The sequence below is a fragment of the Sphaerisporangium corydalis genome, assembly GCF_025506355.1.
GTDB lineage: Bacteria > Actinomycetota > Actinomycetes > Streptosporangiales > Streptosporangiaceae > Sphaerisporangium > Sphaerisporangium corydalis.
The window spans coordinates 230,687-272,017 of sequence record NZ_JANZYP010000003.1 but is presented as its reverse complement, the minus strand read 5'-3'; the positions used below and the strand labels follow the sequence as shown (position 1 = coordinate 272,017).

Annotated in this window: 39 protein-coding genes; 25 read left to right on the top strand and 14 right to left on the bottom strand. The window is 72.2% G+C overall.

Going from position 1 to position 41,331, the window contains the following annotated elements; genetic code table 11:
- Positions 1 to 37: 37 nt before the first annotated feature.
- Positions 38 to 1,270, top strand: coding sequence for an MDR family MFS transporter (locus NYZ98_RS04090; protein ID WP_316249528.1), 1,233 nt, complete (start codon positions 38 to 40; stop codon positions 1,268 to 1,270).
- 93 nt (positions 1,271 to 1,363) lie between these two features.
- On the top strand, positions 1,364 to 1,561 hold the full coding sequence (locus NYZ98_RS04085) for a helix-turn-helix domain-containing protein (protein WP_262841092.1): 198 nt from the start codon (positions 1,364 to 1,366) through the stop codon (positions 1,559 to 1,561).
- Between the two features lie 63 nt (positions 1,562 to 1,624).
- Here NYZ98_RS04085 and NYZ98_RS04080 read toward each other — a convergent pair whose 3' ends face one another.
- Positions 1,625 to 3,013 carry an MFS transporter gene (locus tag NYZ98_RS04080; RefSeq protein ID WP_262841091.1) on the bottom strand — a complete coding sequence of 463 codons (1,389 nt, stop codon included), beginning with the start codon at positions 3,011 to 3,013 and terminating at the stop codon, positions 1,625 to 1,627.
- Between the two features lie 233 nt (positions 3,014 to 3,246).
- On the opposite strand from NYZ98_RS04080, the gene NYZ98_RS04075 reads away from it, so the two are divergent.
- From NYZ98_RS04075 to NYZ98_RS04030, 10 genes are all read left to right on the top strand, one after another.
- A complete protein-coding gene (locus tag NYZ98_RS04075) occupies positions 3,247 to 3,816 on the top strand; it encodes a TetR/AcrR family transcriptional regulator (RefSeq protein WP_262841090.1) in 570 nt (189 codons plus the stop codon).
- A 269-nt stretch (positions 3,817 to 4,085) separates the two neighbouring features.
- Entirely contained in the window at positions 4,086 to 5,876 is a 1,791-nt protein-coding gene (locus tag NYZ98_RS04070; RefSeq protein WP_262841089.1) for an NAD+ synthase, read from the top strand.
- Between the two features lie 263 nt (positions 5,877 to 6,139).
- Complete coding sequence (locus tag NYZ98_RS04065; RefSeq protein WP_262841088.1) at positions 6,140 to 7,309, top strand: sensor histidine kinase; 1,170 nt, start codon at positions 6,140 to 6,142, stop codon at positions 7,307 to 7,309.
- Complete coding sequence (locus NYZ98_RS04060) at positions 7,306 to 7,971, top strand: response regulator (RefSeq protein ID WP_262841087.1); 666 nt, start codon at positions 7,306 to 7,308, stop codon at positions 7,969 to 7,971. Before NYZ98_RS04065 ends, NYZ98_RS04060 begins: the two co-directional genes overlap by 4 nt.
- Before the next feature lie 103 nt (positions 7,972 to 8,074).
- Complete coding sequence (locus tag NYZ98_RS04055) at positions 8,075 to 9,340, top strand: cytochrome ubiquinol oxidase subunit I (RefSeq protein ID WP_262841086.1); 1,266 nt, start codon at positions 8,075 to 8,077, stop codon at positions 9,338 to 9,340.
- Positions 9,341 to 9,355: 15 nt separating this feature from the next.
- Positions 9,356 to 10,303: a cytochrome d ubiquinol oxidase subunit II gene (locus NYZ98_RS04050; RefSeq protein WP_262841085.1), complete on the top strand. Its 948-nt coding sequence runs from the start codon at positions 9,356 to 9,358 to the stop codon at positions 10,301 to 10,303.
- Positions 10,304 to 10,360: 57 nt separating this feature from the next.
- A complete protein-coding gene (locus NYZ98_RS04045) occupies positions 10,361 to 11,572 on the top strand; it encodes an FAD-dependent oxidoreductase (RefSeq protein ID WP_262841084.1) in 1,212 nt (403 codons plus the stop codon).
- 137 nt (positions 11,573 to 11,709) lie between these two features.
- Positions 11,710 to 13,125, top strand: a complete 1,416-nt coding sequence (locus NYZ98_RS04040; RefSeq protein WP_262841083.1) for a histidine kinase — start codon at positions 11,710 to 11,712, stop codon at positions 13,123 to 13,125.
- The gene (locus tag NYZ98_RS04035) at positions 13,101 to 13,781 is read left to right on the top strand and encodes a response regulator (protein ID WP_262841082.1); all 681 of its coding nucleotides are present in this window, start codon (positions 13,101 to 13,103) and stop codon (positions 13,779 to 13,781) included. The genes NYZ98_RS04040 and NYZ98_RS04035 overlap by 25 nt, the downstream gene beginning before the upstream one ends.
- A gap of 93 nt (positions 13,782 to 13,874) precedes the next feature.
- Entirely contained in the window at positions 13,875 to 14,618 is a 744-nt protein-coding gene (locus NYZ98_RS04030) for a maleylpyruvate isomerase family mycothiol-dependent enzyme (protein WP_262841081.1), read from the top strand.
- 149 nt (positions 14,619 to 14,767) lie between these two features.
- Here the strand turns inward: NYZ98_RS04030 and NYZ98_RS04025 are convergent, their stop codons facing one another.
- Positions 14,768 to 15,373, bottom strand: a complete 606-nt coding sequence (locus tag NYZ98_RS04025; RefSeq protein ID WP_262841080.1) for a TetR/AcrR family transcriptional regulator — start codon at positions 15,371 to 15,373, stop codon at positions 14,768 to 14,770.
- A 7-nt stretch (positions 15,374 to 15,380) separates the two neighbouring features.
- Positions 15,381 to 16,940 carry an MFS transporter gene (locus NYZ98_RS04020; RefSeq protein ID WP_262841079.1) on the bottom strand — a complete coding sequence of 520 codons (1,560 nt, stop codon included), beginning with the start codon at positions 16,938 to 16,940 and terminating at the stop codon, positions 15,381 to 15,383.
- Positions 16,941 to 17,279: 339 nt separating this feature from the next.
- On the opposite strand from NYZ98_RS04020, the gene panB reads away from it, so the two are divergent.
- Positions 17,280 to 18,134 (top strand): 3-methyl-2-oxobutanoate hydroxymethyltransferase, encoded by an 855-nt coding sequence (gene panB / locus NYZ98_RS04015; RefSeq protein WP_262841078.1) that lies wholly within the window; start codon positions 17,280 to 17,282, stop codon positions 18,132 to 18,134.
- Between the two features lie 6 nt (positions 18,135 to 18,140).
- Here panB and NYZ98_RS04010 read toward each other — a convergent pair whose 3' ends face one another.
- The 5 genes from NYZ98_RS04010 to npdG all read right to left on the bottom strand — a co-directional run bounded on the left by NYZ98_RS04010 (position 18,141) and on the right by npdG (position 22,822).
- Positions 18,141 to 19,079, bottom strand: coding sequence for a serine/threonine dehydratase (locus NYZ98_RS04010; RefSeq protein WP_262841077.1), 939 nt, complete (start codon positions 19,077 to 19,079; stop codon positions 18,141 to 18,143).
- Positions 19,080 to 19,134: 55 nt separating this feature from the next.
- Complete coding sequence (locus tag NYZ98_RS04005; RefSeq protein WP_262841076.1) at positions 19,135 to 19,437, bottom strand: ArsR/SmtB family transcription factor; 303 nt, start codon at positions 19,435 to 19,437, stop codon at positions 19,135 to 19,137.
- A gap of 66 nt (positions 19,438 to 19,503) precedes the next feature.
- On the bottom strand, positions 19,504 to 20,679 hold the full coding sequence (locus NYZ98_RS04000) for a trans-sulfuration enzyme family protein (RefSeq protein WP_262841075.1): 1,176 nt from the start codon (positions 20,677 to 20,679) through the stop codon (positions 19,504 to 19,506).
- A 111-nt stretch (positions 20,680 to 20,790) separates the two neighbouring features.
- Positions 20,791 to 21,705: an ROK family protein gene (locus NYZ98_RS03995; protein ID WP_262841074.1), complete on the bottom strand. Its 915-nt coding sequence runs from the start codon at positions 21,703 to 21,705 to the stop codon at positions 20,791 to 20,793.
- 445 nt (positions 21,706 to 22,150) lie between these two features.
- Positions 22,151 to 22,822, bottom strand: a complete 672-nt coding sequence (gene npdG / locus NYZ98_RS03990; RefSeq protein WP_262841073.1) for an NADPH-dependent F420 reductase — start codon at positions 22,820 to 22,822, stop codon at positions 22,151 to 22,153.
- Positions 22,823 to 22,918: 96 nt separating this feature from the next.
- On the opposite strand from npdG, the gene NYZ98_RS03985 reads away from it, so the two are divergent.
- Both NYZ98_RS03985 and NYZ98_RS03980 read left to right on the top strand, forming a co-directional pair.
- A complete protein-coding gene (locus tag NYZ98_RS03985) occupies positions 22,919 to 23,503 on the top strand; it encodes a hypothetical protein (RefSeq protein ID WP_262841072.1) in 585 nt (194 codons plus the stop codon).
- A gap of 419 nt (positions 23,504 to 23,922) precedes the next feature.
- The gene (locus NYZ98_RS03980; protein ID WP_262841071.1) at positions 23,923 to 24,210 is read left to right on the top strand and encodes a CBU_0592 family membrane protein; all 288 of its coding nucleotides are present in this window, start codon (positions 23,923 to 23,925) and stop codon (positions 24,208 to 24,210) included.
- A 55-nt stretch (positions 24,211 to 24,265) separates the two neighbouring features.
- Here the strand turns inward: NYZ98_RS03980 and NYZ98_RS03975 are convergent, their stop codons facing one another.
- A complete protein-coding gene (locus tag NYZ98_RS03975; protein WP_262841101.1) occupies positions 24,266 to 24,448 on the bottom strand; it encodes a hypothetical protein in 183 nt (60 codons plus the stop codon).
- Between the two features lie 105 nt (positions 24,449 to 24,553).
- Between NYZ98_RS03975 and map the strand changes: the two genes are divergently transcribed.
- Positions 24,554 to 25,402, top strand: a complete 849-nt coding sequence (map, locus tag NYZ98_RS03970; RefSeq protein ID WP_262841070.1) for a type I methionyl aminopeptidase — start codon at positions 24,554 to 24,556, stop codon at positions 25,400 to 25,402.
- A 19-nt stretch (positions 25,403 to 25,421) separates the two neighbouring features.
- On the opposite strand, the gene NYZ98_RS03965 is transcribed toward map, so the two are convergent.
- Complete coding sequence (locus tag NYZ98_RS03965; protein ID WP_262841069.1) at positions 25,422 to 27,422, bottom strand: alpha/beta hydrolase; 2,001 nt, start codon at positions 27,420 to 27,422, stop codon at positions 25,422 to 25,424.
- A 322-nt stretch (positions 27,423 to 27,744) separates the two neighbouring features.
- Positions 27,745 to 28,179, bottom strand: a complete 435-nt coding sequence (locus NYZ98_RS03960) for a hypothetical protein (protein WP_262841068.1) — start codon at positions 28,177 to 28,179, stop codon at positions 27,745 to 27,747.
- 250 nt (positions 28,180 to 28,429) lie between these two features.
- On the opposite strand from NYZ98_RS03960, the gene NYZ98_RS03955 reads away from it, so the two are divergent.
- The 4 genes from NYZ98_RS03955 to NYZ98_RS03940 all read left to right on the top strand — a co-directional run bounded on the left by NYZ98_RS03955 (position 28,430) and on the right by NYZ98_RS03940 (position 32,751).
- Positions 28,430 to 29,068, top strand: coding sequence for a DedA family protein (locus tag NYZ98_RS03955; RefSeq protein ID WP_262841067.1), 639 nt, complete (start codon positions 28,430 to 28,432; stop codon positions 29,066 to 29,068).
- Positions 29,069 to 29,072: 4 nt separating this feature from the next.
- Positions 29,073 to 30,227: a sensor histidine kinase gene (locus NYZ98_RS03950; protein WP_262841066.1), complete on the top strand. Its 1,155-nt coding sequence runs from the start codon at positions 29,073 to 29,075 to the stop codon at positions 30,225 to 30,227.
- Positions 30,218 to 30,862, top strand: coding sequence for a response regulator (locus tag NYZ98_RS03945; protein ID WP_262841065.1), 645 nt, complete (start codon positions 30,218 to 30,220; stop codon positions 30,860 to 30,862). Before NYZ98_RS03950 ends, NYZ98_RS03945 begins: the two co-directional genes overlap by 10 nt.
- Positions 30,863 to 31,065: 203 nt before the next feature.
- The gene (locus tag NYZ98_RS03940) at positions 31,066 to 32,751 is read left to right on the top strand and encodes a thiamine pyrophosphate-requiring protein (protein ID WP_262841064.1); all 1,686 of its coding nucleotides are present in this window, start codon (positions 31,066 to 31,068) and stop codon (positions 32,749 to 32,751) included.
- A 50-nt stretch (positions 32,752 to 32,801) separates the two neighbouring features.
- Here the strand turns inward: NYZ98_RS03940 and NYZ98_RS03935 are convergent, their stop codons facing one another.
- Both NYZ98_RS03935 and NYZ98_RS03930 read right to left on the bottom strand, forming a co-directional pair.
- Complete coding sequence (locus tag NYZ98_RS03935; protein WP_262841063.1) at positions 32,802 to 33,524, bottom strand: hypothetical protein; 723 nt, start codon at positions 33,522 to 33,524, stop codon at positions 32,802 to 32,804.
- A gap of 280 nt (positions 33,525 to 33,804) precedes the next feature.
- On the bottom strand, positions 33,805 to 34,749 hold the full coding sequence (locus NYZ98_RS03930; protein WP_262841062.1) for a LuxR C-terminal-related transcriptional regulator: 945 nt from the start codon (positions 34,747 to 34,749) through the stop codon (positions 33,805 to 33,807).
- Between the two features lie 820 nt (positions 34,750 to 35,569).
- Between NYZ98_RS03930 and NYZ98_RS03925 the strand changes: the two genes are divergently transcribed.
- The 5 genes from NYZ98_RS03925 to NYZ98_RS03905 all read left to right on the top strand — a co-directional run bounded on the left by NYZ98_RS03925 (position 35,570) and on the right by NYZ98_RS03905 (position 40,768).
- Complete coding sequence (locus NYZ98_RS03925; RefSeq protein ID WP_262841061.1) at positions 35,570 to 36,397, top strand: helix-turn-helix domain-containing protein; 828 nt, start codon at positions 35,570 to 35,572, stop codon at positions 36,395 to 36,397.
- The gene (locus NYZ98_RS03920) at positions 36,388 to 36,606 is read left to right on the top strand and encodes a DUF397 domain-containing protein (RefSeq protein ID WP_262841060.1); all 219 of its coding nucleotides are present in this window, start codon (positions 36,388 to 36,390) and stop codon (positions 36,604 to 36,606) included. The genes NYZ98_RS03925 and NYZ98_RS03920 overlap by 10 nt, the downstream gene beginning before the upstream one ends.
- A 120-nt stretch (positions 36,607 to 36,726) precedes the next feature.
- The gene (locus tag NYZ98_RS03915) at positions 36,727 to 37,233 is read left to right on the top strand and encodes a GNAT family N-acetyltransferase (RefSeq protein WP_262841059.1); all 507 of its coding nucleotides are present in this window, start codon (positions 36,727 to 36,729) and stop codon (positions 37,231 to 37,233) included.
- 302 nt (positions 37,234 to 37,535) lie between these two features.
- The gene (locus NYZ98_RS03910; RefSeq protein ID WP_262841058.1) at positions 37,536 to 40,481 is read left to right on the top strand and encodes an ABC transporter substrate-binding protein; all 2,946 of its coding nucleotides are present in this window, start codon (positions 37,536 to 37,538) and stop codon (positions 40,479 to 40,481) included.
- A gap of 113 nt (positions 40,482 to 40,594) precedes the next feature.
- Positions 40,595 to 40,768, top strand: coding sequence for a hypothetical protein (locus NYZ98_RS03905; protein WP_262841057.1), 174 nt, complete (start codon positions 40,595 to 40,597; stop codon positions 40,766 to 40,768).
- 42 nt (positions 40,769 to 40,810) lie between these two features.
- On the opposite strand, the gene NYZ98_RS03900 is transcribed toward NYZ98_RS03905, so the two are convergent.
- Entirely contained in the window at positions 40,811 to 41,188 is a 378-nt protein-coding gene (locus NYZ98_RS03900) for a sensor histidine kinase (RefSeq protein ID WP_262841056.1), read from the bottom strand.
- Positions 41,189 to 41,331: the final 143 nt, after the last annotated feature.

Below are 41,331 nucleotides of genomic sequence, written 5' to 3'. Positions count from 1 at the left end.
GGGAGGGATTTAGTTGGGGCTAAAGGATTGGCGTGGGGTGGAGGGGGTGGCCAAGGGTTGGGGGGTGACTAGTACTGCGGCCGGTGGTAAGGCTTCGCTGCTCCAGGCGAGGGTCGGGGGGTTTCCCCGGGCGTTCTGGGTGCTTTTGGGGGGGACGTTCGTCAACAGGCTGGGCACGATGGTGGAGCCCTTCATCGGGGTCTACCTGACGCAGTCGCGGGGCATGTCGCTCGCGGCGACCGGCGCGGTCATGGCGGTGCTCGGGGTGGGGTCGCTGATGTCGCAGCTCGTGGCGGGCTGGCTGGCCGATCACCTGGGCCGCCGCGCGACCCTGTCGGGCGGGATGGTCGCGACCGCCGCCACCATGATCTTCCTCGGGTACAGCACCTCGCTGCCCGCGATCATCGGTGCGATGGCGGTGCTCGGACTGGTGGTGGACGCGTACCGGCCGGCCTCGCAGGCTCTGGTGGCCGACCTGATCCCGCCGCACGACCGGCCCCGCGCGTTCGGCCTGCTGTTCTGGGCGATCAACCTCGGTTTCGCCGTGGCCATGATCGCCGGTGGCTGGCTGGCCCAGGGCGGTTTCCTCTGGTTGTTCTGGATCGACGCGGTGACCTCGGTGATCTTCGGCTACCTGGTGTGGCGCGCGGTGCCCGAGACGCGGCCGGAACGGACCCACGAGGCGGGCGGCTTCCGTGAGGTGCTGCGGGACCGGCTGATGATCGTCTACGTGCTGATCACCTTTCTGTACACGTTCGTCTACCTTCAGGCGTACACGACGCTGCCGCTGGCGATCACCGGCCGAGGGTTGCCGACCAGCGCTTACGGGCTGGCGATCTGCGTCAACGGGGTGCTGATCGTCATCGTGCAGCCGCTGGTGGGCAACTGGCTGGCCGCGCGCGACCCGAGCACCGTCATGGCGGCGGGCATGGCCATCGTCGGGGCCGGGTTCGCGCTCACGGCGCTGGTGTCCACGACGGCCGGGTACGCGATGACGGTCGCGGTCTGGACGTTGGGGGAGGTGGCGACGGCGGGCATGGCGGGGGCCGTCGTCGCCACGCTCGCCCCGGCGCACCTGCGCGGCCGGTACAGCGGGCTGTACGGTTTCGCCTGGTCCGCGGGTGGCCTCCTGGCTCCTCTTGTCGGCACTCGCCTGCTGGCCGCCGGCCAGGTCACGTTGTGGACGACGGTGGGCGCCCTGGGACTGCTGGCCGCGCTGGGGCAACTCGCGGTCGCCCCCGCCATCCGCCGCCGCAGCGCCCCCGCCTGACACCGCCCCACTCCCGCCCCCGCCTGACCGCTACCCGTGCCCGATCTCGTCCCAAGCCCACTCCGCCTTACTCAGTCCCCGTCCTCGCCACGCGTGACCCCCGTCCCCGTCCTCGACCTGGTGAAGCTGGTGGCGCGGCCTGACCGACGGCGGATCGCCGGGACGCTGGACCTGCCGGAGGAGACCGTGTCCGCCACGCTCTCCTCCGTCCTCGCCCGGCTCGGGCTGCTGGACCGCGCGCAGCTCGTGGTGCTGGCCTACGAGTCAGGCCTGGTCAGCCCGGGAACGTGACGCCCGGCCCGGTCCGGGAACGTCGGTAGTCGGCGCGGCACCGTCACGGCCGGCCCGAAAGCGTCACGAATGACCGGCCCGGGAACGTGACGCCGCCGGGGTGCGGATGAGCGCGACGGCCACCAGCAGGCCGCAGACGGCGAACGCCGCCCCTCCGACGAACGCCTGGGCGATCCCCGAGGCCAGCGCCTCACCAGGCGCGGCGCCGGCGCCCGGGTGGCGCAGCGCGGTGCCGAGGATGGTGACCAGGACCGCCGATCCCAGGGAGCCTCCGGCCCACACCATGGTCTGGGCGAGGCCGGAGGCCGCCCCCGAGTCCGCGCCTGCCACCCCGGACAGGATGGTCAGGTTGAGCGGCAGGAACGCCATGCCGCCGCCCATGCCGAGCAGGGCGAGCGGCACGAACACGTCGGGGAAGTACGACGAATCCGCCGACAGCCGGGTCAGCAGGACCATCGCCGCGGCGGCCAGCACCGCGCCGGTCACCATGAGGGTCTTGGCGCCGAGGCGCGGGATGAGGCGGGGGACGACGCGGACCAGCCCGAACTGCGCCGCCGCCATCGGCAGGAACGCGAAGCCGGCCGCCAGGGGCGCGAGCCGCAGCACCTCCTGGAGGTACTGCGTGAGCAGGAAGAACACCCCGAACATCGACGCGGCGAGCAGGAACTGGGCCAGGTAGGCGCTGGACCTGTTCCGCTCGGTGAACAGGCGCAGCGGCACGATGGGCTGCCGCGCGCGGCGCTCCACCAGCACGAACACGACCAGCGCGACGAGGGCGGCGGCGAAGGCGGCCAGCGTCAGCGCGTCGCCCCAGCCGTTCTCGGCGACGCTGATGAACGCGTACACCAGCGCGGTCATTCCCGCGGTGGAGGCGAGCGCCCCGGCGAGGTCGAAGCGGCCCTCGTGGCGCTCGGTCTCCGGGACGATGCGCGGCGCGAGCAGCAGGACGGCGCCACCGATGGGGATGTTCACGAAGAACGCCCACCTCCAGGAGGCGGCGTCGGTGAGCAGCCCGCCGGCGAGGAGGCCGACGGTCGCGCCCGCGCCCGACACGGCCGAGTAGACCGACAGCGCCCGTGCGCGGGCCTGCCCGTCGGAGAAGGTGGTGGCGATCAGGGCGAGCACGCTCGGCGCGGCCACGGCGGCGCCGACGCCCTGCAGGGTGCGAGAGACCAGCAGCCACCATGGTCCGACGGCGAACCCGCCGAGCAGGGACGCGAGGGTGAACAGGGATACCCCGGCGACGAAGACCCGCCTGCGGCCGAGGATGTCACCCGCCCGGCCGCCGAGCAGCAGCAGTCCGCCGAAGGCCAGCATGTACGCGTTCTGCACCCACGACAGTGCGGTGGCGCTGAAGCCCAGATCCGCCCGGATGCTGGGCAGGGCGATGGTCACGACGGTGGAGTCCAGGGCGATCATGAGCTGGCTGGTGACCATGACGGCCAGCACCACGGCGGGGTTCCCCGCCCGGGTTACCGTTCGATTACCAAGAGTCGTCGAAGTCGACATCAATGCTCCGCGAGGGGACGATGAGGGGGACGGGCGCGCAGATTCGCGACCCGCCGGATAGAATCGGAGGCAGCCTCCGTTAGGACTATACGGAGGCAGCCTCCGGTTGGCAATCGTTTAGAGTCGTCCTGGCGCGCCATCGCGCGTCCGGTCCCCGCCGCGGCCTCGAAGGAACCATGAGCACCACCCCGCCACCCCGCTCGATGCGTGCCGACGCGCGCCGCAACTACGAGCGGCTGCTCGCCGAGGCGAAGATCGTGTTCGTGGAGCAGGGGGTCGACGCGGCGCTCGAGGAGATCGCGCGCCGCGCGGGCGTGGGCATCGGCACGCTCTACCGGCACTTCCCCACCCGCCTGGCGCTCCAGGAGGCCGTCTACCACGACCAGGTCATGGAGATGGCCCAGGAGGCGTTCGACCTGGCCGAACGGCTCCCGCCCGCGGAGGCGATCCGCACGTGGATGCGGTCGGTCGCCGGCTACTCCCGCACCAAGCGCGGGCTGATGGACGCGCTGAAGTCCACCCTGGAGTCCGACTCGGAGCTGTTCGCCGCCTGCCACGCCAAGATGCGCGAGGCGGCGGGCGTGCTGCTCAGCCGGGCCCAGGACGCGGGGGACGTCCGGCGCGAGCTCAACGGGCTGGAGCTGCTGCGGATCTCACACGCCATCTCCGTCGCCGCCGAACGCTCCCCGGAGACCGGCGAGCTCATGCTCACCATCGTCATGGACGGCCTCCGCCCCCAGCCCTGACCCACCGCCCCTCCTGAACGACCTCCGCCCACAGGGCCGGCTCTCTCCTGCGGCCTCCACCCCAGGATCGAGCCACCGGGAACCGTCCACCCCGCAGGACCGACGCACCCGCACCGCATGAACGATCTCCGCCCACAGGACCGATCCCCGCGCCTCACGGACGCCCGTTGTCCACAGGTCCGGGCCTCCGGCGCGTCCTGGGCCGGATTCGTCCACAGGGCCGATCCTCCCCCGCCGCCGCGGAACCGGCCCCACGTAAAGTGGGGTCCGTGCCACAACTGCGTATAGCCCTGGCCCAGACCAACCCGACTGTGGGCGACCTGTCGGCGAACGCCGGCGCGCTCGTCGAATGGACCCGCCGCGCCGCCGATCACGGTGCCCACCTGGTGGTCTTCACCGAGATGTTCCTGACCGGATATCCGGTGGAGGACCTGGTGCTCCGCACCTCGTTCGTCGACGCCTCGATCGCCGCTCTGGAGGCCTCCGCCGTCCGGCTGGCCGCCGAGGGCCTCGGCGAGATCCCCGTGGTCGTCGGGTACGTCGACCGTTCCGGGGTCGCGCCGCGCACCGGGCAGCCGAAGGGCGCCCCGCTGGACGCCGCCGCGCTGCTCCACCAGGGCCGCGTGGTCACCCGGACCGCCAAGCACCATCTCCCCAACTACGGCGTGTTCGACGAATACCGCTACTTCGTCCGCGGCGACCGGCTGCCGATCTTCCGGCTGCACGGCGTGGACGTGGCCATCGCCGTCTGCGAGGACCTCTGGCAGGACGGCGGGCCTGTGTCGGCCGTCGCCGAGGCCGGCGCGGGGCTGCTCGTGGTGCCGAACGCCTCACCGTACGAGCGCGAGAAGGACGACGTCCGGCTGGCGTTGTGCGCGAGCCGCGCCCGCGAGGCCGGGTGCGCGCTCGCCTACGCCAACCAGGTCGGCGGCCAGGACGAGCTGATCTTCGACGGCGACTCCATCGTGGTGGACGCCGACGGGGAGCTGGTGGCGCGCGCGGGCCAGTTCCGCGAGGAGCTGCTGATCGCCGACCTCGACCTGCCGATCGCCGACCTCAGGAACCCCGCCGGTTCCTTCCCCGTGGACGCCGGCGACGGCACCACGATCACCGTCGAACGGGTGGAGCTGTCGGACGAGCCGCTGCTCGCGTACGCTCCCGAGGAGCCCACGGTGGCCCCGGGCCTCGCCGACCTGGAGGAGGTCTACTCGGCGCTGGTGCTCGGCGTGCGCGACTACTTCACCAAGAACGGCTTCCGGTCGGTCATCCTCGGCCTGTCGGGGGGCATCGACTCCGCGCTGACCGCGACCATCGCCGCCGACGCCGTCGGCCCCGACCGGGTGCACGTCGTGCTGATGCCCTCGCGTCACTCCTCCGACCACTCCGTGGGCGACGCGCGCGACCTGGTCGAACGGCAAGGGCTGCACTCCCGCCTCGTGCCGATCGAGGGCATCGTCGACGCGTTCGAGAAGGAGGTCGCGCTGACCGGCCTGGCCGCCGAGAACCTCCAGGCGCGGGTGCGCGGCATGCTGCTGATGGGGCTGTCCAACGAACACGGCCACCTCGTGCTGACCACGGGCAACAAGAGCGAGCTGGCCACCGGGTACTCCACCCTGTACGGCGACTCGGCGGGCGGCTTCGCCCCGATCAAGGACGTGCTGAAGACGACGGTGTGGCAGCTCTCCACCTGGCGCAACGCCCAGGCCGGCCGCGATAGCGACCTGCTGCACCCGTTCGCGGGGCCGCCCATCCCCGAGAACTCCATCAGCAAGGAGCCGAGCGCCGAGCTGCGGCCCGACCAGCGTGACACCGACTCGCTGCCGCCGTACGACGTGCTCGACCGGCTGCTCGCCGACTACGTCGAGCACGACATGGGCAAGGGCGAGCTGATCGCCGCGGGGCATGACCCGGAGCTGGTGGCCAGGATCATCCGCCTCGTCGACCTCGCGGAATACAAGCGACGGCAGTATCCCCCGGGCCCGAAGATCACCCCCAAGAACTTCGGCCGCGACCGCCGCCTCCCCATAACCAACCGCTGGCGCGAAACCCCCACCACCTAGCCCCTCACCACCCAAACGAACCGCCGGTGCAAACCCCCGACCACCCGGCCCCGCCCCGGTCCGCGTTCCGGGCCGGCTCCCCACCGACATAGGAGTGGCCTGGTTCTGGGGGCGGCGTGGTGATGTGAGGGCTCGGGGGGCCGGCATCGGGCCCCGCCGGGGCCGCGCCCACATGGGAGTGGCCTGGTCCTGGGGGCGGGATGGTGGTGTGGGGGGTTGGGGAGGTGGGGTTCGGGATGGGGGGAGTTCTTATGCTGGGGGGCGTGGAACGGCGCGCGGGCGGAGTTTGGCCGGTGCGGGGGCGCGCCGCTGACATCGCGCTGTCGGCGGGCACCCTGGCCGTGGTCGCCGTCTGGGGCGGCGCCGAGCTCGATCCGCTCGGCTGGGCGTCGGCGGCGATATCGAGCGGGGTGCTGTACCTCCGCCGCAGGTACCCGGTGCCGGTGGCGCTGGTCATCCTGGCCGTCTGCGCCGCCTACTACCCGCTCAGCACGGCCGACGGCCCGGTATGGCCGGCCCTGCTGGTCGCGCTCTACACCGTCGCCGCCGAGACGCGGCCGACCGCCGCGGTGGTCATCACCGCCGTCACGCTGCTCATCTTCGCCTTCACCGGGTACCAGACCGGCACGCCGCACCTCGCCAACGCCGCCGCGTTCCTGCTGGGAGGCTGGTTCGCCGCGGCCGTCGCGGTGGGCGCGGTGGTGCACAACCGGCGTGCCTACCTGCGCGCGGCCGAGGAGCGCAAGGAGGAGGAGCTGCTCCTGCGCGCGTCGGAGGAGAGGCTGCGCATCGCCCGCGAGCTGCACGACGTACTCGGCCACAGCATCTCGCTGATCCACGTGCAGGCCAGTACGGCGCTGCACAGCGGCGGCAGGCACCCGGAGCGTGCGCCGGAGGCGCTGGCCGCCATCAAGGAGACGACCAAGGCCGCGCTGCGTGAGCTGCGTGGCACGCTCGGCGTGCTGCGGCAGGAGGAGGCGCGGGAGGCCGCGGGCCCGGCGCCCGGCCTGGCGGACGTCGGTGAGTTGGTCGAGCGTGCCCGGTCGGCCGGTCTGGCCATCACGCTGCGGGTCGACGGGGCGCCTCGGCCGGTCGGCGCCGAGGTGGACCTGGCGGCGTTCCGCGTCGTGCAGGAGAGCCTCACCAACGTGACCCGGCACGCCGCCGCCACCGACGTCACCGTGCACCTCCGCTACGGCGAGGACGAACTGGGCGTACGGGTGCGGGACAACGGGAACGGCGGGAACGACAGGCAGGACGGGCACGGCGGGAACGGCGGCTCGGCCGTCCTCGCGGGTACCGGGTCCGGCCTGCGCGGCATGAGAGAACGCGTCCAGGAGCTGGGCGGCGAGTTCGCCGCCTCGGGCCGTGCAGGTGAGGGCTTCGAGGTCAGGGCCACGTTTCCGGTGCAGAAGGAAGGTCCGACCGCATGATCCGGGTGCTGCTGGTCGATGACCAGAAGCTGGTCCGGGCCGGGTTCCGGTCCATCCTCGACGACGAGGACGACATCCACGTGGTGGGCGAGGCCGCCGAGGGGCAGGAGGCGCTGCGGCTGGCCCGGGAGCTGAACCCCGACCTCGTGCTGATGGACATCCAGATGCCCGGCGTCGACGGGCTGGAGGCCACCCGCCGGCTGAGTGCCGACCCGGCCCTGGCCCACATCAAGGTCATCATGCTGACGACGTTCGATCTGGACGACTACGTCTACGCGGCCCTGCGCGCCGGGGCCGGCGGCTTCCTGCTCAAGGACGCCGAACCGGAGGAGATGCTGAACGGGGTGCGCGTGGTCGTCCGGGGGGACGCCCTGCTGGCCCCCTCGGTCACCCGCAGGCTCATCGCCGACGTCGCCCGGCGCAGCAGGGCCCCCGCGCCGGACCCTCGGCTGAACGCGCTGACCGCCCGCGAACGCGAGGTCATGCTCAAGGCCGCCGAGGGCCTGTCCAACGAGGAGATCGCCGGACGGCTCTTCCTGAGCCCGGGCACGGTCAAGACCCACGTCAGCCGGATCATGACCAAGCTCGGCGTGCGCGACCGCGTCCAACTGGTGGTCCTGGCGTACGAGTCCGCGATGGTCATTCCCGGCTGGCAGGACTGACACCGCCGTACGGCCGCCCGCCCGTCCGCTATCCCCTGGGGTAGGCCCGGCGCTGACCACAGTGGGACGACGGGGGTCCCGCCCCCGGGCCAGTCTTGTGGCCGTGAACGCCGAGACCCTCGACCTGGCCCGCCTGCAGTTCGCGCTCACGGCGGCCACCCACTTCCTGTTCGTCGCACTCACCCTCGGGCTGGTCACCCTGGTCGCCTGCGTGCAGACCAGGGCGACCTTCACCCGCGACCCGGTCCATGAACGGATGACCCGGTTCTGGGGCCAGCTCTATGTGATCAACTACGCGGTCGGCATCGTCACCGGCCTGGTGATGGAACTCCAGCTCGGCCTCGTCTGGGGCGGTCTGGGCCACTTCGCGGGCAACGTGTTCGGCGCGTCCCTGGCGATGGAGACGCTGACCGCCTTCTTCGTGGAGTCCACCTTCCTCGGTCTGTGGATCTTCGGGTGGGGGCGGCTGAACCGGTGGGCGCACCTGGCGGTGATCTGGGTCGTCACGCTCACCTCCTACGTCTCGGCGTACTGGATCATGGTGTCCAACGGGTTCCTGCAGCACCCGGCCGGCGCCACGGTGGTGGACGGGGTGCTGCGGCTCACCGACGCCACCGCCGTCCTGACCAACCCCGGCGCCGTGCTCGCGTTCGGGCACATCCTGAGCGGCGCGCTGGTCACCGCAGGGGTCGTCATGGCCGGCGTCAGCGCCTACCACCTGCGCGCCCGTACGACCGAGCAGGAACTGTTCCGCAAGTCGTTGCGCGTAGGAGTGGCCACGGCGCTGCCCGCCCTCCTGGTCACGGTCGCGCTGGGCGGGGCGCAGTTCGGCGTCCTGTCCGACGCCCAGCCGATGAAGCTGGCCGTGTTCGGCGGCGACGCCGGCGAGATCGCCCGCCTGCAGGCCGAGGCCGCCGCCCGGTACGGGCAGGGCGACTACGTGCCCTCGCAGGTGTGGGGGCAGGCCGGCTACGTGATGATCGCCTGCTGGGCGGCGCTGGCCCTGGTGACGGTGGTGAGCGTCGTGCGCATGCGCTCCCGCGACCGGGTGCGGCACTCGCGGCTGTGGCACGCGCTGCTGACCGCCGCGATCCCGCTGCCGTTCGTCGCGATGATCGCCGGCTGGGTCTGGCGGGAGTCCGGCCGGCAGCCGTGGGTGGTCTACGGCCTGCTCAGTACGCGCGATGCCCTGTCCGATCTCTCCCCCGCCGCGCTGCGCGCCTCGCTGGCCGTGTTCGCCACGCTGTTCGCCGTGCTGGCCACCGTCAACTACTGGCTGCTGGCCCGCTACGCCCGGCGCGGCCCCGGCGCCACGGCCCTGGGCAGTCCGGAAACCCCCTGCGTGCCGCTTCCGGCCGCGACCTTCTGAAGGGAGGGACGTCAGATGGAGAACCTGGCCGTCGCCCTGCTCGCCTTCTTCGCCGTGGGCTACTTCGTGCTGGGCGGCGCCGACATCGGCACCGGCATGATCATGCCGTTCCTGGGCCGCGACGAGCACGAGCGGCGCCTGGTCGTCGCCGCGGTCGCGCCGTTCTTCCTCGGCAACGAGGTCTGGCTGGTGGCCACGATCGGCATCCTGGCCGGCGCCTTCCCCGTCCTGGAGGGCACACTGCTCCACGCGCTGTTCCCGGGCTTCCTGGCGCTGGTGGCCGCGTGGGTGGTGCGCGACATGGGCCTGTGGCTGCGCGGCCGGGTGGATACCCGCCCGTGGCGCGCGCTGTGGGACACCGCGATCGTCTCGGGTAGCTGGGGGCTGGCGCTGAGCTGGGGGTTGATCCTCACCGCCGTACTCACCGGCCACGCGGCGACCGGACCGGCCTCAGCGTCCGGGACAGCCTTCACGACCGAAACGGCATCGGTAACCGACACAGCCTTCACGATCGGACCGGCGTCAGCAGCCCACGCGGCCTTCACGACCGGGCCGGTGGCGGGGACTCACGCGGCCTTCACGACCGGACCGGTGGCGGGGACCGACGTGGCCTTCGCGATCGGGCCGGTGGCGGTGCTCGGGATGCTCGCGGTCGTCGCGCTGTTCGCCGCGCACGGCTTCGCCTTCGCCGCGCTGCGGCTGTCGGGGACGTTGCGGGCGCGGGCCCGGCGGCTGTCCGGCACGGCCCGCGAGGGACTGCCGGCCGCCCTGACCGCCGCGGCGATGGCCGCCCTGTGCCTGGGCGCGGGAGCGCGCCTGGCGCCGGGCCGGGCGGTCGCCGACCCGGCCACGCTCGCGTTCCTGGTGCCGCCGCTGCTGGCGGTGACCCCCCTGCTCCTGGCCGCGCAGGCCTGGGTGTGGTGGCTGTTCCGCCACCGCGTCACCAGGCCCGCGTACCTGTGAACGACCACGACACCGGGCGCGGCTCACCCTGCCGTGCCCACGACAAGGAAGAAGATCATGCGCGTACTCGTCATCGGCGCCGGCATCGGCGGGCTGTGCCTGGCCCAGGGTCTGCGCAAGGAGGACGTCGAGGTGGAGGTCTACGAACGGGCCCGCACGCCCGCCGACTCGCCGTCGGGCTTCGGGATCCACGTGAACACCGACGGCTGCCGCGCGCTGAGCCGATGCCTTCCCCCGGAGGCCTGGGCCCGCTTCGACGCCGTCGCCGTCCCCGCCCGCGCCACCGTCCGCTTCTCCGACGAGCGGCTGCGCCCGCTGGGCGAACGGGAGATCGACCGGTCGCCCAGCCCGGACCTGCGGCGGCGCGCCGTGAGCCGGTCGGCGTTGCGTGACGCCCTGCTGCACGGGCTCGACGACGGGGTGGTGCGCTGGGGCAAGGAGTTCACCGGCTACGACCAAACCGACGACGGCCGGGTGGTGGCGCACTTCGCCGACGGCGGGCACGCCACCGGTGACCTGCTGGTCGGCGCCGACGGGTCCAACTCACGGGTGCGCCGCCGCCGTCTCCCCGATCTGGAGCGGCTGGACGTCGGCGTGCTGAACATCGCCGGACGCCACCCCCTCACCGAGCAGAGCGCGCTCGGCCTGCCCGCCACGCTCATCGACGGCTCGGTCAACAACATCGTCCCGCCGGGACCCGGCTGGATGTTCGCCTCGGCGTGGCGGACCACCGGGGAAGGCGCGGACCGCGGCTCGGTGGTGTGGGCCTACGCGGCGGCCCGGCACACCTATCCCCCGGACGTGCTCGACCTGGACGGTCACGGGCTTCGCGACCTGGTCCTGGACCGGATCGAGGGGTGGGCGCCCGCCCTGCGCGGCCTGGTCGCCGGCAGCGACCTCGGCACGCTCGCACCGGTGGAGCTGCGCAGCATGCCGGTGCTGAAGCCGTGGCCCTCCGGCACGGTCACGCTCCTCGGCGACGCGATCCACAACATGACGCCCATGGCGGGCATCGGCGCCAACACCGCCCTGCGCGACGCCGACGCGCTGCGCCGTGCGCTGGTCCAGGCCGGGCCGGGCCGGCACGCCCTGGTCGGCGCGGTCGCGGGGTACGAGCAGGAGATGCGCGCCTACGCCAACCAGGCGCTGGCCCTGTCGCTGCGCAACGCCCGGAACGCCGGGTCCGACGCACGCCTCCCCCGGCACGCCTTCCGCGCGATGCTCCGCCTCACGCGAGGTGTGGCCACGATCAAGCGCGCCATGTCCTAGCCGGGAGCCTCGATCGCGCTCCCACTCCGTCCATCCGCCTTGGTCCCAGCACCGATGCCTGGTCCTGGCAGGACCGGACAGGGATGGTAGTCCCAGCACCAATGCCCGGTCCCGGTGGGACGGGATAGCGTCGGGGCGTGTTCACCCGTACCGCGCTGGAGGCTGTCACCCGCCCGCCTGCGGCTTTTCTGCGTTCGTCGTGGCCCTGGCGTTCTCTGGCGTACCTGCTCTCCAGTGTGCCGCTCGCGGCGCTGGCCTCGGGTGTGGTCTACGCGGCCGTCGAGTTCGGGGTGGCCATCGCCTGCGCCGCCGCGGTCCTCGCCGTCGTGGTGCTCGGGCCGGTGCTGGCCTGGTTCGAACGCGTACGGCTGCGCCTGGTGGACCTCGCGCCGGTGCGCGTCGACCGCACGAGGAGCGCCGGGCCGCGGGCCGGGCTGACCGCCCGCCGCGCCCGGCAGGCCTCCCTCCCGGGCACGCGCGTCCGGCAGGCCGCCCACCCCGGCACGCGCGCCCGGCAGGCCGCCCGCTCGCGCGCCCGGGTGGCCGCCCGCCTGGCCGCCTGTCTGCGTGACCAGGCGACCTGGCGGGCGTACGGCTTCGTGACGCTCGCGCTGGGGGTCATGTGGGTGGTGGACCTGGGCATGGTCAGCCTGGCCACGTGGATACCGCTGGTCCTGCTGTCGGGGCCGTTGCAGCCGGACATCGATCTGGCCACCGGCCTGGCCCTGGCCGCCGCCGGGATCGTCCTGCTCCCGCTGTCCGCCTATCTGATGACCGCGTGGGCGGGGGCACGGGCGATGATCACGCGGGCCGTGCTCGCCCCGGCCGACGCGGAGGTCGTCCGGTCCCGCGCCCGGCTGGTGGACGCGTTCGAGAGCGAGCGCCGCAGGATCGAGCGCGACCTGCACGACGGCGCCCAGCAGCGGCTCGTCGCGCTCAGCATGAAGCTCGGGCTGGCCAAGCTCGACCTGCCGCCGGGTTCGCCCGCCGCCGCGCAGCTCGACGAAGCCCACGAAGAGGCGAAGAAGGCGCTGGCCGAGCTGCGCGAGCTGATCCGCGGCGTGCACCCTCAGGTGCTCACGGACCGCGGCCTGCCCGCCGCCGTGCTCGACGTGGCCGGCCGCTCCCCCGTCCCCGCCGACGTGGACCTCGTCCTGCCCGTACGGCCGCCGGTGCCGGTCGAGGTGACCGCGTACTACGTGGTGTGCGAGGCCCTGGCGAACGTGGCCAAGCACAGCGGGGCCACGCGGTGCTCCGTCCGGGGGCGCCTGGTCGGCGGCACGCTCGTCCTGGAGGTGGGCGATGACGGGATCGGCGGCGCCGACCCGGAGGCCGGGTCCGGGCTGGCGGGGCTGGCCGACCGGGTCGCCGTGGCCGACGGCGTCATGACCTTGTCCAGCCCGCCCGGCGGACCGACCTCGCTCCGCGTGGAACTCCCCTGCCCGGCCCCGGCTCCCGCTGAGACCCCGCGTCCGGCCCCGTCCCCCGCGGCGACCCCCTGCCCCGTCCTGCCTCCTGTGGAGAACACGTGGACCACCTCACCTCGCGCGTAGCCGACGTGTCCGGGCTTCGTGTGGTGCTCGCCGAGGACGCCGTGCTGCTCCGGGAAGGGCTGGCCGGGTTGTTGCGGCGCTTCGGGCACGAGGTCGTCGCCTCGGTGGGCGACGCCGACGCGCTGCTGGCCGCCTTCGAGGAGCACGAGCCGGACATCGTCGTCGCCGACGTACGGATGCCGCCCGGGTTCACCGACGAGGGCCTGCGGGCCGCGCTCACGTTGCGTGCCGCGCGCCCGGGGCTCGCCGTCCTGGTGCTCAGCCAGTACGTCGAGCAGACCTACGCCGCCGAGCTTCTCGACACCGGCGGGGGCATCGGGATCGGCTACCTGCTCAAGGAGCGGATCGGCGACGTGAAGGACTTCGTGGACGCCCTGGAGCGGGTCGCCGCCGGCGGCACGGTCGTGGACCCCGAGGTCGTGCGGCAGTTGCTCAGCCGACGCCGCGACCCGCTGACCCGGCTGACGCCGCGCGAGCACGAGGTGCTCGGCCTCATCGCGGAGGGGCGCTCGAACGCCGCCATCGCCCGCCGCCTGGTGGTCACCGAGGCGGCGGTGTCCAAGCACATGGCGGCGATCCTCGCCAAACTGGACCTGCCGCCCGCGCAGGACGACCACCGCCGCGTCCTCGCCGTCCTCGCATACCTGCGCGCGTGAGCGCGTACGCATACCCGTGCGCGTGGGACCTCCCGGCGGGAAGCGCCGGTGATATCGGTTGAATACCGAACATTCTTCTGTACGGTGGTGGTCATGACCAAGCCGGATAGGGCGGCGGCCGTCTTCGACGACCTCGCCGCCGAATGTGACCAGCTCGACGCGATACTCGCGGCCCTGGAACCGGACGTGTGGGAGCGGCTGTCCGCGGCGTCCGGGTGGACGATCGCCGATGTGGTCCTGCACCTGGCCCAGACCGACGAGGCCGTCGTCGCGTCCGTCGCCGGAGACATGTCGTCCCCCACCGGCGCCTCGGTGGACACGGTGATGGACGATCTGGTCGCCGGGGAGCGTGGCGCGCCCGGGGACAAGGTGCTGGAGCGGTGGCGGACCTCCTACAAGGCGGCCCTCGGGGCCCTGCGGGGCTGCCCGCCGGGCGAGCGCCTCCAGTGGGTCGCGAGCACCCTCTCCGCGCCCGCGCTGGCCACGACGCGGATCGCCGAGCACTGGGCCCACGCGCTCGACATCACCGAGCCGCTCGGCCTCGGCTACCCCGACACCGACCGGCTCCGGCACGTCGCCTGGCTGGGCCACCGGACCCTGCCGTACGCGTTCGCGGTGGCCGGTGAGCAGGGCGGCCCGGTCCGGTGTGAGCTCACGGGGCCGAGCGGGGAGGTCTGGCGGTTCGGGGACGCGGACGCGCCGTCGGTGATCACCGGGACGGCCGGCGAGTTCTGCCGTGTGGGCGCGCAGAGGCTCGCCGCGAAGGATTCGTCCCTCACGACCGAGGGACCGTACGGGGCGGCGGCACTACGCGTCCTGCGCAACTACGCGGCCTGACACGGCCACGACCGAGTTGCCCGGTACCAACCACTGAACGGCCCGGTAGGACCATGGCCGGACCGCCCGGTACCAACCACGGCCGGGCGGTCGGTGCCGTTCTCTCGGCGGTGACCCCCGTGCAGGGTGTCACCGCCGGGAGGGACGGGTCAGGGACGCAGGCCGGCGAGGATCTGGTCGGCGATGCGGTCGGCCAGGTCGGCGGGTAGTTCGTCGTCGTTGTCACGCCATTTGGTGAAGAACAGCATCGCGCCGCTGAGGGCGGCCATCGCCACCTCGACGTCCACGTCCGGGCGTAGTTCCCCGGAGTCGACGCCGCGCTGGATGACCTCCCGCAGCGCCTCCCTGCGGGGTCGCACCGCGATCTCCCTGAAGCGCCGCGCGAGGTGCGGGAACCGTTCGGACTCGCTCAGGGCGATGTTCATGATGCAGCGGGTGCGCCGGTTGTGGGACTCCTGTTGCATCGCGGCGAGGTAGCGGACCACGTTCTCGCGCACCGTCGCCGCGTCCAGCTCCGGGATCGGGGCCTTCAGGGTGGCGAGGGCGTCGACGACGAGGTCCTCCTTGCTGGACCAGCGGCGGTAGATGGTGGTCTTGCCCACCCCGGCCCGGGCGGCGATCGCCTCGATGGAGAGCTCCGCGACCCCGCTGCCTTCGGCGAGCATGTCGATCGCCGCGTCGATGATCGCCTTCTCCGCCTTCTCGCTGCGGGGGCGGCCGGGCGTGCGGGCCGCCCCCATCTGCTCAGTCACCATGATCAGCTCACACTACCGCCGGTTCCTTGCTCTCCGGCAGTGTCACCGGGGCCTGACCGGCGTGCTTGCCGGGAAGCCACCTGGCCACCACCGCGGCGCCGATCAGCGCGACGCCGGCGCCGCACAGCGCGGTGAGGTGCATGCCGTCCATGAACGCCTGCTTGGCGGGGGCGATCAGGCTCGCGCCCTGCGGGCCGAGTGCCTGCGCGGTGCCCATCGTCGCCGTGATCGACTCACCGGCGGCGTGCCGCAGGTTCTCCGGTACGACCGACAGGGAGGCGGCGATGTTCTCGCGGTAGGTGGCCGACAGCAGCGAACCGAGGATCGCGACACCGAGCGCGCCGCCGAGCTGGCGGACGGTGTTGGTCATGGCCGAGCCCACGCCCGCCTTCTCGCGGGGCAGCGAGGACATGACGGCCTCGGTCGCCGGCGGGTTGATGTTGGCCATCCCCGCGCCCTGGACGAACCCGATGATCTCGAAGATCCAGATCGGGGTGTCGACCTGGAGGAAGGTGTAGCTGGCCAGCGCGGCCGCGACGACCAGCAGGCTGACGGTCGCGACGACCTTGCCGCCGAACCGGCGGACCATCTGGACGCTGAGCGGCGAGAAGATGAGCTGCGCCGCCGCGAACGGCAGGACCAGCGCGCCCGCCTGCAGTGGTGAGTATCCCTTGACGATCTGCAGGTAGAAGGCCAGGAAGAACATCACGCCCATCATCGCGAAGAAGATGAGCCCGACGCTGGCGACCGCCGTGGAGAACCTGGGGATGGCGAAGTAGCGCACGTCGAAGGCCGGGTGGGCCGTCCTGCGTTCGTGCCAGACGAAGGCCGCGAGCACCGCTATGCCGGCCAGGCCGGGCCCCCAGACCTCGAAGTCGAGGACCGTGCCGAGCTCGCCGCCCTTGATGATGCCGTACACGACGCCGACCAGCCCGATGATGGACAGCAGGACGCCGATCGGGTCGAGCTGGGCCTTGTCGGGGTTGCGCGACTCGGGCACCAGCGTCGCGATCAGGATCGAGCTGATGATCACGACGGGCACGTTGATCAGGAAGACCGAGCCCCACCAGAAGTGCTCGAGGAGCAGGCCGCCGGTGATCGGGCCGATGGCGATGGCCAGGCCGACGCCGCCGGCCCAGATGCCGATGGCCTTGCCGCGCTCTTCGGGCGCGAAGACGTTGGAGATGATCGCCAGGGTGGCCGGCATGACGGCGGCGCCGCCGAGGCCCATCGCCGCCCGCGCGAAGATCAACTGTGTCGGGTCGGTGGAGTAGGCGCTGGCCAGGGACGCCAAGCCGAACAGCACCATGCCGATCTGCAGCATGCGCTTGCGGCCGAACCGGTCACCCAGCACCCCGAAGGTGAACAGCAGGCCCGCGAAGACCAGTGTGTAGGAGTTGATCGCCCATTCGAGCTGGCTCTGCGTCGCGCCGAGCCCGGCAACCGGGTCGGAGATGACCTTCAGCGCCACATTGAGAATGGTGTTGTCGAGAACGATCGCCAGCAGGCTGAACACCATCACGCCGAGGATCTGCCATCGGCGTGGGTGACCTGTGGGTTGTTCCACTTATGCCCCCATAAAACGGTTCGAACGCTTAGTTTCGATACGACGGAGTTTCGCTACGCAACCGTAGCGCTTCCCGATTCGATACGCAACCGTCTCGTTTCGAAACCTTCCGTTAACACCGAGGACCCCGGCCCGTTAACACCGAGGACCCCGGCGCGCCACGGTTCCCTCACGTCAGCGCGGTCACAGGGGGCGGCGGCCGTTCCTTAGTGACGAGGATCTCCGGGGCCGGAGGGATGGCCAGGGGGCCGCCTGGGTGTTGCTAGAACGGTCGGACATGCGATGATCTGACCGTCCGGGGACGCCACAAGGGTGCCTCGAGGCCTGGAGGGATCCATGATGTCCTCTACGTCAAGCAGTGTTTCCAGCCCGTCGACCACCCTCTACGGCGGCAAGGCTGGACGAAGGGTCACCGTCCGCGACATCGCGGCGGCCAAGGAGCGCGGCGAGAAGTGGCCGATGGTCACCGCCTACGACGCGATGACCGCGAGGGTCTTCGACGAGGCCGGGATCCCGGTCGTGCTCGTCGGCGACTCGGCCGCGATGGTCGTGTACGGGTACGACTCCACGCTCCCCGTCTCGGTCGAAGACCTCATCCCGCTCACGGCGGCCGTGGTCCGAGGCTCGTCCCGCTCCATGGTGGTGGCCGACCTGCCGTTCGGCTCCTACCAGTCCTCCCCGCAGCAGGCCCTGGAGTCGGCGGCACGGTTCATGAAGGAGGCGGGCGCGCACGCGGTCAAGCTGGAAGGCGGCCGCCGCGTGCTCCCCCAGGTCGAGACCCTGGTCTCCGCCGGGATCCCCGTCATGGGCCACCTCGGCCTGACCCCGCAGTCGGTGAACGCCTTCGGCGGGTACCGCGTGCAGGGCCGTGGACAGTCCGGCGACGAACTGATGGCCGACGCCAAGGCCCTGGAGCACGCGGGGGTCTTCTCCGTCGTGCTCGAATGCGTGCCGGCCGACCTGGCCGCGCGGGTCACCGCCGCCCTGTCGGTCCCCACGATCGGCATCGGCGCCGGCCCGTCCTGTGACGCCCAGGTGCTCGTCTGGCAGGACCTCATGGGACTCACCCCGCATCCGGCGAAGTTCGTGAAGAAGTACTTCGACCTGGCCGGGGAGATGGACCACGCGGTCCGGGCCTTCGCCGGCGAGGTCGCCTCGGGCGCCTTCCCGGCCGCCGAGCACAGCTACCGCTGACCCTGGTCAGGCGAGGGCGTCCTCGGAGCCGAGGGTCGCGGGGTCGGTGTTGGACCCGCAGACGATGACGGCGACCCGCTCCCCCGGCTCCGGGACGTACGCGCCGCAGCGCAGCGCGGCCAGGGCGGCGGCGCCCGCGTGCTCGGCGGCGAGGTGGTACGACCGCCACAGCTCCCGGCGGGCCGCCACGATCGCGTCGTCGCCGACCAGCACCGAACGCACGCCCCCGGCCACGACGGTGTCGTAGGCGATCCGCCCGATCCGGCTGGCCCCGAGCGCGTCGGCGGCCACCCCGCTCACGCCCACCTCGACCGGGCCGCCGCGCTCCAGCGCGTCGTGCAGCGTCGGGATGCGCTCGGGCTCCACCGCGACGACCCGGACCGCGCCCGCCACCGCCGCCGTGACGCCCGCGACCAGGCCGCCGCCGCCCACCGCGACCACGATGGTGTCCACTCCCCCGGCGGCGCCTGCCTGTTCGAGGGTCTCCAGGCCGACCGTGCCCTGCCCGGCCACCACCTCGGGCTGGTCGTAGGCGTGGGCCACCAGGGCGCCGGTCTCGGCCGCCCGCTTCGCCGATGCCTCGTACGCGTCCGCGAAGATCGCCCCGGTCTGGGTGACATGGGCGCCGAGCGCGCGCAGCCCGGCGACCTTCACCGGGGCGCAGACCTCGGGAACGAAGATCTCGGCCCGGATCCCGAGCGCGTGCGCGACGTACGCGACCGCCATTCCGTGGTTGCCGCCGCTGGCCGCGATGACGCCCGCGCGGGGCATCGCGTCGGCGGACAGCACGCGGTTGAAGGCGCCCCTGACCTTGAACGAGCCGGCGTGCTGGAGGCCTTCGAGCTTCATCAGCAGTCCGGGCTCGCCTTCGAGCAACGGTGTCCGCCGGACGCGCCCGCCGATCCGGCCGGCCGCCCGCTCGACGTCCCCGCGTGTCACAACCATTGATCGCTCCTCGTCACGGCTTCGCTCGGCGCCCGGCGGATTCCGGTGGTCCCGGTCAGAGTTCCGCGTCCAGGAGCCGCTTGATCTCGGCGATCCTCGCCTCGTCGCGCTGGTAGAAGACCCACTGTTTGATCCGCTTGCCCCTGATGAGCCCGGTCCGTTCGAGGATCTTCAGGTGTCCGGTCGCGCTGGGCTGGGTCACCCCGAGCTTGGTGGCGATGAACACCGAGCACACCCCGTCCTCCACCAGGTCGCCGTCGACCTGGGGAGGAAAGTGCGCGACGGGATCACGCAGCCAGTCGAGGATCAGCAGCCTGCGCTCGCTGGCCAGCGCGCTGAGCACGTCCACCGGTATCACTTAGGCAGTTTCCTAATAAACGAATCCCTTTGTCAATGGCGCGGGGCTCACGGGACCGGACGGGCTCTACTGGTCGAGGGCCTGGAGGAAGTCCGACCACAGGTCCTCGGCGTGCTCGATGCCGACGGCCACCCGTACCGTGCCCTCGCCGATGCCCGAGCGGGCCAGCTCCTCGGGGGTCAGGGTGCGGTGCGAGGTCGTGACCGGGTGCAGGATCAGGGTCTCGACCCCGCCGAGCGAGGGGGCCAGGAGCGCCAGCTTCACCGAGCTCATGAACCTCTCGCCGGCCGGGCGCCCCTCCACCAGGTCGAAGGAGAAGACGCCGCCGAAGTCGGGCAGGAGCTTGGCCGCCAGCTCGTAGGAGGGGTGGCCGGGCAGGCCTGGCCAGTGGACGGCCCGTACGGCGGGGTGCCCGGCGAGGCGGGTGGCCAGCAGCCGGGTGTTCTCGCAGTGCCGCGCCATGCGCAGGGGGAGCGTCTGCATCCCGCGCAGCGTCAGCCAGGCCGCGAAGGGGTCGGCGGTGGCCCCGAGCTTGCTGGAGAACGACCAGACCTTCCGGTACAGCTCGTCGCCGGCGAAGACCGCGACCCCGCCGATCACGTCGCTGTGCCCGCTCAAGTACTTCGTCGTGGAGTGGACCACGATGTCGGCGCCGTGCTCCAGCGGGCGGCACAGCACCGGGGAGGCGAAGGTGTTGTCCACCACCGAGACGATGCCGGCCTCGCGCGCGGCGGCGCACATCCCGGGCAGGTCGGCGACCTGGGTCATCGGGTTGGCGATGGTCTCCAGGTAGAGCAGCTTGGTCTCCGGGCGGACGGCCTCGCGTACGGCGGCCGGGTCGTCCTCCGGGACGTAGGTCACCGTGATGCCGAAGCGGGTGGCCAGGTCGGTGACGGTCGCGGCGGTCCCGCCGTACAGGGCGGTCTGAGCGATCATGTGGTCGCCCGGCTTGAGCAGGCCGAGCAGCACGCAGTTGATCGCGCCCATTCCCGAACCGGCGGCGATCGCGGCCACGCCGCCCTCCAGTCCCGCTATGGCCTCTTCCATGGTGCGCACGGTGGGGTTGCTCATGCGCCCGTACACGAAGGCGCCGTCGGGACGGCTCATGCCGTCGGCGAAGACGGCCGGGTCGTCGAAGACGAAACCGGAGGTCTGGTACAGCGGGGTCGCGATCGGCGTACTGCCGTTCAGGGGAGGCTTCGGCAGGTGGACGGCCCGAGTGTCCGGGTGCAGAGAGCTCATGGGCTAAGAATGTCCGTTAGAAGATGATTTGTCAGTTCCGTTGTTTCTCGGCGGGCCCCCAGGGGCCGTTCAGGCATGCGGACCATCGCCTCGGTCATGCGGATGATCGCCTCAGGCATCCGGACGATCGCCGGGCAGCACCAGGGCGGCGGCGCCGAGCAGCCCGGCGTCACGTCCGAGGGAGGTGGGCTCGATCCGCAGCCGGCGCTGGAACCCGAGCCGGGCATCGCGGGCGACCGCCCGCCGCAGCGGGTCGAACAGGATCGGCCCCGCCGCCGCCACGCCCCCGCCGATGACGACGTTGTCGAGGTCGAACAGGGCGGACGCGGTCAGGATGGCGGCGGCCAGGGCGCCGGCGGCCCGCGCGAAGGCCAGGCACGCCGCGGGCAGGCCACGGCGGGCGTCCACGGCCAGGGCCTTGGCGTCGTCGCCCGCCCAGCCGTTCGCGCGGGCCCACCGGACCATGTTCGGGCCGCTGGAGTAGGTCTCGACGCATCCGGCGGCCCCGCACGGACACGGATCGCCGTCGGGATCCAGGATGATGTGCCCGATGTGCCCGGCATTGCCGCTGGGTCCGAGGAAGGGCGCGCCGTCCAGCACCAGCCCGCCCCCGATGCCGGTCGAGACCACCATGCCGAGCACCGCCCGGGAGTGCCGCAGCCGTGGGGTGCCCCGCCACCACTCGCCGAGCGCCATGCACTGGGCGTCGCCCGCCAGCCGCGCGCCGCGCCCGGGGAGCAGCTCGCCCAGCGCCTTGACCAGCGGGAACCCTCGCCAGCTCGGGATGTTGACCGGGCTGACCGTGCCCGCGCGGGCGTCCAGCGGCCCCGCAGAACCCACCCCGACGGCCCGCAGGTCCTCCTCGGGCACGCGGGCGGTGATCTGGCCGACCACCGCCGCGAGCGCCTCCTCCGGCGAGCCGTACCCGCTCAGAAGGACCTCGCTGCGGGCCTGGATGGTCCCGTCCGCATGAACGGCCGCGGCGGCGAACTTGGTGCCGCCGATGTCCAGGGCCAGGGCGGTCAAGGGCGCCCCTCGGTGCGGCGGCGCGGCGCCGGTGCCCGCCTGATGGTCCCGGCTCGTGGACGGCCCGGGACGGCGGTGGCCGTGCGCTGGTTCACGGTGTCCTCCTGGTGTCGGCGAAGGGAGGCGGCGTGCTTAACCGAGTAAGCGGACTGACGGTACGATCCCGCTGACAACGATGTCAACGGCGCGCGCCCACCGTGATCGTCCCCTGACGGTCCGCCGGCGCACGTCCGCTGCTCACCTGAGCCGGGACACGCGGTAGCGCGCTGAACCGTTCATCCTGGACGCGAGGACGCGGAGGCGGCGCCATCGGGACCCACACGACCGAACCGGTTCAGCCGTGCGTGACCGGCGGCCATGAAATCGGGCGAGGGCTCAGACGTCGGTGACGCGGGCGGGCCCAGACGTCGGACGAGGAGGGCTCAGCCGCCGTAGGCGGGCGGGCTCAGACGTCGGTGACGCGGAGGCCGGCGTGGGCCTTGTAGCGGCGGTTGATGGAGATCAGGTTGGCGGTGAACGCCTCGACCTGGCGGGCGTTGCGCAGCCGCCCCCCGTAGATGCCGCGCGCGCCGGGGATCCGGGACGCCAGGGCCCGCACGATGTCGGTGGCCTCGCGGTCGTCGCCGAGCACGAGCACATCGAGGTCGATCTCGGCGACCTCGGGGTCCAGGAGCAGGACGGCGGAGACGTGGTGGAACGCGGCGACGACGCGGCTGCCGGTGAGGACGGCCGCCGCCTGGAGGGCCGCGCTGCCCTCCTCGACGTCCAGCGCGTAGGCGCCCTGCTTGTCGAAGCCGAGCGGGTTCACACAGTCGATGACGATCTTGCCCGCCAGCTCGGAGACCAGCGACTCCAGGATGGACCGGTGCCCGTCCCACGGCACCGCCACGATCACGACGTCGGCCTCGGTGGCGACGCGCGCGTTCTCGGCGCCCCGCACCGGCAGCCCGGCCCCGAGGCCGTCGGCGGCCTCCTGGGCGCGGGTCGCGTCACGGGATCCGATGAGGACCTGGTGCCCGGCCAGGGCGAACCTGCGGGCCAGACCCTTGCCCTGGTCGCCGGTGCCGCCGAGGATCCCGATCGACAGTCCGCCGACGTCTCCCAGCTCAACGCTCATGATCCCGCTCGTCTCCTCGATCGCCGGCGATCCTCCAGATCATGCCAGGTGTTCCTTCCCGGGACGGCGGCGGGGGCGGTGATGCACCATGGAGCCATGGACGCTGCGTCGGTGACCTTCGTTCGCGAGATGCTCGCGTCGACCGGGTGGGTGGAGCGCACCCGGGAGTTCGCGCTGACCCTGCGAGCGACCCGCAGCCCGGGGGGCCTGCTGGTCGTCGGCACCCCCGACGAGGAGCCGTGGCACCTCGCCGCACACCTCGGCGACGAGGCGCGGATGTCCGGGCTCGCCCAGCTCGCCCCCACGCTCGTCCGCTGGTCGCCGCCGCCGGGCGCGCCACCCCATCTCGCGGTCGGCCTCGAACGCATCGAGGCGGCGCGGCGCGGAGAGACCCTTTTCGTGGTCACGGAGGAGAAGGCGCCGGTGCCGCTGCTCGAACGCGTCGACGACGCCAGGCGCACGGGCGCGACGATCCTCGCCCTCGACGGGGGCGACCCGGAGCTGGAGGGCCTGGCGCATGACGCGCTGGCGGTGCCGGCCGAGGACGGCCTGTTCACCTTCGACACCGCCCAGCACCTGGTGAGCATGGCCGCCGGGGAGCTCCCGCGTTCCGCCAACCGGCTCCTCGACCGCCTGGCCCGGCTGGCCGAACGCATCACCGGCCCCCGCGTCACCGACTGACCGGCGCCCCTCCCCCGGCCTCGGCGGCCAAACCTCCTCCGGCGAGGGACGGGGTTGCGTTCGCTACTGAACCCTGACCTCCCGCGTCGCATCCCTGCTCCGGGGCCGGACGCCGACCGCCGGAGACCGGGCGTAGCGTGAAAGCGCGGGTCATTCCCGTTCTCAGGGGCCGTGACCCGGCAGAGGCCAGGTCAACCAGGCCGGGTCGACGTGCGGATCGCTGTGCCTCCCTCCGCCTGCCGGGCGAGGCCCGGATTCCGTACGGCGCCCGCCTCCGCCCCGGTATCAGGGACCGGACACACGGAAGGGGCACCGACGATGACCGATCCGAACCTGACGATCAGGAAACCACCGGCGGACGGCACGGACAGCGGGCCAGACCGGCACGTCACTCCAGGCTCGCCGGGCGAGGCGTGAGGGTGTCGCTCATCGTCGACCTCATCGGCATGGCGGGCGCGGCGGCACTGCTGTACGCGTACGCGATGCTGTCCCTGAGGAGGATGTCCGGCGACAGCCTGAGCTACCAGCTCATCAACCTCGGCGGCGCCGTCGCGTTGATGATCAACTCCGCCTTCCATTTCGCCTGGCCGTCGGCCCTGCTGAACCTCATCTGGTGCGGCATCGGGCTGATGGCCCTCTGGCGGCTCCTCACCCCGCGATCATGGAAACGCCGCGACATCTCCGACGGTTCGTCGGCCGGCCACTGACCCGGCCTGGACGACCCGCCGCCCCCTCGGAAACGGAGCAGAAAGGGCCAGGGGGTCAGTCGTCGTCCCATTCCTTGTCGGATTCCTGCCAGGACTTGTTACGGGCGGCGGCGGTCTGGAGGGCCGCCGCGGCCTCGTCCCTGGTGGCGTACGGGCCCAGGCGGTCCTTGTTGGGGCAGCCCTTCTCGGGCTCGACCGCCATGTGCTTGAGGCAGAACCACCACTGGTCACCGCTCACTGTGTCCTCCTGACCCGGCGGGGCCTCCGGCTTTCCGCCTGAAACGCCCGCCACGCTCGTTCTCAGGCAGATCCTGCCCCACCGGAGCGGAACTAGACTTGGCGCATGACGACACTGCTCCGGCCGGGACGGCTCTCGCCCCCTCGCAAGGTCCCCGCCCACATCGAGCGGCCGGAGTACGTCGGCCGCAAGGAACCCCGCCGGGGCGAGTCCGACGTCCAGACCCCCGAGACGATCGAGCGCATGCGCGTCGCCGGGCGCGTCGCCGCCCAGGCCCTGGAGGAGGTCGGCCGGCACATCGCCCCCGGCGTGTCCACCGACGAGCTGGACCGCATCGGTCACGAGTTCCTCTGCGACCACGACGCCTACCCCTCGACGCTCGGGTACCGCGGTTACCCCAAGTCCCTGTGCACCTCGCTGAACGAGGTCATCTGCCACGGCATCCCCGATGACACCGTCCTGAACGACGGCGACATCATCAATATCGACATCACCGCCTACATCGGCGGCGTGCACGGTGACACCGACGCCACGTTCCTGGTCGGCGAGGTCGACGAGGAGTCGCGGCTGCTGGTGGACCGCACCCGCGAGGCGATGATGCGGGCGATCAAGGCGGTGGCGCCGGGCCGGCAGCTCAACATCGTCGGGCGGGTGATCTCCGCGTACGCCAAGCGGTTCGGGTACGGGGTGGTGCGCGACTTCACCGGCCACGGCATCTCGACGTCGTTCCACTCCGGGCTGATCGTCCCGCATTACGATGACCCGTCGCTGTCGGTGACGCTCGTGCCGGGGATGACCTTCACGATCGAGCCCATGCTGACGCTCGGCACCATCGAGTACGACGTGTGGCCCGACGGGTGGACCGCCGTGACCAAGGACCGCAAGCGGACCGCCCAGTTCGAGCACACGATCGTCGTCACGGACTCGGGCAGCGAGATCCTCACCCTCCCCTGACGCCACGGGGGCCGGGTGCTCAGAAGAAGACGAAGCCCCAGACGAGCAGGAGGACGGCGGTGGCCGCCGGGATCGCTGCGCGCCACTGGTAGTGGCCGCGGACGAGCGCGACCACGCTCAGCGCGGCGGACAGGACGGCGAGCGCGCCGTACCACGTGACGGCGGAGGGGACGCCGACGGCGAGCGCGGCCTCGTCCGATCGTGCGACGCTGTGGACCCCGACGACGGTGAGCAGGGTGAACACCACCCCGGCCAGGCCGGCGACCGTGGTGAGGGCCACCACCGAGGGGACCTTCCGCACCATCCCCCGCCGCGCCAGGACCCTGGTCCCCGCCACCACCTGGGCGGCCGACGTCAGGAAGAACAGCACGAAGGGGATCAGCAGCCACCAGGCGCCCGTGCTGATCCGGTGGACGGCCGGGGTGAGATGGAACTCCCCCTGCCGCCAGACCTGGTACGCGGCCCGGCGCGGATCGCACGGGGCCCCGGTGGCGGCGGGGTCGGCGACGAACGCGGAGATGGTCCGGCGCCCGCACCCGCTGGACAGGAACACCGCGTGCCCCACTCCGGCGAACTCGACGAAACGCGCGCCGGGCAGGGCCGAGGCGGCGGTCCTGGCGGGCCCGGGGGCCGTGACGGGGTCGTACTGTCCCCCGACGACCAGCACCGGCGCCGTGGAAGATCCTGACGCGGGCGCCCCGTACGCGGAGGGTACGGACCCGGACGCGGCGAACGCCGAAGGGCTGGCCGCGGAGGGGGCAGGGGTGGTCGCCGGGAGGCTGGGGAGGTGCCAGGCCGCGCAGACGGCCTGGTAGGCGACCGTGGTGAACAGGCGGGGGTGTCCCTGGTCGGCGAAGGTGCTGAGCGGCGCCTCCTCCTGGCACATCACCGCGTAGTAAAGGCCGAACTCGTGGGACTTCAGGGCTCCGCCCGCCCGGTCGGCCAGCACCTGCAACGGGCGGTCGTCCCCCGCGGCCACCCCGTCCACCAGCGCCGGCACGACCGGCAGGACGTCGGCCTCGCGCATGGCCTCGGTGAGGATCGTCGCCACGTCGTCCCCGGTGAGACGCACGGTCAGCGGGCGGCCGGTCAGCGGGTCGGCGGTGTCCAGCCGGGCGGGTTCCTTGTTGAGCCGTTCGACCATGGCGGCGAAGCGGGCGGGCAGCCCCCGCCACCTGCGGCCGAGGTTCGCCAGGGTGCCCGCCAGGTTGGCCCGCGCCTGGTCGTGGTACCGGACCTGCCCCGGCAGGAAGGAGTCGAGGACCACCGAACGCGTGCCCTGGGGGTCGGCGGCCGCGACGGCCGTCATCGTCCGCGTGGAGTGGCCCACGCCGAACAGGTTCCACCGGTCGTACCCCAGCGCGTGCCGCAGGTCGACGACGTCGGCCGCCATCTCGGTGGTGACGTATCCGCGCAGGTCGACGCCCTGCCGGGTGAGCCGGTCGTGGCAGGCCGTGGCATTGGCGGTGATCAGCCCGCGTTCGGCGGGGTCGGAGGACTGCCCGGGGAGTGTGAGGGTGCCGACGAGCGCGCGGGCGATCTCGGGGCAGTCGAGGCGCGGCTCGGACCACCGGCCGCCGCGCTGCTCGATCACGACGACGTCGCGGTCACGCCCGAGGGGCATCCGGGTGAGGAACCCGGTGAGCTGGATCGAGGGTGAGCCGGGGCCGCCGCCGCTGTACACGACCGGGTCCGGCTTGCGGTCGGCCGCGGTCGAGCGGTGGACGGCGTAGCCGACGCGGATCTCCCTTCCGGCGGGGACGGCCCGGCGCTCCGGCACCACCAGGAACCCGCACCGGGTGCCGCCGGGCACGGGGACCGGGCAGGGACGCTCCTCCACCCGCGGCGCCCGCGTATCGACGGCATGGCCCGCCGAGGTACCGGCGTGGGCGGGCTGGGCAAGCGAGGTGAGGGCGGGAAGGAACGCGGCCACGGCGAGCAGGCCCGCCGCCACCCGGACACCGAACGGCACCACGCCACCGGCCGCCCGTCCCGAAGCCACCCGGACACCGATCGGCATCGCGGCACCGGCCGTCCGGGCCGAGGCCGGGGGTGTCGATGGCGCGGTCACGTGAGGGTGCCGGGGGGTGCGGGACTCACGACGATCACGTGGTTTCGCTCCATCCTTGAGGACTGTGCCGGGCCCGCTCATCCGAGTGGTCTTCCGATCGCGGCGAGCGATCATCTGCCCCCGGCCCGGCTCCTCTAACGACCGCGATCACTCCCCGTTCGGATGCTACGGCGGCGATCCCCCGGTACGGCGCCCCGGCGGCCGCCCCGGGAAAGGTGGCGTTCGTCCCGGGAGGCGGGCCAGGGGGTGGACCCTGGCCCGCCGGCGCGGGTCATTCGTCGAAGAAGACGCTTTTCACGATGGTCGCCCTGACGTTGTTGCGGGCCAGTTCGGCGGCCGAGGAGTCGCTGCTGGACACCCCGGTCACCGAGTAGGCGACCCTGGTGAAGTTCGACTGCGGGGAGAAGGAGACCTGCACGACGGCCCTGCCGTTCCAGCCGATGACCATGTTGCCGGGATGTCCCCATTCGGTGAACCCGTTGGAGGCCAGCGCACTCTGGGCGAGCGATTTGGCGTGGGTCCAGCGCATGCTCTTGACGAAGGTGCCCCAGTGCGCCGCCAGCGGGACGACGGCCGAGGCGGTGGAGGCGGGAGCGATGGCGAGCGTCGCGGCCGACGCCGCCGGTACGGAGGTGGCCGAGAGGGTCAGGGTCGCGGCGGCGAGCGTCAGGCCGAGACGACGGGCCGGGAGGGTCTTCAGGTTCATGATCGGCTCCTTTTTCAGCAGGTGCCCTCGACGCTAGGCAGGCGGAGCGCGGACGGCCTGAGTAACCCCCTACTCAAATGGAACGGGCCAATGAAGAAGGCCGCGTTCGCCGATGCCGCGGGCGCGAGGGCGCGCACTCGTCTGCCACGGGGGTGTGGTTCACCGCACCTCGTGCCTGCGGGAAGCCGCCAGGCGGATCGGCGGCGGGCCTCATGTCACCATATGTCTGATCTTGCATAGCCTGTGGGGCATGGACACGACCACCCCTGACGGGGTCGCCGGATGGGCGATCGGACTGATGGAGCAGCTCGGAGCGCCCGGAGCGGGCCTGGCCATCGCACTGGAGAACCTGTTCCCCCCGCTGCCCAGCGAGGTGATCCTCCCGCTGGCCGGGTTCACCGCGAGCAGGGGCGACATGAGCCTTTTCGACGCGCTGCTGTGGACCACCCTGGGCTCGGTGGTCGGCGCGCTCGCGCTGTACGCCGTCGGGGCGATGCTCGGCCGGGACCGCACGGTGGCGATCGCCGCGCGGCTGCCGCTGGTCAAGGTCGCCGACATCGAGAAGGCCGAGGCGTGGTTCGGCAGGCACGGCGCCAAGACGGTGTTCTTCGGGCGGATGATCCCGATCTTCCGGAGCCTGATCTCGGTGCCGGCGGGCGTGGAGCGCATGCCCCTGGTGACCTTCACCGCCCTCACGTGCCTGGGCAGCCTGATCTGGAACACCGTCTTCGTCATGGCGGGGCACCAGCTCGGCGAGAACTGGTCCCTCGTGGAGGGTTACGCGGGGATCCTGTCGAAGCTCGTCATCGGGGCCGTCGTGCTCGCCCTGGTGACCTTCGTGGCCGTCCGGCTGTCCGAACGGCGCAAGGGCAGGCATGTCCCACGATGAGCGGATGACGGGGCGGGGACTGCGGGCGGTGGCGGCACTGCTGGCCGGCACGGGGACGGCCCTGCTGGAGCTGGCCTTCCTGGTCCTCGCCGCGACGCTCGCCCCCGTGTACGCGACCGGCGCGCGGGGGCGGCGGGCCGCGGCGCGCCTGGTGTTCGCCGGGGCCGGCCGGCTGGCCGCGCTGGAGGCGCGGCGGCTGCGGTTCGCGGGCGGCGGGCCGTGGCCCGGCCCGTCACATCCGTACGACGGGCGCCGGGCCCTCGCCTACGTCGCGGCGCGCTGGCCGGTGGGGATGCTGGGCGGCGCCGTCCTGCTGCTGCTCGCCGTCGGCGCGGGCACGGGGGCGCGCCTGGTGTGGGGCTGGCTGCGGGAGGAGAACTACGACGGCATCCCGCCGACCCCGGCCATCCTGATCTACACGGGCGTCGCCGGGGTCGTGCTGCTGTTCCTCGACGTCAGCGGGATCGTCGGGGTGGTGGCCCTGGACCGCGCGCTGGCCAGGCGCCTGCTCGGCCCGAGCCCCACCCAGTTGCTGGAGCGGCGCATCGCCGAGCTGGCCGAGACCAGGGCCGGGATCGTCGCGGCCGTGGACCAGGAGCGGCGGCGCATCGAGCGCGACCTGCACGACGGGCTGCAGCAGCGGCTGGTCGCCCTCGCCATGCTCATCGGCAGGGCCCGCCGGGGACGCTCCCCCGAGCTGCTGGACGCGTTGCTCCTGCAGGCGCATGACGAGGCCAAGGAGGCGATCTGCGACCTGCGGGAGGTGGCGTGGCGCGCCTACCCGAGCGGGCTGGACTCGCTGGGCCTGCGCGAGGCGCTCGCCACCGTCGCCGAGCGCGCCGCCGTCGAGGTGCGGATCGACTACGACCTGACCGGACGTCCGGCACCGACCATCGAGACGGCCGCGTACTTCGTGGTGTGCGAGGCGGTCACCAACGCCGCCAAGCACGCCGGCGCCGGGCTGGTGACCGTCCGCCTGGCCCGGAAGGGGACAATGCTGGTCGTGCGCGTGGACGACGACGGTCATGGCGGGGCCGACCCGGCGGGGAGCGGCCTGTCCGGGCTGGCCCGCAGGGTGGCCGCCCTGGACGGCCGGTTCCGCCTCGACAGCCCCGCCGGGGGCCCGACCACCGTCGTCGCGGAGCTCCCGTGCGCGTGATCCTGGCCGAGGACTCCACGCTGCTGCGCGAGGGGCTGGTACGGCTGCTGCTGGAGGAGGGGCACGAGGTGCCGGCGTCGGTCGGCGACGCCGCCGCGCTGGTGGAGGCGGTCGCGGAGCACCGGCCGGACGTCGTGGTGGCCGACGTGCGGATGCCGCCGACCCACACCGACGAGGGGCTGCGCGCGGCGCTGGAGATCCGGCGCAGGTGGCCGGGCACGGCGGTGCTGGTGCTGTCGCAGTACGTCGAGAACCGGTACGCGACCGAGCTGATGGGCGGGGACGTGGACGGCGTGGGCTACCTGCTGAAGGACAGGGTGGCCCAGGTGTCGGACTTCCTGGACGCGCTGGAGAGGGTGGGCGCGGGAGGGGCCGCGTTCGACCCCGAGGTGGTGCGCCGGCTGCTGGCCCGCACGACGCACGCCGACCCGCTGGGCACGCTGACGCCGAGGGAGCGCGCGGTGCTCGACCACATGGCGCAGGGGTTCACCAACGCGTCGGTGGCCGCGCGGCTGCATGTGTCGCAGAGCGCGGTCGAGAAGCACGTGAACGCCATCTTCGACAAGCTCGGCCTGTCGCACGTCACCGGGTACAGCCGCCGCGTGCTGGCGGTCCTGCGGTACATCGGCTCCTGAAGCGCGTGCCCCGGGAGGGTGGCCGCGCCCGTGGTCATGCGGTCCATCGGCTCGTGACGCGCGTGCCCCGCGAGGGTGGTCCCGTGGCCGTCGGGTCCTGGGCGCGTACTCGGGGGAGACGGGCGGGCGCTGATCTTCTACGCTCGGCTTCCACAAGTACAGCGGGATATATGACGATAAATGTGGATAAGAGGAGAAACCGCGTGGAGGACTTCCAGCCGGCGACGACGGCCGAGCACCTGCTGTGGCTGCTGGCCCGGCACGGCGTCGAGCATCTCTTCCTCAACCCCGGCACCGACTCCGCCCCGCTCCAGGAGGCGGTCGCCACGCTCGCGAAGGCGGGCGTGGCCATCCCGAAGATCATCACCTGTTCGTACGAGTCGGTCGCCCTGGCCGCGGCCCACGGGTACTGGCAGGTCACCCGCCGCCCGCAGTGCGTGTTCGTCCACGTCGACGTCGGCACGCAGAACCTCGGCGCCATGATGCACAACGCGATGCGCGACCAGGCCGGGGTGATCGTCATCGCCGGGAAGACGCCGTACGCCGAGGAGCCGGGCGCGCCCGGCGGGCGCTCGCACACGATCCACTGGCAGCAGGACGTCCCCGACCAGGCCGGCACGGTACGCGGGTACGCCAAGTGGGTCATGGAGATCACCCGGCCCGCCATGCTGGCCAGGGCCGTCGGCCGCGCGGTGCAGGTCGCGACGGGCGGGCGGCCGGGCCCCGCGTACCTGATGGTCTCGCGCGACGTCCTGATGGACCCGCCCGCCCCCGAGCCGGGCCGCACGACCAGGTACGCCGTGCCGCGCCCGCCCGCAGCGGACGCCGACACCGTGCGCTGGATCGCCGACCGGCTGGCCGAGGCCGGGCGCCCGCTGCTCATCACCGGCAAGGCCGGCCGGCGCCCCGAGGGATTCCTGGCGGTCACCCGCCTGGCCGACCTCGCCGGGGTCCGGGTCATCGACCTCGCCGAGACGGGCTGCGTGAACATCTCGACGTCGCACCCGATGAACCTGCTGGCGGCGGCGGACGGGCAGCGGGCCGTCGAGGAGGCCGACCTGATCATCGTGGTCGACGCCGACGTGCCGTGGATCCCGAGGTTCACCGAGCCCACGGACGCCACGATCGTCCACATCGACGCCGACCCGCTGAAGACCGACATGCCGATGTGGACGTTCCCCGTGGACGTGTCGGTGACCGCCGACGGCCCGACGGCGCTCGGCCAGATCGCCGAGCGGCTGGAGGAGATGGGGCACACCATGCCGCCGCCGGGACGGCCCGAGGCCGCGCGCCCCGCCGCGCCGCCCGTCCCGGCGGACGGGCCGATCACCGTCCACGAGGTCGTGGCCGCGCTGAACGAGGTCCTGCGCGCGGACGACCTGGTGATCGAGGAGGCGGTGACCAGCGCCCGCGTCCTGCACGAGACGCTGGACCGCACCCGGCCCGCCACCATGTACGGCACCGGTTCGCCGGGCCTCGGCTGGGGTCTGGCGGGGGCGGTCGGCGTCAGCATGGCCTCGCCGGGCGCCCGGGTGGTCACCGTGGTCGGCGACGGCAGCTTCATGTTCGGCGTGCCGACGGCCGCGCTGTGCCTGGCCGCCGAGGCCGGGGCCCCGATCATGGCGGTCGTGCTGAACAACGACGGCTACCGGGCCAGCAGGCTGCCGGTCTTCGAGCTGTTCCCGCAGGGGCTGTCCGCCACGCGGGGGGACGCCGAGGGGACGAGGTTCAGCGCGCCGCCGGATTTCGCGGCGGTAGCGCGCGCGTGCCACGCGGACGGTGAGACCGTCACCGATCGCGCCGGCCTGGTCGCCGCCCTGCGGCGTGGCCTGTCGGCCGTCGAGTCGGGCCGGTCATCGGTCGTGGACGTGCGGATCGCCACCGACTGAGCCGGCCGGCGCGCGTCCCCCCCGGAACGCGCGCCCTGCCGTCCGCCCGGTCACGCGCCCGGTTTCGCCGCACCCCGCCGGGCGGCGCCACCCGGCGCGCGCCACCCGCCCCCGCACCCGGGCCCCCCCCCGGGGGGGGCCGGGGGCCCCCCCCCCCCCCCGGCCACGCCGTCATGGCCGTCGCCGCAGGACGCCCGCTCAAGGGCGCGGAACACCCTCTCCCGCCGCCGGAGCAGCTTCGCGGGGTCGCGCGGCATGCCCATCTTCTTGTAGAGGACGTTGGTCGAGGACGTACCGAGCCCTCCCAGCTCGGGCAGCCGGATGATGGCGATCTCCTCCGCGCGACCGGCGACCCGGCTGTGCGCCGAGCCCGATTCCCGGATCTCGAAGGCCACCTTCCCCGCCCTGCACCTGATCTCGAACCTCAGCCCGCCCGCGGTCCGCACCACGGGCACCGTCCTTCCCAGCACTCTTTCCCTCGCCGTCAGACCAGCCTCCACCGCGATCTCCGCGGCCCTTTCCGGAGTGAGCGGGAAATCGCCGGCGACGGGCTCCAGCGCGACTTCCCCCTGGCGGTTCCGCCAGGAGAAGAAAACTCCGGAAAACAACGTGATCATGAGGATGGCGATGGTCAACCCCTCCATGGCCAGCTCCTTGCCTGTGCCCGTAGCCTCCACGACTTCGCGACCGTCGTTCGCGTCGACGGCCGTAAAGCCGCCAGGTACGGACAAACCCCTCCCTCTTGACATAAGGACAATATCCGGACCGATCATCCAAAGCCCACACATCGACGGCGGGTTTTCGCGGGGAAGGTTCAGTACTAAGTACTACTCCGGCCCGCCGGGCGGGGATTCCCCGCCCCCGGGCGCGGGGAATAGCCGAATTACCGGACGGCGGAAAGGCCGCTGACCTCGTGAGACGCGCCTTAGGCACTTCGGAACGTGCATCTGCACGTGTCTTGCACTCCACGAGCAACACACGTGCACAGAGCCATGTTCCGGCGCGGCCGGCCGGATATCGCCCGGCGGGCGGCGGGGTTCTTAAGGGGTGCCGCTACTCGAAGAAATGCTCCAGCTTCGAGGCGATACCCGAACGCTGCTCTACTCCGAGTTTCCGCAATATCCGGGAGACATGGCCCTTGATGGTCGATTCGGTGACGTAAACCTGGGCCGCGATCTCCTTGTTCGTCATGCCGCCCCGGGCGATCAGAAAGGCGATCTCCCTTTCCTTGGACGACAGCGAGTTGAGAAGGTTCTCGGCGTGCACGGACGGCCGCGAGATGATATCCATGGTCTCGGTCTGGCCCCGCTCGCACTGCCGCCGCAGGTCCCGTACCAGGCGCACCAGCTCGTGCGACTCGATCGGCACGGTCTCCTCGATCTCGCAGATCCTGCCGTGCAGGTCGGCCAGGATCGCCGAGACGTCCTGCACGACGTCGGCGACCGACCGCTGGTCGGTCTCGGCCGAGCCCTCCGAGGGGGCGGCCAGCTCCTCGCGGTTGAGCGCGTCCTCCCGCTCGCGGGCGAGCACGGTGGCGACCGACCTGCCGGTCCACTCGAAGGCGCGCACGTGCTCGTCGGTGTAGGCGTGGCTCTTGTAGGTCTGGATGGACGCCAGGCCGATCACCGGGGACCCCTCCCGCTCCTCGAACAGCGGGATGGTGATGGCGTCGGCCGAGGACCGCTGCTCGTCGCCGAAGGCCACCCCGCGGTTCAGCAGCAGGCCGTTGTCGCTGCCGAAGGTGTACGGGCGCCGGTGCTGGAGTATCCACGCGGCCTGCCCGGTCGGCCCGTACCCGAAGACCTCCGGAGGCACGTACGCCTTGACGGTGATCGTGTCGTCGAAGGTGTACGGGTAGACGATCTTGCGGCCTTCCCGGTAGAAGCCGACGTAGAAGGCGTCCACGCTGCACATCGTGCTCATGGCGAAGCGCCAGTAGTCGAACAGGCCGTGGTGGTTGCCCATGCGGGCGCGGATCCCGCGATCGGCCTGGCTCAAGGCCGCGGCGACATCCGGTGAGAACCCGCGGCTCGAACGAGGTGCCGACACCCGTCCTCCCATGACTGACCTCGATGACCCGGAAAGCGGCGCCCGGAAATCACCGGACGTCCCATAGAGCCTTACTGACAGACGCCCCCCTCGTCATCATTTCACCTGATTTGGTGTCATTAAGAGATCATTCCACCGGCCCGGCGCCGCCCGGGCCCCCACAAGGGGTGTCCTCTCCCCCGCCACCTCGGCCGATGCGTTCTCGTTATGCCCGCCAAGGTGTGAACTCGCGCCGGATCCGAAAGGTCACGCTCCGCGCACCTGACACCCGGGAGATATGCGGGAGTCAAGGAAGGCGGCCGCCATTAGGCGGATGGCATGGGGATCTCTCCGGCCCGCCGCCGCGCCCCCTCCACCGGTCGCGCCGGCCGCGCGGCCCGCGCCGTCCGGTCCGCGGTGAGGCGTCCCATCCGGTTTTCCCGCTTTCCTGCCGCGGTCCCGGAGCGGGGAATTGGAAATCACGCCGGGCGTTCGCCGCGGGCCGGCAATGCGTTCCGGGCACCGGAATTCACCGGCCTTTTCCCGGCCCCGCGGCGACCGCCCGGATCCGGAAGTCCCGCCGGCTCCAATAGCGTCGCCGCCCGCCATGGGCGGCGCATATCCCGTGGCAGCGGCGCGTCCCCCGGCCGCGAGATGCGTATTTCTCCTTCCCCGGGTGCGCACCGTCCATTACCTTTAGTAGTTGATTAACTACCCGGAGGAGTCACGCCCCGCGGGGATCGGCCGTCGCCTGCCGCGATATCCCCGGAGGGCGGAACGAGGAGCTCAAATGCCGCATATGACGAAAATCAATCCTGAAGACTCCGCACGCGCCCGTTTCGCGTACGAGCTCCAGCGCCACCGCGTCCTGGCCCGGCTGACCCAGGGCCAACTCGGCCGCAGGATCGGCTTCTCCGGCAGCCTCATCGGAGCCGTCGAGAACCTCAAGCGCACCCCCAGCGACGACTTCGCCAAGCGCTGTGACCACGCCTTCGGCCTGGACGGCGTCCTGACCGCCCTGCACGTCGAGGGCTGGCCACCTCCTCCACCGGTCCCCCTGCACTTCCGCGACTGGACGGCCGAGGAGCGGCGCGCCACCGCGCTGCAGACCTGGGACCCGATGCTGGTGCCCGGGATGTTCCAGACCGAGGAGTACGCCCGGCGGGTCTTCAGCAAGGCGCCGGGGATCACCCCCGAGGAAATCGAAGAGCGCGTCATCGGCCGCATGCAGCGCAAAACACTCTTGACCCAAGAAAAGCCGCCAACCATCTTGAGTCTCCTGGATGAGGGCATTCTTCACCGCCCCATCGGCGGGCCGGAGGTTATGCGCCGCCAACTTCAGTACCTCATCGACATCGCGCGGCATCCACTGGTGACCATTCAGATCGTGCCACTCGACGCGGAGGCCATCCATGGATTACTTGCCGCGTTTGTTATAGCCGAGCAGCGCGGGACCCCATATACGGTATATGTGGAGTCACTCCCTGATGGACGGACACTCCGAGACCGAAGCGAAATCGTGGCGCTCACCGCTCGCTACGACTCCCTCAGGGCCGAGGCGTACCCGCAGTCCCTGTCGCTCAAAGTAATCAAGGAAGCGGTGGATAGATGGACCTAAGTTCGGTCAAATGGCGTAAATCAACTCGGTCCGGTGACACCGGCGGTCACTGTGTCGAGGTCGCGAGCGATCGATCCGGCACGATCGCCGTGCGCGATTCGAAGAACCCCGAGGTCCCGGCCCTCATCGTCACCTCGGGCCAGTGGTCCATGTTCCTCCGCGGTGTGAAGCGGGGCGCGCCCGGCTGGGCCGCCCCGCTCCGGGCGTAGGCCGCCGCGCTTCGGGCGCGAGCCGCCGCGCCTCAGGGGTGAACCGTCTCAGGCGTGAACCGCCCCGCTTCGCCGGTAAATCGACTGTTCACGACGCGCCGGGGCGGCGACAATGACGCGATGAGCATCCGAATGGCCGGCGTCGACGAGCTTCCCCTCCTCCAGGACATCGAACGCGCCGCCGGGCAGGCCTTCCACGACATCGGCATGTCCGCCATCGCCGCCGACGAGCCGCCCGCCCTCGCCGTCCTGGCCGGCTACCAGCGCGCGGGCCGGGCGTGGGTCCGGGTCGACGACGCCAACCTGCCGGTCGCCTACCTCATCGCCGACGTGATCGACGGCAGCCTCCACCTGGAACAGGTCTCCGTGCACCCCGGCTCGGCGCACCGCGGCATGGGACGCTCGCTCATCGAGCACGCGGCCGGCCACGCCAAGGACGAGGGCCTCCCCGCGCTCACCCTGATCACCTTCGCCCGCGTGCCGTGGAACGCGCCGTACTACGAGCGGTGCGGGTTCTGGTACCTCGACGACGCCGAGCTGACCCCGGGGCTGCGGGCGCTGCGCCGCCGCGAGGCCGAGCACGGGCTCGACCGGTGGCCCCGCGTCTGCATGCGCCGGGACCTCTGACTTACCAAAAACCCCTATATCCGGACTTTTCACTATTCGCCCACCTGCGATAACAGGCACGGGGAATTTCCCGCGAACAGGTCCGCCGGAATTGCCGTGACAGGCCCCACACGGTCCCGTCACGCAACCTATGCTGGACACAACGCAGAACCCATATCCCGTCATTTCTATAAAGACCGTTCGCGGGAGCCGGAAAGCGAGCCCGACAGCCCCCTGTCGATCCGGAGTGACCCATTGACCCCAGCACCGCCTTCCTCTCCGTACCCGGAAGTCCCGGTGTCCCGCCCGCCGGCGGCCTCCGCATGATCCCCGGGCACGACCCCGACGAGAACTACCGCCGGCGGCACGAGGGCATCCGCGAGTTCCTGCGCGTCTTCGACCAGATGCGCGTGCGCCCCACCTGGCGCAACGGCGACATCCCCGTCCCGGTCCTGTGGGTGACCGGGCCCTACCTGGCGAACGCGGCCGTCGCCCAGGCCCTGGAGGCCCGGTGCGACGGCACGCCGTTCGCCCACATCGGCACCTCGGCGGACCCCGAGGAGGGCGGCCCGGTGGCCGGCGCGGGGTTCACCCCGCCGTACGCGGGGCTGGTCACCCAGCTTCGCCAGGCGACCCGGGACCTCGCCGCCGTCGCCCCGCCCGGCGAGGCGCACCTGCGCTTCCCCCTGTTCGCCCAGGTGCTGTGGCTGCTCGACCTCCAGACGACCGACGACGAGCCCGACCACCTCCACGACGGCGTGAAGAAGGCCGTCCGCCAGCGCCGCAGGCAGATGCGGGCGGGCACCGGCCAGGACCGGCGCAACTTCTGGGCGAACGTGCGCGCCTACTCGGAGGGCCCGCTGCCCGCCTGGGCCGCCGCCACGGCGCTCCTCGGCGCCGGGTGGGCCAACCAGCTCAGCGGCCTGTTCGGGGTGAGCGCCATCCTCGCCGGGCCGGTCATCGGGTCGCTGCACGTCCTGCTGCTCTCCCGGAGCTGGGCGGGCCGGCGCCGGTACATGTGGTTCTGCCGCCAGCCGTTCCTCATGCCCGACCAGCGCCGCAACCGGCCGCACGACATCACCGGCTTCGCCGTGCGCCTGCTGCGCGCCCGGCGCCGCGCCATGGCCGTCCCGCTGTCGGAGGCCAGGCCGGACGTGCCGCCGCCCGCCCCCGCCCAGTCGCGGCTGGTCGCGCACGTCACGCCGCTGCCGCAGGTGACCGCCGTCCCTGGCGACCCGGACGCCGGGCACCCGCCGGAGCACGAGGGCGCGGAGGGCGCGGAGGCGCCGGCCGAGTCCGCCGGGGAGCGCAAGAGGCTGGAGGCCGTCCAGGCCAACGAGGGCATCGAGCACCTCCTGGTGAACGCCTTCCTGGAGGACCTGCGGCAGGGGTACGAGCGGCGGCTGTGGAAGGTCTGGCGGCGGGTCGCGTGGGCGCGCACCTCCTACCCTGTCCTGCTGGTCGACGGCGGGCTGACCCGGCTGGTCGCCCGCATCGAGGAGGTCAGGACCGCCACGTGCCTGCCCGACCCGCTGCTGGTCGTCGTGACCGGTCACAGCGGCCACACCCCGCCGCCGGACGGCGCCCGCGCCCCGGTGATGGCGGGCCGTCCCGAGCTCACCGAGGAGCTGTGGGCGCAGTGGGGCGCCGAGCTGGCCAGGGACCGCGCCGTCGGGTCGCACCGCGTGCTGCGCATCGAGATGGAGGCCAAGGACGCCCCCATCCTTGAGAAGATCAACGTCCCGGTCCGCGGCCGGCGGCGGCCGCTGCTCGCCCACCCGGTGCTGCCGTGGCTGGCGGTGACGGCCCTGGTGACCCTGTCCTTCGTCCGGGTGCTCGCCACGAACACGACCAACTGCGAACTCGACATCTGGCGCGCCGCCACGGGCGAGTGCGTCGGGATCAGCGACGGCGGCTTCGTCTTCGACGACCACCTCAAGCACGTCCTGGGCGTGATCGACTCCCAGAACCGCTCCATCCTGTCGTCCGGCCACCCCTACGCCACGGTGATCTACCTGGGGAAGCTCACCACCTCCTCGAAGTCGTCGGTGGGGGTGGCCGACCCCATCACCGACATCCACGGCGAGCTGGCCGGCCTCGCCCTGGAGCAGCGCCGGCTGATCGACAACAGCGGGGACGGCAGCAAGCTGCAGATGCGGCTCCTGCTGGCGAACGCGGGCGCCGACTTCCGGTACGCCGAGGACGTCGCCAAGGACGTGCTGCGCCGTATCCAGGACGATCCGAGCGTCATCGGGGTGGTCGGCCTCGGCGAGAGCCGGCAGACCGTCCAGGCCGCGATCCAGCTCCTGGCCCGCAAGGCCGTGCCCGTGATCAGCACCACGGCGACGTTCGACGACCTCGGGCGGCGCCAGGGCAGCGACGCCTACATCCCCTCGTTCTTCCCGCTGGCGCCGCCCAACAGCCGGCTCGCCGAGGTGGCCGCGCGCTGGGCCCATGAGGGGCTGCCCGAGCAGGGCTTCCCGCCCGCCGCCACGGCCGCCGTCTTCACCGACACGATGCTCAGCGACCTGTTCAGCCGGGACCTCGGCGCCCGGTTCGTCCGCGCCTTCGGCAAGGGCGCGACCTCCGTCGGGTACTCCAACGCGGCCCAGCTGGAGGAGAAGGTCACCGACGTGTGCACTCGGACGGAGAAACCCGACATGGTCTACTACGCCGGGCGGACCGCCCAGTTCGGCGCCTTCGTCGACGCCATCGGCAAGTCGCAGTGCCAGCTCACGGTCATGGCCAACGACGACATCACCCAGTACGTCAACGACCACGAGCCCCAGCTCGGCAGCAACCACCGGGTCCGGGTGACGTACGTGGCGCTGGCCTCGCCGAGCGCCTGGACCGCCGTCCCCGGCCAGTTCAAGACCGACTTCTTCCAGGAGTTCGACGCCCTGGTGGCCTCGCTGCACATGCAGAACCTGCCAAGGACCGAACTGCCCTCCAAGGAGTACGCGGTGCAGGCCCACGACGCCGCGGGGGCGATCATGGGGGCGGCGCAGGTGGCGTTCTCCGGCCAGGGCGGGCCCGCCGACGACGGCGGGCCGGGCGTGGTCGACCGGGGAGGGGTGCTGCTGGCGCTGGAGAAGCTGGAGAAGATCAACGGTGACAGCGGGCTGGTCAAGCTGCACGGCGACCCCGACGGCCGCCACGCCCTGGACCGCCCGATCCTGCTGGTCACCGTGAACCCGCAGGGCCGCCAGGTCGTGATCCGCCAGTGCGGGCGCCTGTACGTCCAGCAGCCGCCGAGTCCCACCTGCTAGCGCCGCTCCGGATCGAACGTTCCACGCTCCCGCCGCGTACCTCGTGACAGGTGCGGCACCGGGACCGTCAGGCCCCGCGCCGCTCCGTGACCCCGTCTGCGGAGGAGATCACGATGGCCGAAACCCGGAGAAACCGGGGGTCCACCCCCGTCCTGAGCCTGCTGGCCCTCGCCGGCGCACTGTTCGGCGTCATCTCGATGACCCACGCCGACCCGCCTGACCAGGTGGAACTGACCCTGAACATGACGCACTCCACCGGGCCAGCGGCGGTCACCCCGATCCCCTAGGGCCGTCGTCCCCCCACACCCGTCCCCCGGCGGGCGTGCGGGTCAGATCTGGCCGCTGACCGTCGTGCCCTCACCGACCACGCTGTTGATCGTCAGGACGCCGCCCACCTCGCTGAACCGCCGCTTCATCGTGTCCATCCCGGGCCCGGTGCGGCCGGGCGGGAAGCCCACGCCGTTGTCGCTGACGGTCAGCCGAAGGCCGCCGCGGCCCGTGGTGAGGGCGAGCGAGAGCGTGTGGGCGCCGCTGTGCCGTTCGACGTTGGACAGGGCCGCGAGCACGACGGCGTAGACGGCGTCGGCGACGGGACCGGTCACCCGTTCCTTGGGCATCGCCCACACCTCGACGGTGATCCCGGTGCGTTCCGACCATTCCGTCAGGTAGTCCTCGACCGCCCGCGCCAGGCTCCGTTTTCCGCGCATGCGCAACTCTTCGTACAACTCCCCCAACCCTCCTGGGCGCACCGCTCCGGGCTACGTGATCCCGGCCCCACCGCGTGGCCCTGGTGACAGAAACTCGGGCGACGCTACCGACGCGTGCTTGAAGAGCGGTTGGAAAATCGCTT

What these genes read in the sequence shown, in the direction of transcription:
- NYZ98_RS04030 (WP_262841081.1), top strand. Translation starts at nt 13,875, where the DNA reads ATGACCAAGCCGGATAGGGCGGCGGCCGTCTTCGACGACCTCGCCGCC.
- NYZ98_RS04075 (WP_262841090.1), top strand. Translation starts at nt 3,247, where the DNA reads ATGAGCACCACCCCGCCACCCCGCTCGATGCGTGCCGACGCGCGCCGC.
- NYZ98_RS03910 (WP_262841058.1), top strand. Translation starts at nt 37,536, where the DNA reads ATGATCCCCGGGCACGACCCCGACGAGAACTACCGCCGGCGGCACGAG.
- NYZ98_RS03900 (WP_262841056.1), bottom strand. Translation starts at nt 41,188, where the DNA reads ATGCGCGGAAAACGGAGCCTGGCGCGGGCGGTCGAGGACTACCTGACG.
- NYZ98_RS03925 (WP_262841061.1), top strand. Translation starts at nt 35,570, where the DNA reads ATGCCGCATATGACGAAAATCAATCCTGAAGACTCCGCACGCGCCCGT.
- map (WP_262841070.1), top strand. Translation starts at nt 24,554, where the DNA reads ATGACGACACTGCTCCGGCCGGGACGGCTCTCGCCCCCTCGCAAGGTC.
- NYZ98_RS03920 (WP_262841060.1), top strand. Translation starts at nt 36,388, where the DNA reads ATGGACCTAAGTTCGGTCAAATGGCGTAAATCAACTCGGTCCGGTGAC.
- NYZ98_RS03965 (WP_262841069.1), bottom strand. Translation starts at nt 27,422, where the DNA reads ATGCCGATCGGTGTCCGGGTGGCTTCGGGACGGGCGGCCGGTGGCGTG.
- NYZ98_RS04045 (WP_262841084.1), top strand. Translation starts at nt 10,361, where the DNA reads ATGCGCGTACTCGTCATCGGCGCCGGCATCGGCGGGCTGTGCCTGGCC.
- NYZ98_RS03915 (WP_262841059.1), top strand. Translation starts at nt 36,727, where the DNA reads ATGAGCATCCGAATGGCCGGCGTCGACGAGCTTCCCCTCCTCCAGGAC.
- NYZ98_RS03985 (WP_262841072.1), top strand. Translation starts at nt 22,919, where the DNA reads ATGGACGCTGCGTCGGTGACCTTCGTTCGCGAGATGCTCGCGTCGACC.
- NYZ98_RS03955 (WP_262841067.1), top strand. Translation starts at nt 28,430, where the DNA reads ATGGACACGACCACCCCTGACGGGGTCGCCGGATGGGCGATCGGACTG.
- NYZ98_RS03960 (WP_262841068.1), bottom strand. Translation starts at nt 28,179, where the DNA reads ATGAACCTGAAGACCCTCCCGGCCCGTCGTCTCGGCCTGACGCTCGCC.
- NYZ98_RS03935 (WP_262841063.1), bottom strand. Translation starts at nt 33,524, where the DNA reads ATGATCGGTCCGGATATTGTCCTTATGTCAAGAGGGAGGGGTTTGTCC.
- panB (WP_262841078.1), top strand. Translation starts at nt 17,280, where the DNA reads ATGTCCTCTACGTCAAGCAGTGTTTCCAGCCCGTCGACCACCCTCTAC.
- NYZ98_RS04025 (WP_262841080.1), bottom strand. Translation starts at nt 15,373, where the DNA reads ATGGTGACTGAGCAGATGGGGGCGGCCCGCACGCCCGGCCGCCCCCGC.
- NYZ98_RS03950 (WP_262841066.1), top strand. Translation starts at nt 29,073, where the DNA reads ATGACGGGGCGGGGACTGCGGGCGGTGGCGGCACTGCTGGCCGGCACG.
- npdG (WP_262841073.1), bottom strand. Translation starts at nt 22,822, where the DNA reads ATGAGCGTTGAGCTGGGAGACGTCGGCGGACTGTCGATCGGGATCCTC.
- NYZ98_RS03905 (WP_262841057.1), top strand. Translation starts at nt 40,595, where the DNA reads ATGGCCGAAACCCGGAGAAACCGGGGGTCCACCCCCGTCCTGAGCCTG.
- NYZ98_RS04010 (WP_262841077.1), bottom strand. Translation starts at nt 19,079, where the DNA reads ATGGTTGTGACACGCGGGGACGTCGAGCGGGCGGCCGGCCGGATCGGC.
- NYZ98_RS04060 (WP_262841087.1), top strand. Translation starts at nt 7,306, where the DNA reads ATGATCCGGGTGCTGCTGGTCGATGACCAGAAGCTGGTCCGGGCCGGG.
- NYZ98_RS04050 (WP_262841085.1), top strand. Translation starts at nt 9,356, where the DNA reads ATGGAGAACCTGGCCGTCGCCCTGCTCGCCTTCTTCGCCGTGGGCTAC.
- NYZ98_RS04000 (WP_262841075.1), bottom strand. Translation starts at nt 20,679, where the DNA reads ATGAGCTCTCTGCACCCGGACACTCGGGCCGTCCACCTGCCGAAGCCT.